Raw genomic sequence first — 57,671 nt, forward strand, 5'->3', positions numbered from 1 at the left:
GACCAAAAGCTGAGTTACGGTGTCTTGATGCACCAGAAAGTTGAACGGTCTGTCACGCCTAAATTCTTATTTCTTTATCTCTTAAATTTGAAAACAGGTGATGTAAACATACGAGAAAGTTGAGTATTTAATATTTAAAAAAAACAACGAGAACATAAGGATAGCTAAAAATGGCTCATGATCACCATCATCATTTGGAAGAAGCAACAGGTAAAGTCCTGCTTTGGAGCATGGCTATTAATTTGCTTATTCCTATTTTGCAGATCATTGGTGGAATGTTGGCCCAGAGTATGGCGGTTGTCTCTGATGCCATACACAACTTCAGCGACTGTACTGGTCTGCTAGTTGCCTATATTGCCTACCGGATTAGCCAAAAAAGACCTTCGCCAAAATTTTCCTTTGGATTTCGCCGCGCGGAAATCTTTGCTGCAGTGATTAATACCTCCCTTATCTTTGGCGCATGTTTATTCATCCTCTGGGAAGCCTTCAACCGCATCAAAAATCCTGAGCCAATATCGGGATTTTTAGTGGCTGCCATGGCCCTGGTAGGCGTTTTTGGCAATGGCTTTACGGTTTTGCTCCTGTCTAAAGGCGCCAAAGAAAATATCAATCTCCGCGGGGCCTTTCTACACATGCTCGGAGATATGCTCGTTTCCGTGGTCGTACTCATAAGCGGCGTGATCATCCTTTTTAAACCCTGGTATTGGCTGGATCCGCTTTTATCCATAGGCATTGTTCTGTTCATTCTTAAAAGTTCCTGCTCTCTCCTCAAGGAAGCTGTACATATTTTGATGGAAGGAGTCCCCCATCACCTTGAGCTTGAAGCAATTCAAGAGGCCCTGGAACAAGTCCCCGGGGTTCTCGGCGTGCACCATTTGCATGTGTGGACCGTGGGGCCGAAACTTTTGGCCTTTACCGGCCATGTTCAGGTACAGGACCAGGAATTATCTCGGCTAACTCCTTTAAAGGAAAAGATTAAGCACATCTTACACGAAAAATTTGGCATCGAGCATGCGGTCCTTGAATTTGAACACCAATCCTGCGACCCAAAAGCTCTACTCTGCCCCATACACAGGCCCAAAAGAGAAACACACGGTAAACATGATCATGTCTAAATTTTGAGGTGACAATGAATAAAAAAATAAAAATCCTTTTCTTATGCACCGGCAATTCCTGCCGCAGTCAAATGGCCGAAGGATGGGCGAAAAGGCTAAAGGCAGATGTGCTTGAGGCCTATTCTGCTGGAGTGGAAAAACACGGCCTGAATCCATTGGCTGTAAAGGTGATGTCTGAGGCTGGAGTGGATATAAGCGGGCATAAATCAAAACTGGTAGAGGAACTGGACTGCCAAGACTTCGATTATGTCATTACCTTGTGCTCACATGCCCATGAAACCTGTCCGGTTTTCCCCGGCCAGGCTAAAATGATCCACCGCGCATTTGACGACCCGCCAAGGCTGGCCAGGAATGCCTGTAATGAAGAAGATGCGCTAAAATATTATCGCAAGGTCAGAGATGAAATAAAGCAATTTATCCAGGAAATGCCCGAATCTCTTGAGCTTTAGTCTTCTGTTTCCTTCACCTTATTTTTATTTGACACTGAACCAGAACACTGCGAAGTTTTAAACAGGGCTATTTACTCAACTCACCCAACTTACTCAACGTACCCGACTTAAAACTCACAAAGGGAGTTACTCTGATGAAACCCAAACAAGCCTCTCATCTGCAAGACATCCTGGCCCGCATTGATGGTCGGGGATACAAGGCCTACAAGGATATTCAAGGCCATTATGACCTGAACAGATTTACTCTGCATATCGACCATGTCCAGAGTGATCCCTTTGCCCCTCCAAGCAGGATGCGCATAGAATTAAACCAACAAATCGCAGGTTTTCCGGAAAAATTCTTTAATACGAAGCCAAGGCGCATTGCCCTGGAGGACTTTCTAGCCCGCGCTTTTGCAATTGCAGCCCATAAACTTTCTCAAAGTTCAGGTACAGGGAAAAGTGGACTGATTCTCATTGATAGGCCCGGGCAGGAGATTTTAGAACGCACATCCATGCGAGTGGACAAAGATACAGTAGAGGCCAGGTTTACGGTCGGCCTGCCGGCCAGAGGCAGAAAAATTCTTGCCAGGCAGGCAGAAAAAATATTCTTTGCCCTTTTACCTAAAATCGTTGAAAACTCCCTCATCTACACAAATCTTAACGCCCAGAAACTTGCCCGGCATATTCAGATAGCAGAAGACCAGGAAGTTTTAAGGGCGGGCCTAAAAGAGAAAAACCTGGTCGCATTTATTGGCAACGGTTCTATCTTACCCCGCGAAAGCGGCATAAGTGATCGCCCGCTTCCCAGAGAAAAAGCCGTCCCCTTTATCTCTCCGAAGGAACTGGAAGTATGCTTTAATCTTCCCAATCAGGGCCAGGTAAAGGGTATGGGCATCCCCGCCGGGGTGACTTTAATCGTTGGCGGGGGATACCACGGCAAATCCACCTTGCTAAAGGCTATTGAAAGGGGTGTTTACAATCATATCCCGGACGATGGCCGGGAACTGGTCGTCACTGTGCCAGACGCCATGAAAATTCGGGCCGAAGACGGACGCAGCGTAATCAAGACAGACATAAGCCCTTTTATCTCCAACCTTCCGGGCGGCCAGAGCACTGAATCATTCTCTACTTCCAATGCCAGCGGAAGCACCTCCCAGGCGGCAAACATTGTCGAGGCCCTGGAAGCCGGAAGCAGCCTCCTGCTCTTGGATGAAGATACAAGCGCAACCAACTTCATGATCAGAGATGGGCGCATGCAAATGCTCGTGGCCAAAGAATTTGAGCCAATTACTCCCTTTGTTGACCGAGTACGTGAACTTTTGACCAGATTTTCCGTATCAACCATCCTGGTCCTGGGAGGCTCAGGAGACTATTTTGACGTGGCTGACCAAGTCATTATGATGCAAAACTATGAAGCCCTGGACGTGACGAAAAAAGCCAAAGAAATCGCTGACAGGTATAAAAATTTTCGCAGGCAGGAGCAAAAAAAGCCCTTAAAAGAGATTACGCAGCGAATTTTGTTAAAGGATTCCTTTAAACTTGGACCTAGAGATAAAATCAAAGCCAAAGGTTTAACCACCATCATTGTTGGCCGGCAAAGCATCAAACTAGATTTTATCGAACAGCTCATCCACCCCAGCCAGACCAATGCCATAGCTGAAATTATCCGCTACATGGACAGGCATTATATAGACGACAAGAAAACACTGAGTCAGGTCATTGATCAGGTCTTAAATGATATTTCCAGGCAGGGGCTGGATGTAATCTCTTCTTTTCACGGTCAGCATCCCGGCAACCTGGCTCTGCCCAGAAAACAAGAAATCCTGGCCGCCATAAACCGATATCGGAACCTGAAAGTAGAACAGACAAAGACCCCTTCATCTTCATAATCGAAGAGCTGGAAATGAAGATTTGCGAGCTTAGGAAGCTTAATTCTAGAAAAAATATCTGATGAATAACACTTCCATCAACTATCTCTATTGATATTTCTCTGCTTAAGAGACTGTTGATTAAATTTTGGATAGTATTCTTCGCAACTTATCATCTTATTTAATTCCTTGACTTCCTGTCTTCTTACCTTATTTAAAAAAATTTACTTTCAACCCAACAGGTAAGCGAAGGGGAGCAACCCTTTGTTCTATCAAAAATTTAAATTTTATAGATAAAGGCTCAATCTTGACTAAGTGAGTGCCAGCAAGTTACTAGCTGGCTATCAACGAACAAGGCTAACAAAATAGACAATAATCGTATAACTTCTTTATAACAACGGGGCAAAAAGGTGATTAAGAACCATTTTCAGTTCAAAGACAAAGGCGACTGGGCCAAAATCAAGGCATGGCTCCAAAAAAGAGCCAGGCCAGACTACTCAGTCGACCAGCAGGTACGCGAAATTCTGGATAAGGTTGAAGATAAAGGCGATGCAGCCCTTATTGAATATACCAGGAAGTTTGACTCCCCTGAGTTCGGTCCTGAAGATTTAAAGGTTGACGATAAAGAGATAGAAAATGCCGTGGCCGAAGTTCCGGAAAATGACCTGACCATCATCAGGGAAGCAGCTGACCGAATCAGGGCTTTTCACGAAAAACAAAAACAAAAATCATGGTATGATCTGGCAGAAGATGGCACAATACTGGGCCAGATTTACACCCCGGTTGAACGAGCCGGCCTGTATGTTCCTGGCGGAATGGGCGGAGAAACACCGCTTGTCTCATCTCTTTTAATGAATGCCATTCCAGCTCAAGTTGCAGGAGTAAAGGAGATTGTTCTTGTCTCCCCACCGAGAAAAGATGGCTCGTTAAATCCATACATTCTGGCCACTGCTCATATCTTGGGTCTGAATAAAATCTATAAAGCAGGGTCTGCCTGGGCCATTGCTGCTTTAGCCTTTGGCACCCAGTCTGTCCCTGCCGTGGATGTGATTGCCGGCCCTGGAAATATCTATGTTACCACAGCCAAACGGTTAGTCGCTGGCTTGGTGGGTATAGATATGATTGCCGGGCCTAGCGAAATCACCATCCTGGCAGATGATTCTGCCCGTCCGGATTTTCTGGCTGCTGACCTGTTATCCCAGGCTGAGCACGATCCTTTGGCGGCATGTATCCTGGTCACTCCCAGCCAGGAACTTATAGCCAAAGTTGCTTCAGCACTGGAAGAGCAGCTTCCGGCCCTGCCCCGCAACGAGATTGCCGGCACTTCCTTAAAGGACTGGGGCGCCTTTATCCTGGTCGACGATATTTCTAAAGGACTAGAAGTCGTCAATCTGATTGCGCCTGAACATTTTGAATTATGTATTGCTGAGCCCTGGTCTGTTTTGGGACAGGTGAAAAATGCCGGGGCCATCTTCATGGGCCACTTTTGTCCGGAGCCTGTGGGAGACTATTTTGCCGGCCCCAACCATGTACTTCCAACCATGTCCACCGCCAGATTCTCCTCTGCTCTGTCCGTGGACACCTTTTACAAAAAATCAAGTGTCATCTATACAAACCAGGATTATATTCAACAACACGGTTCGAAAATTGCCCGCCTGGCCAGGCTTGAAGGACTGGAAGCCCATGCCAGGAGTGTAGAAAAAAGGTTCAAGGGTTAGAAGATAAAATTTTAACCAGGTTTCAACTCAACAACAGAAACAGAAAAGGATAAAAAATAAAAATGAAAGTTGTCACCAAAACAAATATTCGAGAATTCCCTTTAGTTTCTCGAGGCAAAGTCCGTGATATTTATGAAGTAGACCAGAAAACCCTGCTCATTGTGACCACAGACCGCATGAGTGCCTTTGACGTGGTCTTGCCTGATCCCATACCATTTAAAGGAGTGGTTCTGAATCAAATCACCTTGTTTTGGATGGAGATGATGCAGGATATCGTCCCTAACCACCTTATTTCCGCCGAAGTGGGAGATTTCCCTGCGGCTTTGCAAAATTACAAAGATGAGTTAGAAGGCAGAACAGTCTTGGTCAAAAAGGCTAACCCCCTGCCCATCGAGTGCATTGTTCGCGGCTACATTACAGGTTCTGGCTGGCGGGACTATGAACAAACCGGCCAACTCTGCGGGTATAAACTCCCACCTGGCCTTTTAAAATCACAACAGCTTGAAAGGCCCCTGTTCACGCCATCCACCAAAGCAGATATTGGCGAACATGATGAAAATATTACCCTGGCACAGGCCAAGGCCAGGGTTGGCGAAGGCCTGGTTAAAAAAGTGGAGGAAATTTCACTCTCCATTTACGAACGGGCCAGAGATTATGCCCTGGAAAAGGGAATTATTATTGCCGATACCAAATTTGAGTTTGGCCTAAGTAGCAATAAACTCCTGCTCATTGATGAAGTTTTGACCCCTGACTCCTCTCGGTTCTGGCCAAAAGAAGAATATAAACCGGGCCGAGAGCAACCAAGTTTTGACAAACAATACCTGCGTGACTGGCTGAGCAACAGTGGATGGGATAAACAACCACCAGCACCCAGCCTGCCCCAGAAAATAATTGAGCAGACTCAGGCCAGGTATTTCCAAGCCTATAAATTACTAACCGGAAAAGAACTTTTTTAGGAGAAAAGCATGCTCTTAAAAGACAAAAAGGTACTTATCTTTGGTGTTGCCAATAATCGAAGTATTGCTTACGGCATTGCCAAAGTTTTTAAAGAAAATGGAGCCAGGTTGGCTTTCAACTACCTGGGCGAGGCCCTGAAAAAAAGAGTTGAGCCCATCAGTGAGGAACTTCAAAGCGAATTTATTTTCGACTGCGATGTAAGTAGAGATGACCAAATCCAGGCCGCAGCCGAACTGGTTCAAGAAAAGTGGGGAAAAGTTGACGTTCTGGTTCATTCTGTTGCCTACGCGCAACGCGAAGACCTCCAAGGACGCTTTATAGATACATCACGTAAGGGATTCCAGATTGCCATGGATATCTCTGCTTACTCTCTTGTCAGACTCTGCCAGGCCTTTGAGCCTATGTTCTCCGATGATGCTTCAGTGATGACCATAACCTATTATGGTTCCCAGAAGGTTATCAAGAACTACAATGTCATGGGCGTGGCCAAAGCCGCCTTGGAAGCTTCTGTACGCTATCTGGCTGTGGACCTCGGTCAAAAAGGCGTGCGCATCAATGCCATTAGTGCCGGCCCAATCAAAACCTTGGCCGCATCAGGCATTTCCGGCTTTAAAACCATCCTTAAAACCATTGAAGAAAAGGCACCATTGCACCGCAATGTTACTCAGGAAGATGTCGGCAAAACCGCCCTCTATCTTGCATCAAACCTCTCTACAGGGATGACAGGCGAGGTTCTTTACGTAGACTCAGGTTACAATATCTTGGGAATTTAAATGGAAGATTTATTAGTATTAGGACTTGTTTTTGTTGTCTGGATAATAGTAGTTAAATTTGTTTTCCCCAAACTTGGGATTCACGGCTGAGGCCCAAGTTCCAAGTCCTGCAGTTGGCAGGATAAAAAACGCGGTCATTAAAAAAACTAAATTCCAAATCCGGGGAACTCTACTTTTCTGCTGTTTACAGCAATAAATCTCTTGCCAGACAAGCTCTTTTTAGTTAAAAAACTCACCTTCTTGCGGAGAGGTGCCCGAGCTGGCCGAAGGGGCACGATTGGAAATCGTGTGTACCCTAACCCGGTACCGAGGGTTCGAATCCCTCCCTCTCCGCCATTAAAAATGAAGAAGAGAAGATAAGAAAATAAGAAGTTAGTAAAATACGCAGGTGGCATAAAAAAATAGCTGAAAAGGTGTAAATATTTACTATGAAATTACTATTTCACCTAACTTCTTATTTTCCAACAATTTCTTAACTTCATTCCTTAAAAAAACAGGGGAGCCAGGTGGCAAGGGCGCTGCTAACCCCGTCAGGCCCGAGAGGGAGCAGCGGTAACAGTTGCCCTTGGGTGCCTGGTTTCCCTAATAGGCACGACACATATGTCGTGCCTATTTTTTTGCCCCATTCAACCCTCTTCTTCGGGTAAAATATCCTCTAATTCCACTCCACACCACTCAGGCCATTTAGAGGCCTGGAAGCCAGGCATGCTGATTTTATAATGGTGCAAGTACATTCTGGCTTCGGAGTCGACCGCGTGTCCGTACAATGGGTCTCCAACAATGGGGTGGCCCAAGAAACTTAAGTGCGCCCGAATTTGATGCCTCTGACCTTTAAGTATCCTGACTCTAACCAAGGTCTGATTTTTTGTTGAAAAATAATTCAATGGATAAATCCAGGTAAATCGTAAAAAACTTTCTGACTCCCTGGCTAAAACCTTAACTTTTTTTCTTTTAGCCGCGTCAATAGCCTTTTTGACTACAACAGGCTCTACTAATTTCCCCCGGACCAGAGCCAGATAAAATTTATCCACTTTGCCCTCTTCCTGGGCCTGCTTATAGATATTACGGCCCTTTTCGGTTAAGGCGACCATCAAAATTCCACTGGTCAAATAATCCAGACGATTTAAGAGGCAGGCTTCACTTTGAGGAAAAATGGAAGGAAGCAAACCCCGGACACTAAACCTTTCCCTGCCTGTGTCCGAATGCATAAACGGGGGCTTGTTCAGGGCCGCCAGATGGGTAGCTGAGGATACAACTTCGATTTTTGTTTTATAATTAATTTTATCATCTTTAAGTGGCTTTTCCTTGATTATTATTTCCTGGCCCGGCAACAACTTATATCCTTTTGGTCTTTGTGAGCCATCAACAAGCACCCTGCCAACTTTAATAAGTTTCCTGGCCTGGCGCAGGCCTATATGCAAAAATTCTGCTATTAATGCATCAAGACGCTTACCAGAATTTTCAGGGAAAATTTTTATACGCATAAAAAATAAAGCCCCGCCAAGGCGGGGCAAAGCATCGGGCACGGATACTCCGTGCCTATATTATTTTAATTTGTTATAAACTTCTGCTGCACGTTGAACAACAGTCAAAAAACACAGGGCAATGAACAAAACCAAGCCAATCCAGAGTAAACCTTCTCTGGCGCCAGGCAGAATAAGTAATAAAAATGCCCAACCAAGCTGATACACTACTCTACTGGTCCTATCCATGATTCCGACATCACATTTTACCCCCAGGCATTCGGCTCTTGCCTTTATATAGCTTACTAAAACACAAAGAAGAATAGCAATAAACATGGCCATGCTTGCCTGGGCTAACCATTTTCCTTGTTGCCAGAAAAGGACCCAGAAGCCCATCAAATAAAAGACATCACTTACCCGATCAAAAGCAGAGTCCCACAACGCACCGATTTTGGTTTGGTTGCCATTTTCGCGGGCCAGAAAGCCATCCAGACTATCGGCCATGCCAGATAAAAGCAAAAGCAATAAGCCCCAAAAAGGATGGGCATAGAAACCAAGGGGAACAATAAGAGAAAAAATTAGTCCTGAGACTGTAACCCTATTTGGAGTAAAACCATTTTTTTCCAGCCAGGGAAGAACCAGACTATCCATCCACTCATAATAGGTTTTAGCTAATGAACAATTTTTCCAGTCCATTCCTTCCTCCTGTTAACATCGCAGTTCCTTTTCGTGAACAATAATTGGAATGAATACAATAAACAAACTACTATTATAACTCCTATCTGTACTGTTATGTACTTTTAGCTACATTACTTTAAAAGCAACGCTGCCAGTCCTAAAAAAGTAAAAAACCCAGCACTGTCAGTCAAGGTTGTTAGAAAGATACTAGAGGCCTGAGCCGGGTCACGACCAATTTCTTTAAGCAACAATGGTATCGAGGCTCCGGCTATTGCACCCAAAAACATATCCAGAAAAAGGGCCATGGCCATAACCATGGCTAAACTGACATTCTTAGTCAAAATTACAATAGCCAAAAATATAAGAAAAGCAATAACCGACCCATTGACCAGACCAATACGTGCTTCTCTCAAAACAGCCTTCCAAACTTTACGGCGTTCAAAAGGCTCCAGGGCAAGTTGCCTGATCATGACTGCAAGGGATTGCTGACCGGTATTTCCAGCCTGATTTGCCACTACGGGCATAAGCACAGCCAACATGGCCATCTGAGAAATAGTTCCTTCGAACAGGTGAACAACCCAGGCGGAGATTGCAGAGTTAAAGAGGTTTATTATCAACCAGGGGATTCTCTTTTTAACCGAGTATTGCCAGGGAGAATCAACAGTTTCATCCGAGCCGGCACCGACCATGGTTTGCATATCTTCACTGGCTTCTTCTTGAATGATATCAATAACATCATCGACAGTGACAATACCGAGTATGCGTTGATCATGGTCCACGACTGGAATAGCCAGCAAGTTATAGCGACTCAAGAGCCTGGCTACTTCTTCCTTATCTTCATTATAAGGAACATAAATAAGGTGTTGCTCATGTAACAGCTCTTTGAGTTTCTTTCCCGGAGGACTAAGCAGCAAGTCCCGCAAGGACAGAACTCCCTTTAAATGCCTGTATTCATCAACCACATAGGCATAATATGGGACTTCAATCTCTTCTACGCCCGAACGAATAAGTTTAATAGCCTGGTCAACAGTCAGATCTTGATCCAGAACAAGGATCTCGGTGTTCATTACACCGCCGGCCGTGTCCGGATCAAACTTTAAAAGATCATTAATCAGAGCCGCGTCTTCGCGGTTCATCCTTCTCAGAATGATCGACCGTACTTCATCTCCCAGTTCATCCAGGATATCGGCCGCGTCATCAGGAGACATCTCTTCCAGAATGTCAGCGGCAAGCTCAGGAGGCAACTTGCTCAAGAGCGGGGTGCGATCATGCTTTTCCATCTCCACGATAGACGCCGCCGCATCTTCAGGAGACTGCCCCTTGATCAACTCAAGCTGCTCCTCCAGAGAAAGATTCTCCAGACGGTCGGCTGCATCTGCCGGGTGGAGATTATCAAAGCTGGCCGATGGCCAATCTACCTTTTGATAATCAACGCCCTTAGCGCGTGGAGATAAGTCCTGGTCCTGCTTCTTCATAACTGAATTGAGTTATATCAAAAAAGCCTGACCGTCAAAGAAAATAAACCAATATCAACTGCTTAACTTGACGAAAACGCACCCCTCCCTTAACAAAAAAATTTAGGGAGAATATATTATGGAGATATTTAATTCTTTTTTTAAGGGAGAAGCCCTTAGTTTTTTAAGAAAAATCATTGCTCTAAGCCTGGAGGAAGATGGAGAAGATCTAACATCCAAAAATTTGTTCGGAGCGGATAACCATTTAACAGCCAAAATAGTGGCCAAACAGGATACTATAGTAGTTGGCCTACCCATTATACCTTTAATTCTTGACCATATTCCAGGCCCTGCAAAATATTCTTTCGTCGTCCGAGAAGGTCAATTTGTGCCAAAAGGGACAATTATTGCCACCATGCATGGTTTGGCATATAAACTGTTAAAAGGAGAAAGAGTAATTTTAAACTTTATCTGTCACCTATCAGGAATAGCCAATTTAACCCATAAGTTTTGTCAAAAAATTGCTGGTAGCGGAGTGACCTTGCTGGATACCCGCAAAACTTTGCCAGGCTTGCGCTATCCAGAAAAATACGCAGTCCTGAGAGGAGGAGGTCAGAACCACCGCCTCAACCTGTCTGAAATGCTCATGCTCAAGGACAATCACATTGACCAGGCCGGCAGTATCCTTCAAGCCGTACAAAAACTAAGACAAACCCTTACCCCCTGCCCCCCGATAGAAGTAGAATGCCGCACACTAGCCGAGGTCAAAGAGGCAGTTCAGGCCGAGGCCAACAGGATAATGCTCGATAATATGTCAGAAAAAGAAATGAAGGAAGCCTTAAAACTTATTCCTGAACATATTGAATCGGAAATAAGCGGTGGAGTTACTTTGGATAATATTTCCAGAATAGCAAGCTTAAAACCAACTTATATTTCTACGGGGGCCATTACCCTTTCCGCACCGGCTGCAGACTTCAGTATGCAAATTGAGTCTTGATCCATGATCTATAACTCAGGGCGAACCCATAGAACCACGCCAACTCATAAGGAGGAGCTACTACCTATGAACCAAATTGAACAAATTAAAAAAAATTTAGGACCGGACCTGGCCATATTAGGACATCACTACCAAAACGATAATATTATTGCGTACACTGACATTAAAGGAGATTCTCTGGAACTAGCCCGCAAGATTCCAGAACTTAAAGCAAAATATATTGTTTTCTGCGGTGTACATTTTATGGCAGAATCAGCAGCCATCCTGGCCCAAGAAAATCAAATGGTTTTCCTACCGGCTTTGGATGCCCGCTGTGTCATGGCTGATACTGCCCCCGCCAGCCTGGTAGAAAAAATCCTGATTAGCTTAAACCAGGAAGGGAAAAAAATAATACCTTTGGCCTATGTCAATTCTTCTGCCGAAGTGAAGGCGATTTGCGGAAAGTACGATGGCTCAGTATGCACCTCGGCCAATGCCCCAAAAATGCTCGCCTGGGCATTAAATCAAGGGGATGGGGTGCTTTTTTTGCCGGATAAAAACCTGGGCCAAAACATGGCCAAAATCCTGGGTCTTTCTCCCGGTGAAATTGTCACCGTGGATATCCGCAGCCAGGGTAAGCATATAAACTTTGGAAAGATTAAAGACAAAAAACTCTTTTTGTGGCCTGGTGTATGCGCCATACACTTTCGCTTTAAAGCTGAGCAGCTTAACCACATAAGGAAAACCGACCCCAAGGCCAAAATAATAGTCCACCCGGAATGCGATCCGGATGTTGTTGCCATTGCTGATGCCAGCGGCTCCACTTCATTCATTATCAAATACGTCCGGGAGGCAGAACCCGGGACACGAATCTATGTAGGCACTGAGGACAACCTGGTCCACAGACTGGCTAACGAATATCGGGGACAAAAAGAAGTTTTGCCAATTACTCCCAGTTTATGTAGCAACATGGCTAAAATTACCGAACAAAATCTCCTACATACCTTAAAGAACATGAAACCAGAAAATAAAATTACAGTTTCGGAAGATATAGCCGTTCTGGCTCGCAAAGCTTTAGAAAAAATGCTCGAGGTTTGTAGTTAATGTCCAGTAGATTAAAAACCCAAGTTCTCGTTATTGGCTCTGGCATTGCCGGATGTACTGCCGCCCTGACCCTAGCAGAATTCGGTGTGGAAGTACTGCTTGTTACTGCAGGCAAAAATCTTGACGATGGAAACACTGCCCTGGCCCAAGGTGGCATAGTTTACCGCTCAGAAAACGATAACCCTAAACTTCTGGAAAAGGATATCCTCACTGCCGGATGGAATCACAACTATCTGCGGGCGGTACGTTATCTCTGCCGTAAAGGCCCGGAAGTGGTTAAGGAACTTCTCATTGAAAAATTTAATGTCCCTTTTGAACTTAATGATCCCAGCCGACATTATCTAACCAAAGAAGGTGGCCACAGTCAGGCCAGAATCCTCTTTTGTGCTGATTATACCGGCCGAGCCATAATGGATGTTCTGGCCCAAAGAGTTGTGGCCAATCCCCAAATCAAGGTCCTGACCAACCGCACAGCCATAGATCTTCTGACCTCGCACCACCACAGTACCAGGCTGGAATTTAAATATCATCTGAAAAACCAGTGCGTTGGGGCCTATGTCCTAAATAACCAGACAAATACTGTTGAGACTATACTTGCTGACTTTACTGTCCTGGCCACCGGCGGCATTGGCCAGATTTATTTACATACGACCAATACGGCTTCATCCATTGGCTCATGCTTGGCAATGGCTCATAGGGCAGGAGCCAGGATAATGAATGTAGAATTTGTCCAATTCCATCCCACAGCCCTATTTCACCGCTCAGAAAGAAAATTTCTCATTTCCGAGGCAGTACGCGGCGAGGGCGCAAAGTTAATTAACAGCCAAGGCAAACCATTCATGTCCATCTATGACCCCAGAGGCGATCTGGCTCCGAGAGATATTGTTACCAGGGCTATAATTGAAGAAATGCTTAAACGAGGTGAGGATTGTGTATATCTGGATGCTGCTTCGCACATCAGTAAAGACTTAAAGGAACGCTTCCCCACTATTTATAAAAAATGTTTGGAAATAGGTATTGATATTACCAAGGAGCCAATACCGGTCGTCCCCGCTGCCCATTATTTTTGTGGCGGTATATTAGTAGATCTGCACGGCCGGACAACAATTGACCGCTTATATGCTGGTGGCGAGTGCTCTTGCACTGGAGTACATGGAGCCAATAGGCTCGCCAGCACCTCACTGTTAGAGGGCTTGTTATGGGGCTATAGTATTGGCCAAGATATTGGCCAAAGATACCGTCAGAGAACAAGGTTAAGTCAAAGAATTCAGGAATCTATACCTGATTGGCGTTTTTCAGGCAATGAGCAAAACGAAGACCCTGCTCTCATAGCCCAAGACTGGGCTACTATCAAACATACCATGTGGAACTATGTGGGCATAGTACGCACTTCATCCAGGCTAAAACGAGCTTTTGAAGACCTGCGTAACTTAAATAAACGGCTGCATGATTTTTACCGTGAAACCCCCATATCCAAACCTCTTGTTGATCTTTTCCACGGCTGTCAGGCAGCTTATATCATTACCACTGCAGCAATGCGGAATGAGCAAAGCACAGGTTGTCACTTCCGCCAAGACAGGCCTTATAAGAAAAAATAGTTCAAAATCATAATAACGGCACAAACCCTGAAAACCAGACCATGAAGCTTAAAAAGAAATGAAAAACATAACAGTTTATAACTACCTTAATCCATAGAAAATTTTTCAAACTCATACATCATGTATTAGTAATATGGTAGCAAATAAAATACCGGCCATTGTTTGTACTGCATCAGATCTAAACTTTGAAAATGATAAACATAATCTCGAATGTTTAGGCATTCGTATCACCAATAGATTTTCTTCGGGTATCGCAGTCATAGACTATGCTAAATTTAATAAACTTTGCCTGGTTATCGCTGATAATCAACTGAGTGACATGAGCGTCATTGACCTCGTACATAAATTACAAAATAAATTACAAAATAAATTTATTCCTATCGTTGTGATCTCTGATCGGTCAGAGCGTGATTTTGTCTTAGACATTATTGCAGCCGGCTGTACAGGTTTTGTCATTCGACCTTATCATTTAAAAACTTTACAAGAACATATAAAAAATTCACTAAGTTTGTTTTACTTTAATGAAATCGATGATGAGTTGCTAAAAAACGCAATGAACGACATCACTAAGGGTAATTATGACCATGCCATAGAAAGCTTAAATGAAATTATTGATGTTGAAAAAAAAGATGCTCAATATTATTTTGATCTTGGAAACTCATACTTGCTAGAAGAAAAATTTACAAAAGCAATAATCGCCTTTAATAAGGCCTTAAAAATAAACAATCTTTTCATAAAGGCATACAAAGGGCTTGCAGAAGCATATAAAGGCAAAAATAACATAAAAAAATACAAGTATTACTTAAGTAAATGCGCTGAAGAATATGCAAAAAGAGATAATTTTGAGGAAGTAAAAAAATTATTTATTGAAATTTTAAAAGTAGATCCATATTCTCCTAATCCTTATAATAATTTAGGGATAAATCTTAGAAAAAAAGGTCAATACAACTTGGCAATCGATGCATACCGCAAGGCTTTGGCTCTGGATCCAAAGGATGAGAACATCTATTTTAATATGGCAAAAGCTTATTTTTTTATGAAGCAGTATGCCGATGCAAAAAAATTCACTTTAAAAGCATTAAATTTAAACCCTAATTTCGCCGTTGCTGAAACTCTTTTAAAAAATCTTAACAAAAAATTGAAAAAATATGCTCAAAGTTAAAGACTGAAGTTTCAGAAAAGCTCTGCAAAATTCATCATTTTTTTAATAACACACTAAAATTACTTAATATTCAAAAAAAATCCACTCCACCCCGCCAAAGCGGATGTGTATGTGGCCATCTAGCCTGGCTACTCTGAACGAAGGTGATATTTTATGGCAACAAAATTTCGAGGATGTCCTATATGCGGTAAAATTGTGGACACAGAAAATGAACCACACACTTTATATGACTGCCGCAACTTCATCCTTAAAAGACTGTATAGCAAGGACTATCAATTTAAGCGGATAGAGCTCGAAAAATTGTTGGATAAGGTAAATAAAAAATTAAAAACAAGCAGCAGGAACCTTGTAGATACTTAAGTCGACCATAATATAGGCCTTCAGAAAAGACTTATTGCGGCAACAGACAAATTGCTAAAGTCTGCATTCGAAAGAAATTTGAGCGGTTTAATATATGCGTCTGCAAAAAGGGACTTTTTGCAGGCAATGTTGAATCTTGAATGATGAATGTTGAATTATTTGAATAGGTTACAAGATAAAGATGTTTGTCAAAACTGTAAAATTTAATTATTGCATCCAAAGACAAAATATAACGCCTTCAGGCAATATATAAATAACGACCACTTGATAAATCTAATACTAACTCAACTCAACCCAGATAAAACGCAGGTAGACTGTGCATAAAAAAAGCCCCGCTAAGCGGGGCTTTTTTTATGCCTCTTCTTCAACTTTGGGTTTAAATCCCAATAATATCGGGCTGGCCACATAAATAGATGAATATGTTCCGACCAACACTCCAACTAAAAGAGCGAAGGCAAAGTCATGTATCACTCCACCTCCAAATAAAAACAAGCAGACTACAACAATTAATGTTGTTCCGGAGGTAAGTATGGTTCTACTCAAGGTCTGATTAATGCTTACATTAATAGTTCTGGCCAGCGAAGGAGATATTTTTGCCCGCAAATTTTCCCGTATCCGGTCAAAAACAATAATTGTATCGTTTAAAGAATAACCGACGATTGTCAAAAGAGCAGCAACGATTGTTAAATCAAACTCTTTATCCAGTAAAGAAAATATGCCCACCGTAATAAAAACATCATGAATCAAGGCCAAAACCGCGCCAAGTGCATAATTTAACTTTAAGTACCAACACAGGCCCAAAGTTATAAGCATAGCAGCTACAATCAACACACTCATGGGCATGGTCAAAAGCTTTAACACATACACACCCAATGCTAATCCAGCAGCCATTACACCGGCAGTCATCCAGCGTTGCTCAAAACGCCCCGAAATATAAATAGCTATCAACAACACTGCATAAAATAATGCTTCCAAGGCTTTGGACCTGAGATCTGCCCCTACTTTGGGACCAACCATTTCAAGCCTTTGGATTTCAAATTTTTTGCCGGGTAAATTCTTTTTTAAATTTTCCTCTACCAAAGACCTGATTTTTTCTGGAGAAAATTTGTCGGCTGAGGTTCGCAAAAGATATTCATTGTCTTCTTTATCCCCGAAACGTTGGACCACCAAGCTCGGAAGGCTGGCCTCTTTTAATGCCTGTTTTAATTCTTTGACATCAACACTCTGATCAAACTTGACCTGAACTATTACCCCGCCGGCAAAATCTATCCCGTATTTGGGCCCGCCTTTAACGATCAAGGATAAGACCCCGACCAGGATAAGCAGTCCAGATAATAAAAAGGCCCATTTACGCAGGCCTATAAAATCGATATCTGTATCCGGTCTAATAATTTGTAAACCCATTATCCAGGCTCCTCCTTTTATAGCTCAAAGCTCGTAGTATAATTATAGCTGATAGCTGGAGTTAGAATGTCCAACTTCCTAGATACTTAATGCTGTCCCCGCCTTTCTTCTGGTCAACCATAAGTCAAAAATGACCCGGGAGACAAAAATTGCTGTAAACATTGAGGCCAAAATACCCAAGGTCAGGGTAACAGCAAAACCACGAATAGGGCCTGTCCCGAATTGATATAAAATAATAGCCGCAATTATGGTCGTCACATTGGCATCCAAAATGGTCAAAGTAGCCCGGCCAAAACCCTCGTCAATGGCTGCCCGCGGAGATAATCCCCGTCGCAATTCTTCTCTGATCCTCTCAAAAATAAGCACATTGGCATCTACAGCCATACCAATGGTCAAAATTATACCGGCAATACCAGGCAAGGTCAGAGTAGCCCCAAAACCGGCCAAACCAGCCATGATCAATAAAATATTAAAAAGAAGAGCAATGTCGGCAACAATACCGGCAAAGCCATAATAAACAACCATAAAAACCAAGACGACAGCCCCGCCTATGAGAGCTGAAAAAATACCCTTCTCAATAGATTCCTGACCTAATGATGGTCCCACGCTTCTTTCTTCCATAACATGAACTGGTGCGGGCAAAGAACCAGCTCTGAGAACAATGGCCAAATCATGGGCCTCTTCAGTGGTAAACCGCCCGGTAATACTGGCCCGACCACCACTAATCTTCTCCTGGATCACCGGCGCTGAATAAACCTTACCGTCTAAAACAATGGCCAATCTCTTCTTTACATTTTCCCCTGTGACCCGCTCAAAAATCCTGGAACCACGCTTATTGAAGCTTAAAGAGACATACGGTTGGCCATAGGAGTCAAAGGCAGTATTGGCATCAGTAATATATTCACCCGTGAGCACAGCTTCTTTTCTAAGCACGATAGGCTGTTTGGACGTACTTCCATCAGGCAATTTTTTATATATAAAGGCAAGCTCCCTTCCAGGCGGAAGGATCCCCTTCAATGCTTTCTTAATATCGGCTTCGTCATCCACAAGTTTAAATTCGAGATGCGCGGTTTTGCCAATCACCTTAATCGCCCGTTGGGGATCATCCAATCCTGGCAACTGCACCTGGATTCGATTGCCCTCTTGTTTTCGGATGTCTGGTTCGGCAACCCCAAATTGATCTATACGGTTTCGAATAGTTTTAATGGCCTGATCAATAGTTAATTTGGTCAAATGTTCCTTATATTTTGGAGTCATGCCCAGCACGTACCTAACCTTGCCCTGCTCCAGTGGCTCCCGAGACACAATTTTTAGTTGGCTGAACTTTTGCTCCAGCATGTCTTCCAAGGCTTCTTGCTGGTCGCTCTTAAGAAGCACAAACTCCAACTTCCCACCTTGAACAACCCTGGGCCTTAGCACAAGAATACTTTCTTCTCTGGCTTCAGAACGAATGTCCTGTCCCATCTGCGCCAATGAGTTCTCGATGGCTTTTTGTACATCCACTCCCAGAGTTAAGTGAATACCACCTTTAAGATCCAGGCCCAAATTTATTTCATTATCAGGCAGAATCTTGGTTAAAGCTGATTTTTTGATTCCGGGAACAGACGGCAAGGCGTATATCAGGCCCAAGCCTAAAACAAAAATGATAAGGATTATTCTCCAGCGCAAACTCCCCTGCATATGCTTTCCCTTTATTTATGTTTAGAATTAAATGTTTAATTTTGTGAACCAATACATGATTCTGCTATGCCAGAACCTACCCTTCACAAGAAAGCTGACGTTGCGGACTATTCAAAAGTTAACCCGTAAAATTATTTTAGTGTATAAAAACATTTAAATAAGTGGAATAAAAAGTTTAAACTTTGAAATAAAAAAGTTTTATTTTACATATTCCACGACTTGAACATTAATAAAATACAATCCAAAATAAAAAAGACCTGGAAACCAACTTGGCAACCAGGTCTTCAATATTAAAAAATTAGTCAATTGGCTACTTTTTTTCTTTGCTTTTTGGCTTATCTTTTTGACCTGAATCTGCAAGTCCGGCAACATAGCCACGGTTGACCTTAATCTGGACATTGTCTGCCAGTTCAATGGTCAACACTTCGCCATCAATGCCAACGATACGCCCGTAAATACCTCCATTGGTCAAAATATAATCGCCTTTTTTCAGGTTAGCCAAAAGTTTTTGATGTTCTTTGGCCTTTTTTTGCTGGGGTCTGATTAGCAAAAAATAAAAAATGGCGAACATCAACAGCAAAGGCACGAATGCTGTTAATGGGTTGCCTTCCCCTGCCTGAGCTCCTCCTGCCTGCCCCATGGCATAGGCCATCTGGGTAAAAAACATAAATCCTCCGTCTTTAATTTTTACAAGGTCAATATTTTTGACATGCCATAAATACGTAATATCATAGATAAAAGACCAGATTAAGTTTGTAAACAACAAACTCAATCACCCAATATATAACTTACCATAAGGTCTGTGCGATTTTGGCTTTATGCGCACAAAATCAGTACCAAGAATCTCATCTTCTTTCTCATCAAATTCCTGACAAAACGTGCGTACATACTTTTCAATTATCTTTCTATCTTCAGCATCCGCATCTTCTACAATCAGGTTATCAGCCAACTGATATTCTGGCACATGGCCACGCACGTAGATAACACCTCCATGCATACCAGTAGCCAGACTACGACCGGCTATAGGTGTATCTTTATGCTGACTAAAAAGGCCCAGGAGAATTATCACCCCCCCGGCCATGTATTCGCCAAGAAAATCACCGGCTTTGCCACCTATAACTATAATCGGCAGCTTATCCTTGTAGGCCTTCATATGAATGCCTACCCTGTAACCAACATCTCCATGAATATGGACCTGGCCACCACGCATGGCATAACCCAAAACATCTCCGGCCATGCCCGTACAGCTGACAAAGCCATCGTCCATGGTATTGGCAAGTCCGTCCTGGGCATTACCCTCAATGCGCATATACGGGCCACGCATAAACGCAGCCGTATCCTGGCCAGCTACTCCGTGAATCAGAAATTTAAGTTCGCCCTCCAGCGCTGTGCCAATATATCTTTGCCCACTTACATTTAAGAGTTCAAACTCCTTTACACCCTCTTTCACAGCCTGCCTGATGCGCTCATTCAGGTCTCTATAATATAGTCCTTTGGCATCAATGACTAGTTTTGACTTCATCTTTATTCCTCAACCTCCACGATAACAGGTTCTCCAGCTTTTGGGGCCCATAACTTATCTGGATCCGGACATACACTTCTTATGGAACAATCTTCACTGGCCATATAGACTAACTCATCTTTTTCAGCCACGATCAAAGGCCTGAGCTTTATTCGGTCATTTAAGCCGGTTAAACTTTTACCGTCAGAATATAGTATAGCAAAGGGGCCATTGAGCAGGGCTGAACCATAAACCATCCTTAGTGCAGTGTAAGCTGCTTTCTCTTCCTCATCCATACGTTCGATTTCGTCCCAGAACGGAGGCGCAAAGACTTTTGAGGCCATTTTTTTACTCAGGCCGTGTTTTCGGATAAGGAGGTCCAATAAATAAGCAACGACTTCCGTATCGGTCATCAGGGTACACTCGTAGTCGTGCTGGCATAAGTAGCGCTTATTTATACCGTAAGAAGAAATCTCACCATTATGCACTATGGACCAGTCCAGGAGAGTAAAAGGATGGGCTCCGCCCCACCATCCAGGGGTGTTGGTGGGAAAACGGTTGTGAGCAGTCCAGATATAACCTTTATATTCGTCCAGGCGGAAGAATTCACCAATATCTTCGGGAAATCCTACTCCTTTAAAAGCTCCCATATTTTTGCCACTGGAAAAGATATACGCTCCAGGGACCTTTTTATTCACCAACATTACTACTGAAACAACATAGTCATTTTCACTCAAATGTACCCAGGCTGGCCTGTCTATTCGCACCTGCACAAAAAAACGCCACAAGACAGGCGGATTAATTACACCCAAGGTCTTGCGTACTGGTATGGGTTCAGAAAGATGAATGACAAAATATTTTCTAATAATATCCTCGGCTCTCTCCAAAGCAGCCTGGTCATCACACATCAAATGCAATGCATATTTGTCAGCTAACTCCGGGTAAATACCATATGCGGCAAAACCGCCACCAAGACCATTACCACGGTCATGCTGTACAGCGATGGCATCAATAGCCACATTTCCTGGCAAGGTTTTTTTGTGCCTATGAATTACACCAAAGAGACCGCATCCTGAAATATCTTTTTCGCGTAAATATTCCTTCGTCGCAAAAATCTTTCTCTTATACTCTGTAATGGACAAACAGGGATTATTCATGAACTAAATCTCCTTTACTTAGCGTAGTCTGGCCTGCGGATTCCACTTTTGCTGGAAAATACCTTCTGGCCACTCAAGGGGCGTGGGTTCATTGTTCTGTAAATGAAACTTTATTTTTTGAGTCACAGGAATCTGAAGTCGTATGTATCCTGTATATCGCCCCGCTTTGTCCACATCACCAACTAAAACACATCCAACCAATTTATCGTCTTTAAACACCAACTTGCGGTAAACTTCCTTTTCTTCATCAACAAAGGTGAGCACTTCATAGCCCTGTTCCTCTGGAGGGTTGGCAATACCAACAGAGATGGTTGGTAACCCGTAAAAACCAATGGAATTCATGGCCAGACCACCTGCATATTCTCTATCTACTCCAGCCATATTCTGTCCGGCTATAAATCCTTGTGCATAAGCATTGGGCCAAATAGGAGTGACTCTGGGCTCTTTCCATAAAAAATCCAGGGCTTCCGCCACATCACCGGCAGCGTAAACATCCGGGGCACTGGTCATTAACTTCTCATCCACCACAATCCCACGGTTTACGTTTATTCCTGCTTCCTTGGCCAAGGATACATTGGGCACGACACCAATGGCGATAACCACGGCATCAGCTTCCAAAAACTCACCGTCCTGAAGAAGAACTCCCTTTACCCGACCATCTGTTTCTCGCTTGATCTCCTTGGCCGTAGTATTGCAAAAAATATTAAAACCTAACTTCTTTAGCCGGTTTGCTACGATATTTCCTGCCACATCATCAAAGGCCGCGCTTAAAATCCTGGGAGCCAGTTCAACAATGCTCACCTCAACTCCCCGGTCAAAGAGACTCTCAGCAGCTTTTAAACCAATCAGTCCACCGCCAATGACCACAACCCTTTTCAGTTTCTTACAAATCCCATCCAGAGTTTGGGCATGCTCGAGCGTAGTGAAAAAATAAATATCCTGACCATCAGCACCCGGAATAGGTGGACAAAAAGGCGCCCCCCCCGTAGCAAGGAGTAGTTTGTCAAAATCTATCTTCTCTTCATTTTCCAGGTAAATAGTTTTCTTCTCCGGATCAACGCGCGAAACTCTTTGGCCCAGCTTCAAATCTACTTTATTATCCTGGTAAAAAGAGTCGTCTCTTAAATTGACACGTTCACCAGTAACTTTACCGGCCAAAAAGTAAGAAATAAGAGGTCGTCCATATGTCTTAAATTCTTCTTCTGATATAACAGTGATTGGACCTTCAGGATCTACCCGGCGAATACCCTCAATGGCTCCAATTGAAGCCACACCATTGCCCACTATAACATATTTCATATTTAACACCCCGGATAAGTTCTATTTTTCTGCAAATTCCAGAGCCTCGTTTGGACAGGCCGCAACACAGGCTGGGACATCTCTGCCTGGACACAAATCGCATTTGACGATCTTTTCTTTGATGGGATGACGTTTAATAGCCCCAAAAGAACAGGCCATAAGACATGACCAGCATCCTACGCATTGCTCTTCATCATAGACTACCCGTCCACTTTCCTTATCTTTGGTCAGGGCTCCTGAAATACACGCCTGCACGCAAGCAGGCTCGTCACAATGCCGACAGCTCAAGGAGGCCGAGATCCAGCCTGCATGGTCAACTGTATTGCGCGGGATCAAACCCTGTGCCTGCTCGTCCCGGAAAGCAATAATCAAATCTTTACTTTGAGAATGCCCTGTCATACAGGCCAGCTCACAAATATGGCAGCCTATGCAAACTTCTGGATTTACGTATACGCGCTTCATTTACTACCTTCCTGCTGGTTTTACACCTAAGATATCCAGTTCAACCTGATTAAGGCCCACTGCCCTTAATTTTTCTCTGTTTCCACGCAGGCTTTCAATGGAATTTAAGCCCATACCACCTAACATTTCCTCAATCTCATGGCCCCATCCCCGGACCAGATTGATTAATTTCTTGGTCGCAATTTCAGGGTTCTGCCTTCTGGCTAATGCTGGAACGTTGGTTGCAATTCCCCACGGGCACTTTCCAGTATAACAACGCTGACACATGGTACAGCCTACGGCTATCAAGGCTGCCGAACCAATATAGACAGCGTCAGCCCCCAGTGCGATAGCCTTGACTACATCAGCACTGCATCTGATTCCGCCAGCAACCACCAAAGAAGCATGGTTGCGGATGCCTTCATCCCTGAGTCTTTGATCGACAGAAGCCAGGGCCATTTCAATTGGAATACCTACATTATCGCGAATCATTGTCGGTGCTGCCCCGGTTCCGCCTCTAAACCCGTCAATGGCCACAATATCCGCACCAGCCCGAACAATGCCCGAAGCAATAGCTGCGGAATTATGCACAGCAGCAATCTTAACCGAAACAGGAAGACGGTATTCTGTGGCCTCTTTCAATGCATAAATAAGCTGACGCAAATCCTCGATGGAATAAATATCATGATGCGGGGCCGGTGAAAGGGCGTCTGAACCCTCTGGAATCATCCTGGTCATGGATACTCCAGGGCCAATCTTTTCCCCTGGCAAATGGCCGCCAATACCAGGCTTTGCTCCCTGACCGATTTTAATTTCAATACCAGCACCGGCATTCAAGTAGTCCCTGTGGACCCCAAACCGGCCTGATGCCACCTGAACTATGGTGTTGGGCCCATACTGATATAAATCAGGGTGCAACCCACCCTCGCCAGTATTGTAAACAATGCCCAATTCTGTGGCCGCTCTGGCCATGGCTATATGCAGGTTAAAATTAATTGAGCCATAGGACATGGCCGAGAACATGATTGGGTAATTGAGCTTGATCTGCGGACTCAGCTTGGTTTTCAGACTAACTTTGCCCTCGCTGCTCTCTTCAAACTCGAGCTTATCCGGTTTGGAACCCAAGTAGGTCCTCAACTCCATGGGCTCACGCAAAGGGTCAATGGAAGGGTTGGTTACCTGGCTGGCATCCAGGAGAAGATGATCCCAAAAGATAGGATAAGGTGCAGGATTGCCCATGGCAGCCAGTAATACACCACCTGAGTCGGCCTGCTTGTAGATATTTTTTAAAAACCAGGGTTTCCAGAGAGAGTTTTCTCTGAATTCTGATCTGTTCCGCCTAATGGTCAGGGCCCCTGTAGGACAAAAGGCCTCACAGCGATGACACCCAACACACTTGGTATTGTCATGCATGACCTTCTGCCTGTTTTCATCCCAAAAATGAGCCAGATAAGAACATTGCCGTTCACACACCCGGCAGTTAATACAGAGTTCCTTATCGCGCTCAATTACAAAATCGTAGTAGTTCTGATTAATTGGCTTGTTAATCAAGGCACTTCTCCCCGAGATTATTTTCTTCGTAATTCCGTAATTCGCGGTTCCTTATTCAGCGACTCCCGCCAGTCACTTGGTCTTTGTCTTGCCATTTGCATTCTTTCTTGATTTGTAGCAGGCGATCCCTTTATAAAAAATTTTTCCAAAAAGCAAATCCCTGGGTAAAATTTATTTGATCTCACCTACAGGGAGACCTTATTTTTAGTTATGTATTCAAAATTTTTAAATTTTAGACAAGTTCAAGCATACTTGAAACAGCTTGGCCTATTTCGGATGGATCTGGGACTTGACCGGGTAGAAACCGGACTTCAGGCCTTGAACCTGACTCATCACCATCCACCCGTGGTGCACATAGTGGGCACCAATGGCAAGGGTTCCACCGCAATTTTTTTAGATTTCCTGGCACGAGAATACGGGTTAAAAACAGGACTTTTTACCTCCCCGCACATGTTGACTGTCAGAGAAAGGATAAAGATAAATAGCCGATTTCTATCAACTTCTGAGTGGGTGAATCTAGCCAACAAGGTTTTAACCAACTGCTCAAACATCGCCCTAACCTACTTTGAATTTTTAACCCTTGTGGCAAGTCTGGCCTTTACCCGGGAAAAAGTTGACCTGGCAATTTTCGAGGCTGGCCTGGGAGGAACTTATGATTCAACTAATATCTTTGAATCTATACTGACTGTTTTAACCTCCATCGACCAAGACCATATAGATGTCCTCGGCCAGAGCCTGGAGGAAATAGCCAAGGATAAAGCCGGGGCCATAAAAAGTGCAAGTGTTGTAAGCGCCCCCCAGAAACAAGAAGCCCTCAAGGCAATCAAACAAAGGGTAAAAGAAAAAGACGTCTCCTTCTTTTACGTCCCTTCCTTTTTTGACCACGATGAAAAAATCACCTTTAACAAGGCCCCCTATCTGGAATTCACTTCGGAGGATCTGGGATTAAAAGGAGAGTTTCAGACAATTAATGCCCAAACAGCTATTCTGGCCTGGTGGGTTTTGTGTCAAGAAAATAATTGGCCGTTTGATGATAAAAAAATAAAAAAAGCCTTAAAAAAAGCCTTCTTGTCCGGCCGGATGCAGCTCGTGAATAAAAAACCTCAAGTCATCCTGGATGCAGCCCACAATCCAGCGGGCCTTATCTCTTTAAAAAACTCCCTGACCAAAATAAACAAACTGCCGCGGACAATCATCTTCACCTGTCTTAAAGACAAACAAACAGATAAAATGTTTGACCTTATCAACTCTTTCAAGGCGCGGGTTATTGTACCGGAACTTCAAAATAACCCCCGGTCCTTATCTAAAAAAGAAATAAAAAAATATTTGAAACAGAATATGGACTTTAGCCCCAACGTAGGCCAGGCTCTTGACCTGGCACTGACCATGCCCGGACCAATACTTATTTGCGGTTCAATTTATCTTCTGGCAGAAGTGTTTACGATTAAACCTGATTGGTTTAATAAGTCGCTTTGGTAAAAATCAAGGCAAAGGGATAAAAACCAAATAAGCGAAACAAATTTTTTAGAACCTAACACATAAAACTTAACTAAACAAACCCAAAGAACAAAATGAACACAAAAAACCTATTCAAGCATCTTCCTTCTGTGGATGCAATTTTAAATGCCATAAGTAGCGAAAAGATAGTCGCCAATCTTCCCAGGCCACTTGTCCGGGATCTTGTCAATGATTTTTTGAATCTGTGCCGGGAAGAGATCCGCAGCCAGATCATTACCAATGGCGAGCAGTTGAAGCTAGAAAATTTGAAGCCAAAAATCATGGCCTATATCCGAGCCCACAGCCGCCCCCATTTTCGCCGGGTAATTAATGGCACCGGGGTGGTTATTCATACCAATCTGGGACGTTCCATCCTGGCCGAATCAGCCATTGAGGCAGTTGTCCATGCCTGCAGGCATTATTCCAATCTGGAATTTTCCTTAAAGACCGGTAAACGGGGCAGCCGTTACAGCCATGTAGAAGAGCTTTTGTGCCGCCTGACCGGGGCCGAAGCCGGTCTTGTAGTAAACAATAATGCCTCGGCTGTACTCATTATCCTGGACACCCTGGCCAAAGGCAAGGAGGTAATCGTTTCACGCGGGCAACTGGTGGAAATCGGAGGATCTTTTCGTATCCCAGAGGTCATGGCCAAAAGCGGAGCCATCTTGCGCGAAGTCGGGGCGACCAACAGAACCCACCTGCGCGACTATGAAAAGGCCATTGGCCCGGAAACGGCGGCCTTGCTTAAAGTGCATACATCCAACTACCGCATCATCGGCTTTCACAAGGAAGTGCAATTAAAAGAATTGGTTGCCTTAGGCCAAAAATACGGGTTACCTGTTCTGGAGGATATGGGCAGCGGTAACCTCTTTGATTTTTCTGCTTCTGGCTATTCCTTTATGCATGAGCCCACTGTTCAGCAGGTGATCAAGGCAGGTGTTTCGGTAGTCTCTTTTAGCGGAGACAAACTTCTGGGCGGGCCCCAGGCCGGAATTATCCTCGGTCAAAAAGAAGTCATTGATAAAATCAAGAAAAATCCCATGAACCGTGCCGTGCGCATAGATAAAATGACCCTAGCAGCTTTAGAAGCTACTTTGCGCCTGTATCTGGACATGGACCTGGCCCGGGAAAAGATACCCACAGTAAACATGATTACTTTATCTGAACAGGAACTTAAGCAAAAAGCCCGGAGACTAAAAAACAGGCTGGCCCGACGCCTAAAAGACCATCTGGAATTGAAACTTATTCCCAATCACTCCAGGGTCGGGGGCGGAGCTTTTCCAGAGCAGGACTTGCCTACGACTCTTGTGGCCATAAGGCCCAGACAAATGAGTATCGAAGACTTAAAAAACAGACTCCTGCACACAGAACCACCCTTGGTGGGCAGACTGGAGGATGATTATTTTTGCCTGGATCCGCGAACCATTGCCCTCTCAGAATATAACCTGGTCTGCGAGGCCATTGAACAGGCGGTCGTGGGTGGATGAGTAAATGGGTAAATGAGTAAATGGGTAAATGAGTAAATGGGGGATGGGTGGATGGGTAAATGGGGGATGGGAAACTAAATACAGACCGGTGTAGCTAATGCGAGACGAGTGAGGGTAAAAGCTAGACGGGATTAACTAAGAACCATATTTCAAGGAGCAAGCAATGCAAAAAGGCGAATTTAAGGGGCTGGTGCGAAAAAGGATATTAGTAACCGGAGGAGCAGGATTTATCGGCTCGCATTTATGTCAGAAACTTCTGGAACTTGGGGCCGAAGTTCTTTGTTGCGACAATTATTTTACCGGCCAAAAAGACCATATTCGCCAACTGCAGGATCATCCCAGGTTTGAACTCTTGCGTCACGACATTACCTTTCCACTATATGTAGAAGTGGATGAAATCTACAACCTGGCCTGCCCGGCATCGCCCATCCACTATCAATTCGACCCTGTACAGACCACAAAGACCTGTGTTCACGGAAGCATCAACATGCTGGGGCTGGCTAAAAGGGTTAAGGCAAAAATCTTTCAGGCCTCTACCAGCGAAGTCTATGGTGACCCGGAAGTACATCCGCAAACCGAGGACTACTGGGGACGGGTAAATCCCATTGGCCCCAGGTCATGCTATGACGAAGGCAAAAGATGTGCCGAGACCCTGTTTTTTGACTACCACCGCCAGCATGGGGTGGAGATCAAGGTAGCCAGGATTTTTAACACTTACGGCCCGAATATGCACCCCAATGACGGGCGGGTAGTAAGCAATTTTATTATCCAGGCCCTGCAAAATCTACCCATTACTGTCTACGGAAAAGGTGAACAGACCCGCTCTTTTTGCTATGTGGACGACCTTGTTGATGGTATCCTGAGGCTTATGCATACACCCAAGGACTTTACCGGCCCTGTCAATCTGGGTAACCCGGCAGAGATCACTATCATGGAACTGGCGGAAAAGATTATTCATCTTACAGGCTCCAAGTCGGAAATCATTTTTAAACCACTTCCTGTTAATGACCCGCAAAAAAGAAAACCGGACATTACTCTTGCCAAGAAAGCTCTTTCCTGGGAACCTAAAATCCCCCTGGAAGAGGGGCTGAAAAAAACCATTGCCTACTTTGAAAACCTTTTGAGGAGGAAAAATGGATCTTGAATTTGAACCTAAAAACTGCTGGCAGGTCTTTGACACCCCGGAACATTTAAGCCAGATGGAACAACTGGCCAAAGAGTATGTGCATTTTTTATCTGCCTGCAAAACAGAAAGAGAAACCATAGACTTTGTCCGCTCTGAAGGTTTAAAATATGGCTTTAAAGAAGACTTTGCACAGGACAAAGTCTTTAAGATCCATCGCGACAAAACTATCTTTTTAGCCCGCAAAGGAAAGCAACCCCTGGCCAATGGCGTCCGTCTTTTGGGCGCACACGCCGATTCCCCCAGATTGGATCTGAAACAGCGGCCATTATATGAAGAGTGCCAGGTAGCACTGGCCAAAACCCACTATTATGGCGGCATCCGCAAACATCAGTGGCTGGCCAGGCCTTTGGCACTGCACGGCGTGGTTATAAAAACCGACGGGACAAAAATAGATATTGTTCTGGGCGAAGACCCTGGTGACCCGGTTTTTACCATAGCGGATCTTTTACCCCATCTGGCCCATAAACAAGTAACGAAAAAAGTTACCGAAGCGTTTGAGGCTGAAAAACTGAATGTAATCTTGGGCCATAGCCCGGCACTGGAAGAAGAGAAGTTGGGAAGTGTGGAAGAAACTGAGGAAGCAGGACATAAAAGTAAAGGGAAAAATCTCGTCAAACAAAAAATCATCAAGCTGCTGCATCAAAAATTTGGACTGATAGAAGAAGACCTGTACTCGGCAGAACTCATGGCCGTACCTGCCGGTCCCGCCAGGTTTGTTGGCCTGGATGAGGCCTTAATCGGCGGTTACGGGCAGGATGACCGCGTCTGCGTATTTACAGGCTTAAAAGCCTTCCTGGCACAAGAAGAGCCGGAGTACACTCAGGTACTCATCTTCTGGGACAAAGAGGAAATAGGTTCAGATGGTTCCACAGGAGCCAAGTCTTTATTTTTAGAGTACTGCTTTGAAGACCTGATTGAGTCCTGGGAGCCGAAAACCAATTTACGGACACTGTTTCAAAACACCAAGGCCATTTCAGCTGATGTACATGCGGCCTTGGACCCGGATTATCAAGACGTGCATGAAAAGCTCAATGCATCTCTTCTGGGGCATGGACCGGTTTTTTGTAAATTTACCGGACACAGGGGTAAATACGGAGCCAACGATGCCCATGCCGAATATGTGGCCTGGCTGAGAAATATTCTCAATAAAGCAGGGATTCCCTGGCAAATGGCCGAACTGGGCAAAGTGGACATTGGCGGGGGAGGCACCGTGGCCAAATTTCTGGCCATCTATGGTCTGGATATCATTGACTTTGGTCCCGGAGTACTGGCCATGCACAGCCCGTTTGAGATTACCAGCAAAGCCGACATCTATGCCACCTATCTGGCTTATAAAGAATTCTTTCAGGCAAAATAATAAAACAAGGGCGCCAGGCGTTCAGAGCCGCCAGCGCCCTTACCAACTCAACATGAACTTCCATGACAAAAGATTTTGTCATCCGCGTGCATGAAAAATCCTAATATCGAAATTCGCATTCCGAGACAACTTCGAATGACCAAAATCCAGAACTTCTTCTTCCAGTTCGAGACACAACTCAAGTTAATATTTTTGTCATTTGGTAATTTGAAAATTTAAAGTTGTTTCGAATTTATAAATTTTCACGGTAATATGAACATCCAGGCCCTGTTCTTCATTTTCATCTCAGCCCTTTTTCACATGGGCTGGAACCTCTGCGTCAAAAACAGTCCTCAAAAACAAATATTCATCTGGTGGATGTTCGTCACCACTTTAATACTTTTTCTTCCCCTGGCCCTATGGCACTTGCCAATATGGAAAACCATGCCTCTTTCCTCTGTGTTTGCCTGTTTAGGAGCCAGCCTGATGTACTCTTTTTACCAGCTATGTACTGGCAAGGCATATCAAAAGGGAGAATTGTCCCTGGTCTATCCTTTAACCAATCTTACGCCCCTGTTTGTTCCCATCTGGGCAAGCTGGTTCCTGGGGGAATACTTAAGTCTTTCCGGAATAACAGGCATCTTTCTAACAACCTTTGGAGCTATCCTGCTCCAGTGGGAACGAAAGAGCACCTCTTCTTCAAAACAGGTAAAAAAAGACAAAAAACCTGTTTTCTGGGCCCTTGCAGCCAGTCTCTTTGCATCTATTGGGTCAGTATTTGATAAAGCAGGAGTAGATAGACTGTCCGCTCCTCTTGTCTATCCTTACATCACTTTAATGATCTTTTTTATGCTCTCTTTTTTAAGTATCGTCGTATGGAAAAAATCTTCTTCTACTGCAATGTTAGCCGAAATAAAAAAACTTCCCGGGCAGATATTTTTAGGAGGAGTATTCCTTGCAGGCTCAGTGCTATTTTTCCGTTACGGAATGAAAGTCTGTCCTATCAGCTATGCCGTTGCCCTGCGCAAAGCCGGTATTGTCTTGAGCGTCTGGCTGGGTGCAATAATCTACAGAGAATCCCAGATCGCACTGCGCACAGTGGCATCCGTAATTATTGTCGTGGGGATACTTTTGCTGAGGATGTAAGAGAGAAAAACGGCGAGTCGGAGACGGGGTGAAACGGAGAAAAATAATCACTCCCTCCCCGCTTCTCCCCTTGCCTTTCTCACCCTTTCATAAATTTACTCCCCTAAAACATACATAAAAATAAGTGGGGCCACGATAGAAGCATCAGAGTTGATCATAAACCGCGGGGTATCTGTATCCAGTTTATGCCAGGTAATTTTTTCATTGGGCACGGCCCCGGAGTACGAACCGTATGAGGTAGTACTGTCACCTATCTGGGCAAAGTAGGCCCAGTAGGGAGTATCCTTCTTCTTCACATCCTGAATGAGCATGGGTACCACGCATATGGCAAAATCGCCGGCAATACCTCCACCGATCTGGAAAAAGCCCACTGGAGCGCCATCCTCGACCTGCTTTTGATACCATTCGGCCAGGTGCTCCATTTGCTCGGTGCCGGTTCGCACGCCGTGGTGGCTGGGAATCTTGCCTCTCATCACATCAGCGCAATAGACATTGCCCAGAGTGGAGTCCTCAAAGCCAGGGGTATAGATCGGTATCCCCTTTTCCATGGCCGCATAGACCCAGGAGTGCTCAGGCGGAATCTGAAAATATCTTTCAATGCCTGGGGTTTTCAGCAATTCATACATAAACTCCCAGGGAAATTTCGGCTTGCCTTTAGCAGCGGCCTCACGCCAATTATCCAGTAAAATCTTTTCAATATGTATCATAACTGATTCCGGGATGCAGGTGTCAGTGACCCGGTTAAAGCCCTGGTCTCGAAGTTCTCGTTCCTGCTCAGGAGTCAAATCCCTGTAATGGGGCACCATTTTATACTCTTTATTACTGAAAAGATTAAAAATATCTTCTTCCAAGTTGGCCGCGGTAGCGGAAATAGCATGGACTTTGTCCTCCCGGATCATCCTGGCCAGAGAGATGCCAATCTCTGCTGTACTCATTGCTCCGGCCATAGCCAAAAGCATGCGCCCGCCCTTGTCCAGAAGCTCGCGCCAGGCCCTGGCCGCTTCCAGGGTTTCGCGGGCATTGAAGTGTTTGAAATTCTCTTCCATAAAAGCGCTTATAGTTGTCATATCTACTCCTTGTTATTTGATAGTAGTAGTTTGATAGGTTGTTGAGCATAAGTTTATAATTTAGTGATCCGTAGCCTTGTTTTCAGAGCAAAAATCACTTTCCGGCGATTAGCTGAGAGTATAACAGGAATCAAGTCTTGAATGGCTGTTTTTGAGTCTATGGCAAACCCCATTTTGACGGGTGCATCCGATGGCTGTACTTGGGTTGAGTAGGTGAGTATAGGATTTTCAAGAACCCTGCCGCCCATAAAATCCAGCAATGTACACTGGCCTGTTTATAAATCGCAGGGCTAAATGACTAAATTTACTGCTTCGCTAGTTTTTTTTATTTAACCGCAGACATACGCAAATTTTTGAGGGTATAAGCTTTAATGCTGTCTAACTTAGACTTTAAAAAGAATGTTAAATATACGAGGGATAAGGGTAAATTGTTTGATCTTCTCTTTTAGAGTTGACAACATCCTATTTAGTCGACCTTTAAAAAATATTTAAATGAAAAATAACGCAAGCCAGGTTGAGACATCTCTCTAATATTTTAATCAATATTAATTTAGATGCTACTAACCTGCATAAATATAGAAAAGCGCTTGACATCCATCTCCTAAGTTGTATGTTCAATTTTGTTGACAATTCTGGTGTTATTAAAAAGCGATAAATATCTATTCTATACTGCGAGTGCTCCGGGTTCATACGGTGGTCTCGAGTCTAAGGCTCTGGTCAAGACCCTCTATGACAAATAGATACCCCGCGCAGGCAAAAAGAGTCGAATCTCAAAGGGTCGGAAAATATCTCCGACTAGAGGACAAGGCGACAGGAGGCGCAAAAAATGAGTGGCCTAGACCCCAAAATATACGCTCTGCGGTATGCTGCCAAACATCTTCACTCGAAAAAGATCGTCGAGCACATACTGACCAATAATTTCTGGCAGACTAGCGGAAAAACTCCGGCTTACGCAGTCAGCTCCGGAGATGACGCGTCATGAGTGCCAGGAGCTTGAAACCCCACAAAATTGCCTTTATCTCCTCTTTTTTGCCGCGGCAATGCGGCATTGCCACATTCACATCGGATCTCATCGCGCATGCCTCCGGGGCGTCTGCAGGCAAGCTGGATGCGGAAATCATCGCCATGGAGGCGGCTGATCACTTCAGCTACGACGACAAGGTCAAGCTCACCATTCGCAGGGATCAGCAGAGAGACTACCTGACTGCTGCCGACTACATCAACTACAGCGGCGTCAACCTGGTAAGCCTGCAGCACGAATATGGCCTGTTCGGCGGCAAGGCGGGAAGCTACATCTGTGAACTCCTCGAGTGTCTTTCCATGCCGGTGGTTACAACCTTGCACACGGTATTGGAAAAGCCAGACCCTCAATATCGCGACGCCTTGGTCCGTATTGCAAGTGTCTCCAGCAAAATGGTGGTCATGAACCAACGCGGCATATCCATGCTGCGTGATAGCTACGGAGTGCCCGCGGACAAGATCGAGATGATCCCGCACGGCATCCCTGATCTGCCTTTTGAAGATTCCAGACCATATAAGCAGAGCCTAGGATTCAGGAACCGAAAGATCGCCCTGACCTTCGGCCTGCTAGGGCGCAACAAGGGTATCGAATGGACCATACGCGCACTTCCCGAGGTCGTTAAGCGAGATCCCTCCATCCTCTATCTTGTACTCGGGGCCACGCATCCGGAGGTAAAACGCAACGATGGCGAGGAATACCGCCTCTTTCTGCAACGGCTGGTGCATGATCTGGGCCTTGAACGCCACGTCGCATTCATTAATCGCTTCACCAACGATAATGAACTGCATCAGTTCCTGAATGCAGCCGACTATTATTTGACGCCATATTTGCACAAAGAACAGCTGACCAGCGGCACGCTGGCCTTCGCCGTCGGGATGGGCAAAGCAGTGATCTCCACCTCCTACTGGTATGCAGAGGAATTGCTGGACGACGGACGCGGCATACTGGTTCCATTCCGGGATTACGAGGCCATTGCCGCGGCCTTGATCAGCCTGATCGATAATCCGGCGGCATGTGATACTATGCGCAGGAGCGCCTTCGAGTATGGTCGTACCATGACCTGGACCAGGACCGGTACGACCTACTGGCGTTTGTTCCAGCACCTGACGGCGCCGGCGGCTCCGTCTGCAGCCCTGGATATGGAAGCCGCGCCCACGAAACGAGTGACTCTCAAGGAACTTCCCGAGCTTCGCTTGGACCACTTCCTTCGCATGTCTGACGACACCGGCATCTTCCAGCATGCCATGCACACCATCCCGGACCGTGTCCACGGCTACTGCACCGACGACAACGCCCGCGCTCTGGAGGTTATGGCCCGTTGTCATCACCAGTATCGGGATCAGGAGTCGCTCAGGCTGCTGGAAATCTATTTTGCTTTTCTCCTCCATGCCAGGAAACCAGACGGGGGTTTTCACAATTTCATGTCCTATGAGCGGGAGTTTCTCCCACCAGTCCGGTCCGAGGACGCCACTGCAAGGGCAGTCTGCGCCTTGGGAGCGCTCATCGCTCGTCCTCCAAGACCATCTCTGGCCGTCTTAGCTCAAGAGGCCTTCCTGGACGCCATGGCCATAACAGATGACTTCAGCCTACGCGGCCGGGCCTACGAGATTTCCGGTCTTGCCGATTATCTCACGGGATTTCCCGATGATGTGCGCATGCGCCGGGAAATGGGCAAGGCCGCGAACTGTCTCATGCGGGCGTACCGACAATGCGCTACCCCTGATTGGGCATGGTTTGAAGACCTGTTGACCTACGACAACGCCGCGCTGCCACATGCCCTGTTTGTTGCCTCTGAAACGCTGGGGAACAAGATTTATCGTGAAACGGCCCTCGAGTCCTGCCGCTTCCTCATCGGGGCGACCTTCACCGGCAATCACTTTTCTTTCGTAGGTTGCAATGGCTGGTATCCCAAAGGTGCGGAAAAGGCCCGCTTTGATCAGCAACCCATTGAAGCGACATCCACTGTGCGCATGTTGCGCGAGGCATTCGCGGCCACAGGGGACGTCTCCTTTATCAAGCTGATGCGCAAAGCGTTCAACTGGTTCTTTGGCCACAACGATGCGAGTGTCGCCCTGTTCGACTTCAGATCACGGGGTTGCTACGATGGCCTGACCCCGGACGGCGTCAACCTGAATCAGGGCGCGGAAAGCCTGATCAGCTACATGCTAGCGTACCTGAGCATAGAGGAAGAGCAGAACGCAGTCCCCGCCGTTAAGGCCGCAAATGTGTAACAGCGTCATCCATCAAGTCCTCCGAATTGCCCATTCTTGCAGCCGCATGACATCCTGGTGCCGGAGACGACGGCATTGCGAACATCCACTATTAAGCCCATGGACGGGCCTTTTGCGACTACATTATGAACAAATACGACAAGAGGACCACAACCAATGAAGCCAATCGTCATCATTTCCAGCTGGCCGCCGAGACTGTGCGGTATAGCCACCTTTGCCGAAGAGGCGCGTGAGTTCATCCAAAAACATAATCCTACCCGCAAAGTGCTTGTGATCTGCCATACTGACGGCTCTGGTGACGGCGTCTTTCCCCTGATTGACATGACGCGGCACGGCTGGTGGAAGCCAGTGGTGAAAAAGATCAAGGAACTTGACCCCTCTGTCGTTCACATCGAGCATGAATATGGCCTCTATGAATTTTACGACGAACACGGCGCAGGCGACACAAACGCCGGTTTTCTGGCCTTGCTTAAGGCCATCCAGGACTATCCCATCGTGGTAGAACCGCACACGGTGCATGGCCGTTTGCGCGACGCAGAGGCCAATTTCATCTTTCAGTTGTGCAAGCTCGCTGATGTGGTGATGTTCAAGTGCGCCTACCAGAAATGGCGGCTCCATTGGACCTTCGATAGCTTCGAATGGACGATGCCACGCAACATCATGATCGTGCCGCATGGCGCTCGACCCGATCGGCGCTGGCCGGTAGAAAAGGTACCTGAGCTGCGCGCCGAACTAGGGCTGGACCGAGCGTGCTGCCTCGGCCCCCACCTGGTTGGTCTGGTCGGGTGGATCCAAGCGAACAAGCGCTGGGACATCCTGATATCCATGTGGCGGGACATCGCCATTGAAATCAAGCGCTGCACCGGCGAGGAGTGGGATCTACTGGCGGCCGGCGCCATGCGCGATCCCCGTGACCTGTCGAACTACGAAAAATACAAGAGCGAGGTAGAACTGCTGGAACGCGAGGGACTGGCGCACTACTACGAGTTTGTTCCGCGCGGAGATATCTACTACAAGGTGATGGCGGTCTGCGACTTCATCGTACTGCCTTCCCAGGATGAAACACAATCCGGCACCCTGGCACGTATCATCGCCCTGAACAAGCCCTATATCACCACGGCACCGATGGAGGGGCTGACCTCACAGACACTGGAAAGTGAAGGCGGCCTCATGTTTACCACGAAGAAGATGCTGAAGGAGAAGGTCATCCGCCTGGCCTGCTCCGAGGAACTGCGCATGAAGCTTGGCAGTAACCTCCGGCGCTACCTGGATGAGGTGGTATCATGGGACGTGGTGGTCAAACAGTACAACAAGGCCTACCGCCTAGCCCGCAAGGCGAAGCGAACAGGGAAAACGCCGGAACTGCCCATGGAGTTCGAATGATGGCCGGCACGATGGCTCTCTTCCAGCGCCACCCGGATAATCCGCTCCTGACCGTGCAGGCACTGCCCTATGCGGCCAACGCCGTGTTCAATCCCGGCGTAGCCGAGGTCGACGGCGAAACCCTGCTGCTCATGCGGGTCGAAGCCCTTTGCGGCCGATCTCACCTGACCTGCGCCCGCAGCCGCGACGGTATAGGAGACTGGCGGGTGGACAGCGCCCCCGTCCTGGCCCCCGGCTCCAAGAAATATCCAGAAGAGGCCTGGGGCGTGGAGGATCCCCGCATTACATTTATCGAGGACCTGGCGGAGTGGGTAATCGCCTACACGGCCTATTCAGAATGCGGACCACTCGTGTCCCTGGCCACGACCCGGGACTTTCTTTCCTTCCGGAGGTTGGGGCCGGCACTGCCGCCGGAAAACAAAGACGCCGCGCTCTTTCCCCGACGCATTGGCGACCGCTATTGCATGCTGCATCGCCCCGCTCCAGCCATGCCTGGCGTCTCCGCACACATCTGGATTTCCTATTCTCCCGACCTGCGTTCATGGGGCGGCCACCGGCTGTTGCTGCCGGCCCGGGTTCCGGGTTTCTGGGACAGCGCCAAGATCGGCATTGCCACGCCGCCCCTGGCCACATCCGAAGGCTGGGTGATCCTCTACCACGGCGTGCGCCGCATGGGTGCGGCGTATATCTACCGTCTGGGGTTGGCGTTGCTCGATCTCGATGATCCGAGCCACGTGATCCGCCGTCTGGACAACTGGGTATTCGGCCCCGAGGCCCACTGTGAGCGGATAGGCGATACCCCCAACGTCGTCTTTCCCTGTGGATGGCTCCTCGACGGAGACGAAATCCGGCTGTACTACGGCGCCGCCGACACCTGCATAGCGCTCGCCACTGCCAGTCTTGATAAATTGCTCGCCTGCCTTCTGGACCATCCATGCAAAGGAGGCATCAGATGAGAATAGCACTGATCTCGCCCATTGCCTGGCGCACGCCGCCCAGGCATTACGGCCCATGGGAACAGGTGGTCGCCTTGCTGGCGGATGGTCTCGTGGCCAGGAGGCATGATGTCACCCTGTTCGCTACCGGTGATTCCTGCACCACCGCACGTCTGCGAACTATCTGCCCGCGTCCCTATGAGGAGGATAAATCGCTGGATCCCAAAGTGTGGGAATGCATGCATATCGCAGAAGTGTTTGAAGACGCGGATGATTTCGATATCATCCACAATCACTTTGATTTCCTGCCATTGAGCTATACTGGCTCGGTTTCCATTCCGATGGTGACAACGATTCACGGCTTTTCCTCCGAGGCCATCCTCCCGGCATACGAGCGATACAACGACAGAACAGCCTATGTATCCATCAGCAACGCAGACCGGAGCGATCGGCTCGATTATGCCGCTACCGTCTATCACGGCATTGACCTGGCGCAATTTACCTTTCAACCCGAGGCCGGAAGCTACCTGCTATTCTTCGGACGCATCCACCCGGACAAGGGCGCGGCCGAAGCGATCGCTATCGCCCGGGCGGCGGGTATGCTGCTGGTCATGGCTGGCCCTGTCCAGGATAAATCTTACTTCGCAAGCCAGATCAAACCGCATGTTGACGGCCAGACGGTCCGCTATCTGGGTGCGGTCGGTCCAGTGGAACGCAACCGGCTGCTTGGCGGCGCCTATGCCCTGTTGCACCCCATCGCCTTTGCCGAGCCATTCGGTCTCTCCGTTGTGGAGGCCATGGCCTGCGGCGCACCGGTAGTGGCCTTCGCCAAAGGTTCAATGCCGGAGTTGATCAGGGATGGAGAAACCGGATTTCTCGTCCACAGCGTAGAAGAGGCCGTGCATGCCCTCAGGCTGATTCCGGAGATTTCGCGAACAAGGTGCCGTCGGGAGGCGGAGACGCGGTTTTCCGCCGAACGCATGGTGAAGGATTATATCGCCGTCTACAAACATATAATAGCCGACCAGGAAAACATACGGCCATGGGGCTATTACGAAGTGCTCTCCGACAGGCCTGGGCACAAGGTCAAGCGCATTACCGTGTATGCTGGCAAGCGTCTGTCACTGCAACGGCACCGACGACGTTCCGAACACTGGCACATCGTGCGGGGCGCGGCCGTGGCGCAGGTGGGAGATAAGAAGCATCGCCTGGGCATGCGGGATTCCGTAGATATTCCGTGCGGCGCTGCCCATCGCATCGCCAACGTGGGCGAAGACGACATGGTATTTATCGAGGTGCAGCAAGGGGAGTATTTCGGCGAGGACGACATCGAGCGGTTAGAGGACGATTATGGCCGGACATAGACTCGTCCGCCGTCACGAGCAAAATCCAATCCTGACGCCGGATAACGTGCCTTACCCGGTGGCCACCGTGCACAACGCTGCCGTGATACGGCATAACGACCGCTACGTGATGCTGTTCCGTGCCCATTTGCGCAACGGCCATTCGGTCATTGGCATGGCAGAAAGCGGAGACGGATTCCGCTTCAAGGTCCGGCCCGAACCCTGGCTAACGCCCGCTGGTGACGGCGTATTCGGCGAATACGAGGCCTTCGGAGTGGAGGATCCTCGCATCTGTCGGATCGATGGTGCATATTACATCACCTACAGCGCCTATTCAGCGCACGGCGTGCGCATCGCACTCGCCAGAACAGAGGATTTCCAGCACGTCGAGCGCATCGCACTAATCACGCAAGCGGATTATCGCAACGTCGTCCTCTTTCCACAACGTTTTAACGGCCGCTACGCGCGTTTGGACCGGCCACACACCGACAGCACCCCCTGGTCTATCTGGATTTCCTACTCTTCCGACCTCATCCATTGGGGTGAATCACGACGGCTGATGGCGTCCTTGCCGTACCATTGGGATGAGCTAAAGATTGGGCCCGGCGCCACGCCGTTTGCCACGGACCGGGGCTGGCTGCACATCTTCCACGGTGTCTTCCAGACAATGAACGGAGCCGTCTATCGACTCGGCGCCGCCCTGCACGCCCTCCATGACCCGGCAAGGATCGTGGCGGTGACGGATGAGTGGATCCTCGAACCGGAAGAACCGTGGGAACGTTCAGGCTATGTGCCCAACGTGGTGTTCTGCTGCGGCGCAGTCCCCGAAGCAGACGGAACCGTGAAAATCTACTGGGGCGGAGCTGATACCGTAATGTGCGCCGGCAGTGCAGATATTGAGGAACTCGTGGATGCGTGTCTGCAGCGGCCACGGCCGGCACTGCCAGATAGTAATGGAAAATGACGGGAACAGGACTTTAAGAGTCTGTGGCCAAACCCCATTTTAACCGCTGATTGAAAATCTTGGTTTCTGAAATGCATTACAAATGGCTTGGGTAACCCAATCTTAGTGATGCTTGCGGAAAAACAGAGCATCGGGATGAATGGGCTAAACACTTTGCAATCTCCACCATAACTATCGATAATAAAAAGAATATTTGTTTACCCAAAGTATCCCATTATGCTCTGTCCGCAGGCAAGTTTTGAGAACAGGTCCAAGTCTTTGTACCAGCATGAAAGAAACCAAAACTGAAATAAAACTTGGAAATTAAGTTGATAAAAAGGTTCGGCCACAGGCTCTAAAAGGTTAAGTTGGCAATAAAAGCAGAAGGTCGGAGCCCAGCCATACAAATACACAGCTGGGTCAATAATATCATCTATAATCCTCTAACTTATCCCCTCAAACGACAACAGAATCCCAAAATATCATCAACATTTTAGGCATCTACAAACTAAGGTAATTTGTTGTAATAATTAACAGATTAGCTTTTTTTTGCAAAACCACTTGATTATCAACTCAAATAAAGACTAATATTTAAGTTAAGCTTTATAACGAACTTTTTATGATTTCCGCCCAGGTGAAACGAAAAAATTAAGGGTTGCATCAACCTGTAACCTTAGTTAATAATTTTGTTTTTGCTTAAAAATAAGCAATTCTTCGACTCAAAAAATAGCTTCGGCCTTCTCTGGTGAAAGGCCATGGATGGATACAAAAAATTTGCTCAAAAAAACGAAATAATAATTGTCCTGTAGCAAAGCTACCTTTGCTACAGGAATCTATTCAACATTAAACAAAATGACAATTCCTCCTGACTTTGATTTAAAAAACTATACATTTGAGCTTCCAGCAGACAAAATTGCCCAGGTACCGGCCCAAAGCAGAGAGGCCTCCAACCTGCTCATCTTAAACAGGCAAGAGAAAACTCTGCACAAAAGCGCCTTTTCCAGTATCCATAAATTTATTCCGCATGGTTCACTCCTGGTGGTGAACAATACCCAGGTTCTTCCTGCCAGACTTATTGGACGCAAAAAAACCGGGGGCAAGGTAGAATTTCTACTTTTAACTCCACTACCTTTGATAAAGGCCGAAAAAGAAGACAATGATTGGTTGAGCGCCTCAGCGGAAGGATTGCTAAAGGCATCTAAGGGCCCTCGCGTAGGTGAAGAGATCCATTTTCAAAAAGATTTAAAATTAACAGTGCTTGAACGAAAAGATTTTGGGAAATGTAGGGTAAAGCTTTTCTGGCAAGGAGACCTAGCCCAAAAATTCATTAGTTACGGCAAGATGCCGCTTCCACCTTATATCCGCCGAGATGTCAGCGAACTGGATCGATACAGGTATCAAACTATCTATAGCCGAAAGGAAAAATTAGGGTCAGTTGCAGCTCCTACAGCGGGATTACATTTTACAGAGGAAGTAAAAAATAAGCTAACAGCATGCGGAGTCCGCTGGGCTGAAATAACCTTATATGTGGGGTACGGCACATTTTCTCCAATCCGTTGTCAGGACATTCGTGAACATAAAATGCACGCAGAATACATTGAAATTCCTGAAGATACTGCCCAAAATATAGAGAGGGCCAAAAAAGAAAAAAGGCCCATAGTGGCTGTAGGCACAACCACAGTCAGGGCATTGGAGAGCATGGCCTGTCTCACGGGAGGCATCAACCCCTACCGGGGATGGACAGACCTGTTCATCAAGCCAGGCTTCAAGTTTCAGGTTATTGATCATTTAATCACCAACTTTCACCTGCCTGGCTCTTCACTTATTATTTTGGTTTCGGCCCTAGCTGGCAGAGAAAACATTTTAAGAGCCTATGAATTTGCAATAAAAAACGATTTCCGTTTTTTTTCTTACGGAGATGCAATGCTTATTCTCTAACCGTGTTCTGTTACGTCATTCTTGTGGTCCCGCCAAAGGCAGGTGAAAGAAAGCCGTCCGCTTCGCCTGAGGACCATAAAGAAGCTTGGCTCTGTTCAGAATGATGGAGAGAAAGCAGTGCAGCACCTAAGCAAAGGAGGATTTATGTCCAGAATTGAAGTACAGGATGAACGTTGCAAAGGCTGCCTCCTATGCACCTTGGTTTGCCCAAAAAAAATTATTGTCCAGTCAAGCCGTTTTAACAAACAGGGCTACAAGGTGGTCGAGGTACGTTCAGAGGATGTGACCAAATGTACTGGTTGTGGTTTTTGTGGACACATCTGTCCTGATTCGGCCATTTTAGTTTATAAACCGGCATAGAAAAGAAGTTGAGAAGCTGGGAGGTTAAAGAAGTTTGGGGAATAAGTTTGAAATCAGCGAAACGGACCCTCGTATCTTCTTAACTTCTCAACTTCCTTCCTTTAAAACACAAGGAGCCGCTTGATATGGAAAAGGAAAAAAAGATTTTTATCAAGGGGAACGAAGCCATATGCCATGGAGCTCTGGCTGCTGAATGTAGATGCTACTTTGGCTACCCCATTACACCTCAAAACGACATTCCTGAGTTTATGTCCAGAGCTTTGCCAGAGGCTGGAGGAGAATTTGTCCAGGCCGAAAGCGAAATAGCAGCGGCCAACATGCTTCTTGGTGCTGCTGCCTGCGGTGTGCGGGCCATGACCTCTTCATCCAGCCCAGGCATTTCATTGAAACAGGAAGCCATTTCTTACATGGCAGGCAGTGAGCTACCGGCAGTCATTGTCAATATGAACAGAGGCGGACCTGGTCTTGGCGATATTGGACCCTCACAGGGAGATTATTTCCAGGCTACAAAAGGAGGGGGACATGGTGATTACAGACTTTTAGTCCTTGCTCCAGGCACTGTGCAGGAAGCTTATGACCTGACTATCAAAGCCTTTGACCTGGCCTTTGCCTATCGCAATCCGGTCATGATTTTAGGAGATGCCATTCTAGGTCAAATGAAAGAGCCAATCACGCCTTGGAAACCAAGTCCTGTTGATCCCGGGGAAGGGCAAGAGTGGCGTTTGGAGGGAGCCAGGGGTAGAAAGCAGCGTATATTAAAGTCATTATATCTTGAGGACGGAGCTCTGGCCGGGCATAATCTAAACCTAAAAGAAAAATATGCCCGCATGGAAAAGGAGTGTGCCTGGGAAGAGTTTATGGCGGAAGATGCTGACTTAATTGTGGTTGCCTACGGGTCTATTGGCCGCATAGCCAAGTCCACTATTCGCAAGTTAAGGAAAGAAGGGCATAAGATTGGTCTAATCCGGCCCATCACATTGTTCCCTTTTCCCAAAAAACCTTTGCAGGAACTGGCCAGAGAAGGAAAAAGATTTTTGACAATTGAACACAATTTGGGCCAAATGGTGGAGGATGTGCGCTTAAGCATCTGCGGTCTTGCCAAGTCAGATTTTTATGGTCATCTGCCAGGCAACCTGCCCACGCCAAATGATTTCGAACAACCCATTTTACAGGCCCTGAAGAATGAAAGTTAGCAAGTTAGAACTTGGTTAAATGGCTGAATGATTAAATGGCAAACCAATAAACATTTAACCAAAAACGAGAGTGGACATTGCACGGAGAAATAATAATGGAAGAAAAACTTATCAATCCTCGTCCAACAGTATTGGCTGACCGTCCTACCCACTATTGCCCCGGGTGTCACCATGGCACAGCACACAAACTGGTGGCTCAATGTCTGGAAGAAATGAATCTTGTCCAAGATACCATATGTATCGGCTCTATTGGCTGCTCTGTATTTATTTACAATTATATTCTGGTGGACACAGTGGAAGCTCCACATGGCCGGGCCCCAGCCGTAGCTACCGGGGTAAAAAGGGCCAGACCGGACAAATTCGTCTTTACCTATCAGGGAGATGGAGATCTGGCCTCTATTGGCCTGGCAGAAATCATGCATTGTGCCAACAGGGGAGAGCGAGTCTCTGTGGTATTTGTGAACAATACAGTCTACGGCATGACTGGAGGTCAGATGGCCCCAACCACCATGGTAGGCCAGAAAACCACCACCTGCCCCAAGGGCCGGAGTGCTGAAAAGGAAGGCATGCCAATCAAAATGGCCGAAATTATAGCAGGACTGGGCGGAACTGCCTACTCTGCCCGGGTGGCTGTAAACAATATCAAAAACTTAACCAAGGCCAAAAAGGCCTTAAAAAAGGCCTTTACTGCCCAGATCCAAGGTGTTGGTTTTGGGTTTGTGGAAATTCTGGCAGCCTGTCCGACTAACTGGAAGATGTCCCCAATTCAAGCTAATGAACGGATAGAAAAGGAAATGATCCCTTACTTTCCCCTGGGAGAATTTAAAGATAGAGTTTCGGAGGCAAAATGAGTATCTATAAAGATGTGATCATAGCTGGTTTTGGTGGTCAAGGGGTGATGCTCATTGGCAATTTATTAGCCTATGCAGCCATGGAGCAAGGCCTCAACGTAACCTATATCCCGGTCTATGGGCCGGAAATGCGTGGCGGAACAGCTAATTGTACTGTTGTCATTTCTGATGAGGAAATCGGCTCACCCATAATTCACAACCCCATAAGCCTTATTGCCATGAACAGACCCTCTCTGGATAAATTCCAGCCGCGGGTTCAAGATAAAGGAATAGTGATTATCAACTCTTCTCTAGTGGATCAAAACCTGGCAGACAAACAAAGGATAACAGCCTACCCTGTGCCTGCCAATGAAATCGCTGATGGTATTGGTAACTCCCGTATGGCCAACATGGTTGCTTTAGGGGCTTATGTCCAGGTGACTGGCATTATTCCCTTAACCCAGGTACAGGAAAGCCTCAAAAGTGTAATCTCCAGCCATTACCAGCATCTGATCCCCAAAAATGAGGAAGCGTTGCGGGCCGGGGCAGACTATGTTCAAAAAAACGGACCACTAAGCTGAGCTCGTAGCTCGTAATCAACAATAATTGTTGGTAGATGCTAATTGACTTCAGTTTTCACCATGAGCTATAAACAACGAGCAAGGTATCAACATGTATCAAGCATATGGAGTTCTTGGCTACCCCATTAGCCACTCCTTAAGCCCTCCACTACACAACTGGGCATTTAAGCAAAAAGGGCTGCCTAAAACCTATTTCCGTTGGTCCATACCGACGGAAAAATTACCGGAATTCATGGTTGCCGTGCGCACTCTGCCCATTGCCGGGGTCAGTGTAACCATCCCACACAAACAAACCATCCTGCCCTATCTGGATATCTTGACTCCACGGGCGTTAAAAATTGGGGCGGTTAATACATTGTATTGGGAGGATGAAAAACTTGTCGGGGATAATACCGACATTATAGGTTTCACAACCCCTTTAACCCTCTCACAAGAAAAAATAAACTCCGCCCTTATCCTGGGTAGCGGCGGGGCAAGTAGAGCTGTAATCGTAGGGCTCAAAGACTTGTCTGTTTCTACAATTTACCTGACAAACAGGACGGAAGAAAAGGCAAGAACCCTTGCACGTGAATTTGACCTGAAAACAATTGCCTGGGAAGAGAGATATGAGGTAGAGGCAGACCTTCTGGTCAACACCACCCCTTTAGGTATGCACGGAAAATGGGAAAATCATTCGCCCTGGGACAAGAACTTAAGCCGGTTCAAAATTGTCTACGACCTGATTTATAACCCTTTGCAAACCAGGCTTCTTATTGATGCCCAAAAAGAAGGTTGCAAGACAATTTCTGGCCTGTCCATGTTTGTCTACCAGGCCCTGGAACAATTTCGCATATGGACAGAGCAAGAGTTTTGCCCATCTGAAGCTATGAATTTCTTAAGGCAGCTTATGGAACATAGATCTTAAGCTTGTCCCCGGGACGAATAATCCCTCTTTTAGACAAACCATTCCATTCTACAAGGTCAGAAGTTCTCACAGCAAACTTTCTGGCGATATCCCACAGGGTATCGCCTTTGCGCACACGATATTCGACCAACCGGGCATGAACACTCTCTGCCTGGCGCCGAGCCAACTGAGTTTGTTTATAACTTACATCAGGTATATATAGTTTCTGGCCAGGCCTGAGAGATTTGGCAGAGGTAATTCCATTGGCCCTGATAAGAGTTTTCAGACTAATACCAAAATGCCTGGAGATATCCCACAGGGTATCGCCCTTTTGTACTATATAATTGGCCCGCTTCTTTGCCAACGCCCTGATCCTGTCAGCATTATAAATAGCAATATCCGACCCTTTAGCCGGGACCATAATCCATGAGCCGGGCCTTAGCAGATTACTTCTTCTATTATTCACCTTTTTCAACACGGCAATAGGTACACCAAATCGCCTGGAAATGCGCCACCATGAATCTCCCCGACGAATCTTGTATCTCTTGTAGCCGGCATAAGGCCTGGACCGAGGATTATCCAGATAGGCCTTGGCCAACTGTAACTTTTCCTTGGGGATATAAACAAAACAATCCTTGTCCGGCGGGCTGACTTGACGACGAAAGGCCGGATTCAATTTCCTGAATTCCTTCCACTTTACACCAGCGGCACCAGCCAAAGCCAAAAGGTCTGTTCCGCCTTTTATCTTTAACTTCTCAACCTGCGTATCCCTATCCCAATCAATGGGTTCAAAGCCTAGTTCTTCCAGGTTCTGTACAATTTTTAAAATGGCTAGAAATTTGGGGACATAATACTTGGTTTCTTTCCTTAAGTAGCGTCGCTTTTTGGCCAAATCAAAAAAATTATCGCAACCGCTACGCCTAAGGGCCCAGGAAATTCTCCCTTCCCCCGCATTGTACGCAGCCAGGGCCAGGTACCAATCTCCAAAATCATTATATAATTTCTTTAAATAACTGGCTGCTGCATAGGTAGATAAATATGGATCCCGGCGCTCATCTATCCACCAATCCACCTTTAGACCATACTTTCGTCCTGTTGATGGCATAAACTGCCACATACCTGCAGCTCCAGCCCTGGAATAGGCCCAAGGGTTGAACCCACTTTCCGCAAAGGGCAGAAAAATCAAATCCTGGGGTAATCCCTGAGCTGTGAAGACTTCTTTAATAAAAGGTAAAAAGTCCTGCGCCCTTTTCAGCCATCTAGCAAAGGTCTTGCGGTACTTGTGGGTATAGAGTTTAAAATAGAGCTGCATCTCCTTGGTTTCATATACATCGAGATCAAATTGTATGGCTGTTTTTGTCTGTAGGACCTTTTCCTCTTCAGGAGTAAGCTGGACCTGCTCTTGAACAAGTTCTTGCTCAATTTCCGGAGCAAGCTCCTGCTCAATTTCCGGTTCTAAATCTTTCTCCTCCAAAACATCGCTACTAAAATCTTCACTTGTAACAAGAGGCTCCTCATTGGATGGGCTTTCCAGGGTTGATGATTCCTCTTTAACATCATTGGTCATTGCTACAGGTTGTTCCACAACCTGCTCCCTTTGAGTAGTCGTCTTAAGTGGTGCACAGGCGAATAAAAAAATGGTTATTAACAATGCCCAAAAGCGCATAGAGTCTCTCCTCATTGATGCAGATTAGTTAAACTTCGGAGCTACCTGAAACTTATCTACTTGGCAATAACAAATCTGCCTGTTATCAGGGTAAAATCATACTTTCGGATATCAAGCCAGATTAAATCAATTCAATTTTAACCTGAATTTATGAGTAAAATGATTAATTACATCCCCGGGCGCAAACCGGTAATAGAACTTATCCAAAACGAACCGGAAAAAATTGACCTTGTATACTTCCAACACCATAAGGGTGGAGCATTGGCCAAAATAGTCAACCAGTGCAGACATAACCGTATCCGTTATAAATTTCTAAACAGAGCTGACCTTGACCGCATTTATAGCGGCAACCATCAAGGTGTGATAGCCCGTACTAGCGCCCAAAAAACTATCCCCCTGGGCGAAATTCTGGCAAAGGCCCAAAAAGCTTATCTTCCCGTTCTGTTAGCCTTAGATCAAATTCAAGACCCCGGCAACGTTGGTACTCTGGCCAGGACCGCGCTTGCCCTGGGTACAGGCGGCTTTATCGTGCCTAAAGACCGTAGTGCTTATTTAGGCGCAGGTGCATACAAAGCCTCTGCCGGGGCCATCCAGCAAATAAATATTTCCCGTGTAACCAACCTTGCCCGGGCTCTGGATGAAGCTAGGGATAGTGGTTTCTGGATCTATGCAGCCAGATATGATTTAGAAGCAGAAAATATTTTTGATTTCAGGATCAAATTTCCAGCAATTCTAGTACTGGGAAATGAAGAGAAGGGGATAAGACCCAATGTGCTCAAACGCTGTCACCACAGCCTTTATATCCCTATGCCCGGAGGATTTGATTCATTGAACGTAGCACAGGCCGGTGCGATCATGCTCGGCCAATTTCTGGGTAAAAAGGAAAGGAAAAGTGACTGAATAGCTCAGCGAATATAATTGGGTAAATTAAGCAAGAGTTCCCGAGTATAGGTGATCATCTTGTCCATGATCCATGGAAATGCAATTAAGAGGACGATAAAGATGGAAATAATCTTGGGGACCAGAGTCAGTGTCATCTCCTGAAGCTGGGTTGCAGCCTGAATAATGCTGACCAGCACCCCAACTACCAGCCCAACACCCAGCATGGGCAAGGATATCATCAAAGTCAATTCAATGGCCTCCCTGGCAAAACCAACCACAAATTCTGGAGTCATTAATCTCCCCCCCTACTAAACTTTAGCCACTAAAGAAGTCATCTTGGGCCTTGTAACTATAATGAAAAAAATGACCTATTAAGCAAAACTATTTACCAAAGAACCAACAAGTAAATTCCAGCCATCTACCATAACAAAAAGTAAAATCTTAAACGGCATCGAGATCATTATTGGTGGGAGCATCATCATACCCATAGACAAAAGGATGCTGGCCACGACCATGTCCAGAATCAAAAAAGGAATGTAAATTAAAAAGCCTATCTGAAAGCCGGTTTTCAGTTCACTGATCATATAGGCAGGCACCAGAATCATGGTCGGCACATCTTCCTTGCTCTTGGGCCGCTCCATTTTCGTAATGGAAAAAAAGATTGAAAGATCCTTTTCCCGAGTATGTTTGAATAAAAATTGTCGCACTGGCTGTTCAGCTAATTTCAGAGCCTCTTTATAACCGATTTCTTCATTAAGATAAGGCTGTAGAGCTTGATCATTGATTTGTTTGCCAACGGGAGCCATGATTGCCACCGTCATAAAAATGGCCAAACCCGCCAAAACCTGGTTGGGAGGCATCTGCTGCGTTCCCATGGCATGACGCAAAAAAGAAAAAACAATAATAATTCTCGTAAAGGAAGTTATAGTGAGCACAATGGCCGGAGCCACCGAAAGAACAGTGAGTAAAAAAAGGATCTCTAAAAGCACAGAGACCTTTTCCGGCTCTGTCTGGCCTGCAGCTAGCTGGAGAGAAATGGAAGGTAAAACGGGCTCATCAACCCCAAAAACCAGGGAAGGTAGGAAAACAAGCAGGCTAAGGTTTACGAGAATGAGAATTCTTTTCCTGGGCCAAAATACTGGAAAAGTCCTGTTCGGTTTCATGGTCCGCATCCATCTCCATTAACTTGTTGATTTGGGTTTCAGTAACCCCAAGTACAAGATATTTATTCAAAAAGCGGACCACAACCACGTTCTTCTTCGGGCCTAGCCCCAGGCTGGCCACCATATTTAGTTTCCCTCTGCCAAAAGGCAGACCTGCCTTGGACCCAAAACGGCGCAATAGATAAAAACCAATGAAAATAAGGGCTAGAATTATAAACAGGGCCGCGGCCATCTTAATACCGGCCAGCCCCACATCCAGATTGGGTGCAGCAATATTGGTTGCGTTAGCCAAGTTGCTTGATCCTCTCGATAGGGCTTATAATATCTGTAAGCCTAACGCCAAATTTTTCATTAATGACCACTGCTTCACCTCTGGCTACCAATTTCCCATTAACCAAAACTTCCAAAGGTTCTCCGGCCAATTTATTCAATTCTATGACTGAACCCTGACCTAGTTGCAGTAGTTCGTTTATTAAAAGCTGCGTACTGCCAAGTTGTGCCGTTACTGTCAAAGGAATGTCCAGAATAAATTCCAAATCCCTTTTTGGTCTCTCTTTTTTGGCTCTGGCTTCAGCTGTCAAATCTTTGAACTGGGCCTCTTTTGACTGAGCAGCCAGAGATTTACGCTTTTCTTCATCTTTAATCTTTTCCTCTTCTTCGGAAGCCAAGGCCTTGGCCCACTCTTCTGCCAAATCCTCTTGCTCAGAAGAACTTGTTTCTTCCCCTGCTTCCTGGTCTTCACCAGCAAGATCAATGTTTTCTTCACCCAAAGCAGCAGCCCACTCTTCAGCTAGTTTCTCCTGATCGGTCATTTCTTTTTTTTCTTCGTCTGCCATTTTTTCACCTTTTAAAAATATAATGTTTAATTATACTTTACCCAAATTAAAAATGAGTTTCTTCTTCTTTTATTACTTGAAAGGCCTTATTGCCTTTTACAAAACCTGGTAGTCCGTAAAATTTCGTAACGCCCTCCACTTCAGCCCTTAACAAATCATCCTCATCTGTGTCTAAAAGGAGAATATCCCCCACATCCAGGTTCAAAAGCTGCCGACCGGTAATCTGAGTCTGCCCTAAAATAACCTCCACCTTCACCGGCACCTCCATAAGACGCTCTTTAAATCTTGATATCCACGCATGGTCCACCTCAAGACGCTCTGATTGAAAGGCAGCATAAAGCTTAGAGCGTATAGGCTCAATAGTAGCATAAGGCAGACTGATCACTAAAGAACCAATGGCATTCTCTAACTCCACCTCAAAAGATACAACAACAACCACGTCACTGGGCGGAACAATGGCCGCAAATTGAGGGTTAATTTCCGAACGAACCAGTTCTATTTTTACTTCGTGCACTGGATTCCAAGCACTTTCTAAATTGGATAGTAATATTTTCACAACTCGGGTAATAATTGTCTGTTCAATGGGCGTAAAATCACGCCCCTCCACTTTGGGCACGGAACCTGACCCCCCAAAAAAATTTTCCACCAAGGCAAACACCAGCCTGGTATCCACAACCATCAAAGCATTTCCTCGCAATGGGTCCATTTTAAAGATATTTATACTGGTGGGCACAGGTAAAGAGCGCATAAAATCACCGAACTTGCTCATGTCAATGGACACGGGATTGACATCTACCCTTTTGCGCATAGCATTGGCCATGGCATTGCTGGCAAGGCGGGCAAAACGATCATTGATAATCTCTAAAACAGGCATCCGTCCCCGAATGATCCGATCCTGATTGGAAAGATCAAAAGGAACTATCCCGGAGTCATCTTCAGGGATATCAGTTTCTGCCTCTATTTCACCTCCGGTTAGACCCCGAAGTAACGCATCAACTTCGTCCTGATTTAAAATTTTGTTCATCTCTAATCCTTATTGTACAACAAATTCAGTAAAATATACTCTTACTACCTTAGCCTTGCCCAAAATTTGATTTAACCGCTCCACAATCTCATTTTTGAGCTGAATCTTCTCTTCCATAGAATCAATATCTGCAAAACTCTTACTGGACAGTAAAAGCAAAATGGTATCTTTTACTTTGGGCAACTTTTTTTCCAAGACCTCGACTGTTTTTTTATCTATCAGTTCCACATCCAGAGAAAGCTTCAAATATCTACGCCCTAAAGGATCGGCCAGGTTAACCACAAAGGGGGGCAAAGAATACATTTCTGTCGGCCCCTGCTCTGCGGGCTGTTTCTCTTGTTGGGCCTGCTGTTCGCCCTGGGGTTGGGCTCCGCCTTCTGCCTCAACCTTGTCTTTAGGGCCGGCAAAAAAGTACTTATAGCCAAAGAATCCACCCACTCCTAGGATTATCAAAAGTACCAGTAAAATTATCCACTTTAAAATGCCACCCTTTTTCTTTTCCTCTGTTTGCTCCTGGTCCTTTTTTTTCTTGGCCATGTTTGCTCCCTTTGAAAAATTTATGTTGGATACTGATTTTTCTCCGTATAGCGCAAATCAATCGAGTTCAAGTCGACACTCTAAACTTTACAAATAGCTATAATTATATGTTTTAAATAAAATCTCCACTCTTCTATTTTGCGCCCGACCCAACTCTGTATTGTTATCAGCCACAGGGAAATTCGGACCATAGGCAGAAATGGAGAGCCTTGAACTTTCAAGACCTTGTTTTAAAAAAAAAGTTAACACAGCCAAAGCCCTTTCCCCGGAAATATCATAATTATCTCTAATTCTGGCCGGGATATTATCTGTGTAGCCAGCAATATTGACAGGAGCTGGCCAGATGGAAACCAATGTGGCAACTTCCTTCAATATTTTCCTGGCAGCAGGAGTCAATTTAGTCCCTCCTAATGGGAACAACAACTTATCAGTCAGGACAAGAGCCACTCCTTCTGGCCTGACTAATAGACGCAAATTTTTCTCCAGAGTACTCCTCGAAATCTCTTTGGGCAAAACCTCATCAGGGAAAAGCAAGTCCTTGATTCTTTGCTCATTTTCCAAAATTTCCCATTTCTTTGCCACCAACTTCTGCAAGACTTTAAAGCGATGGGCAACCTTACCCGCTGATTTTTCAGACAAAAAAGCTGTTCTTTCTGTAAAAATAGAAACAACTTCCTGGACCACACTTTTATCAAGACTAGACATGCTCAAAAGGAGAACAAAAAAGGTCAACAAAAGAGTGACCAAATCTGAAAATGTCACCAGCCAACCATCACTGGCTGCGCCGCCTCCCCCCTTTTTCTTCTTTCTAGCCACGGTTTAATTCTCATCTTGTGGAGTTTAATTCAAAAATAAAATCCTTATATATATACCTGTTTCGATCAATTTTTTGGCGCACCTTAACTTTACTTAAAGCAGTATGTGCCCAAGACTGATTACGCTTGTCCAAAACAATTTCCACTCGTCGATTCTTTTTTCGACCTGATGCCCTTTGATTACTGTAGCGTGGTCGATATTTGCCAAAAGCCTCAACACGCACCTTTTCCGGTTCAATCCCCTGACTCAAAAAATAACGGTATACATTTAAAACTCTTAGTAATGATAACTTCCAGGAAGGATCAATCTCCCCCGTTTTCATTACCTTCAAATAGTCCGGACCGATTTCATCTCTTAAAGTAGAAGTATGTCCTGTCAAAAGAAGTGGATATTGTATTTTTTTGAGCACAGGTATCATCTTGTCTAAAAGCCTTTTTCCCTGGGCTGTTAATTGAACCTGCCCAGGCTCAAAGAGCATATCTGTATTAATAGTCAAAACCTGAATAAACCTGTTGGCTATAAAGTTTAAATCCTCGTTTTTGTCATCCCAGAGTAAAGGCTTTAGCGCCTCCAGGTCGTCATAATCCTCCATCGCGCCTGGCTCAACCATTTTAGGACCTTGCTTTGTGCCCAGTACATCCAAAGCTCTCTTTCCCAACCCAAAAGAACCGACCAGTGAGCCCAAGGCTACTTTTTTTTTCCGTTCATCAGTAAGTGAGGCCATGCTCAAAAGCAAAACAAAAAAAGTCAAAAGCAAAGTCATCATATCAGAGAAGGTGACCAACCAGGCAGGCATACCTTCGCCATCTTTTTGTTTTTCTTTTTTTTTTGCCATAAACTTATTCAGAACTCTTGCGCAACTTGGGAGGCAGATAACTATTTAACTTTTCTTCAACAATCCTGGGATTTTCCCCTTTTGAAATAGACAGGATACCCTCTAACATCATCTCTTTGATCAACACCTCCTCTTTACTTCTGGTTTTAAGCTTACCAGCCATTGGGTTAAATACCAGGTTGGACAAAATAGCTCCGTAAAATGTGGTAATAAGGGCTACAGCCATAGAAGGCCCAATTGTACTGGGATCATTCATGGTCTGAAGCATCTGAACCAACCCGATAACCGTTCCAATCATTCCCATGGCCGGGGCAAATCCTCCCATAATGGCCAAAATCTCTGCACCTGTCTCGTGTCTCTCCTCCAGATAAGAAATCTCTGTCTCCATTATTTCTTGAATGGTCTGCGGCTCTAAACCATCAACCGTCAACTGCAGGCCTTTACGTAAATATCCATCTTTAATATCTTTTATAAGCGGTTCCAAAGACAAAATGCCTTCCCGCCGGGCCTTATTGGCATAGTCAATAAATTGTTCAATAACCTTGGTTGGGCTATCCAGTTTATTAAAAAAAGTGTTTTTTATTACCCCAACAACCCCTAGAACATGACCCAAAGGATAATTGACCAATGTCGCCCCGATGGTTCCGCCAACAACTATAAGCATAGAAGGCACGTTGACAAAAATCATGGGGCTGCCCCCGACCACAATAGCAGCAACAACTAAGCCAAAAGAAAGAACAATACCAATTATGGTGGCCAGATCCATAGTCTACCCTTTCTTCGAGTTTATTGAGTTCTATGCCTGTAAGTACCGAGTGTAAAATGAACCTGCAAAGAATAAATTTATTTCCTGCCTCTCGTCCGCCAAAATCTGTATTACAGTATGTATTCAGAACACGAGGTACAATACACCATTTAAACCGAAGCGAAGCTACGTCAGTTCGCGACCGTTCTACTATGATTCTATGCTTTTAATTTTTTCCGTTTTTTCATTAAAAGATGCAACTGCAATAATTAAAATTTTACAGTTCTGACAAACATCTTTGTCTTGTAACCTATTCAAATAATTCAACATTTATCATTCAAAATTCAACATTGCCTGCAAAAAGGGACTTTTTGCAGGCGCATCTTAAAAATCAGTCCGCCTAGCGCGGCCCAAAAATTCTGGTACCTATTCTGACAAGGGTTGCTCCTTCCGCTATAGCCTGAACAAAATCATTAGTCATACCCATAGATAAATGTGGGAGTCTAAGCTCAAATCTTCGTTCCACTTCTTCTTTCAATTTCCTTAAACGCACAAAATAAGGTCTGACCCTCTCTGCTTGTTCAAAAAAAGGAGGTAAAGCCATTAACCCCTGTAGTTTAAGGTTATCTAAAGCCAACACCCGTTCCACTAAAGGAAAAAGATTGTCTTCACTAACACCGGATTTTTGCGCTTCCTGACCAATATTTACTTGAATAAGAACCGGCTGCATTACACCGAGGGACTCAGCTTTTCTATGCAACACTTGCGCCAACTTTTCCGAATCCAAAGTATGAATGAGTACGAATTTGCCCAAAACATACTTAACCTTGTTAGTCTGTAAACGACCAATAAAATGCCACCTTAATTGTAAAGGACTTAACTCCTCTATTTTGGCCAGGGCCTCCTGGACATAATTTTCCCCGAAATCTACCTGTCCCTCCCTCGCCAAAGTAGATATAGCTTGCGCAGTGTGTTTCTTAGAAACCGCGATCAATGTCACTTCTTCTGGCCTGCGGCCACTTTTTACACACGCCTCACTAACTTCCTGGACAACCTTCTTCCATCTGCTAATCAATTCCGTGTTTGTAGAGTTCATTGCATTATAGATTTTGTTTTAAATGTTGTGTGTTATGGTTTGGATAAACTTCTTGGGCTTACCCCAGTCCCAATGAAAACAAAAAAGATGTATTCTCGGTCCACTTAGGTTTAATCTTCACCCACAATTCTAAGTAAACTTTTTTACCGACTATTTCTTCAATTTCCACCCGGGCCTCCTGCCCTACTTTTTTCAATAATTGCCCCCTATGGCCAATGACTATGGGTTTGTGTGAAGAACGGGAAACATAGATAGTAGCCATGATTTTGACCAAAGTTTCTGTTTCCTCCCAATGCTCTACCTGTACAGCTAAATTGTAAGGTAACTCTTTATGCAAAGACAAGAATAATTTTTCTCTGATTATCTCCGCAGCCATAAACCTTAAAGGAAGTGTCGATATCTGGTCCTCTGGATAAAGGGGCGGTCCATAAGGCAAAACAGGAATAATCTTGGCAAGCAGTTCCTGAACCCCATCTCCATTCCGAGCAGAAATAAAGAAAATTTCAACATCTGGCATAAGTTCATTTAAACGTGCGGATAAAGGCAAAAGAAGCTTTTTATCTTTTACCCGGTCAACTTTATTTACCGCTATAAACAAGGGATTCCTGACTTTTTTTAACCTCTCCGCCAGAGGTACAAGTTCGCGCTCCATAAGTTGTGGTTTTTGCAAATAAAGATGGCCATCTAGCAAAAACACAATCACGTCAGCAGAAGCCAGGCCATCCCAGGCTGATTTTAGCAAAAACGAGTTCAACTTGCCTTTGCGCTGATGTATTCCGGGTGTGTCCAGAAAAACTATCTGCACATCTTCCCGTGTCAATATTCCGGTTATCTGGTTTCTGGTGGTCTGCGGTTTTGGACTGACAATAGCGACTTTCTCGCCAATAATCTGATTTAACAGTGTTGACTTGCCAGCATTTGGCGGTCCAATCAAAGCAACGATGCCAGAACGAAAATCGGATGTTATCTCTGTCATTTTTTTCACCACGACTTATGCTGTTGCGCCTGCAAGTACTAGCGCTTACGCTGTTTTTGCAGGCAGTGTTGGATTTGGAATTATTTAAAGTTGTAGCTGCTCCAACTCTTTGTTAAGATTGAAGAAAACGAACCCGTAAAGAAACCCGAAAGTCGAGTTAACTAAATAATTGCCTTGTCTTGACCATTTGAAATTGGTTCGGTTCAAGTTCCGGAAAAATGCAGTCTACAATAAACAAAGGGTTCAAGTATATTTCCTGCCATGAAAACCTCACTTTAAGCACATCCTGCTCAAAGCTACCTGACTCCACCAAAGCTCGAAGATCAATCTTTTTGCTCTTCTTTTTTCCCTTTTTCTCCCGAATAAATTCTTTTGAGCTTACAAACTCATTCCATTTCTCTTGTAAGCTCTTTATCCAATCTGCAGGCCCCAAGAAAGTAATCTCGAAATCTTCCCACAAGGCTTGAGCCTGTTTTTTAGCCAAAGACAAGTCCTCGATGTAAAGCGCCTTCATTCCTTCAGGCAACTCAGCATTCAAACTTTGAAGCAATCTATCCTTGTCTATTAGCTGGCGCAGATAAACATTGACCCATTCGGCTTTGCTGCCAATACCAACGGGCAAAGCCCTGCCAAAAGAAAGCAACGGTAAAGGGTGAAATCCTGAAGAAAAGCTAAGTGGCCATTTTGCCCGGCGCATAGCCCGCTCCAGGACTTTTTGTACTTCCAGTTGACTCAAGTATACACTTAGTCCCAACTTCTCATACCAAAGTCTTATATGGGCTTTCTTCAACCCCAAGTCTTCTTTATCGCCCGGACTAAAATCCCTTTTCTGGTCCTGATCCGGCTTGCACAAATTCAAAATAGGCTTAATTTCTTTTTTTGCAGCCTGCACGCTCAAGCTGCTTTTGTGCGCATCAAAATTGCACACACCACAACACCGGCATGGATGGTAACGGCAGTCCTTGGTAATTTTCCCCTGCTTGGCCCTATTTAGTTCCTTGAGTAAAAACCTCTTATCCACCCCACTTAAAATATGGTCCCAGGG

General features: G+C 45.6%; 54 protein-coding genes, 1 tRNA gene and 1 other RNA gene (1 of these 56 running past the window's edge). 31 read left to right on the forward strand and 25 right to left on the reverse strand.

The window, feature by feature from the left end; all coding sequences use genetic code 11:
- The first annotated feature begins 170 nt into the window (after positions 1 to 170).
- The 8 genes from KFV02_RS06535 (at position 171) to ffs (ending at position 7,451) form a co-directional block, all read left to right on the forward strand.
- On the forward strand, positions 171 to 1,115 hold the full coding sequence (locus KFV02_RS06535) for a cation diffusion facilitator family transporter (RefSeq protein WP_252380740.1): 945 nt from the start codon (positions 171 to 173) through the stop codon (positions 1,113 to 1,115).
- 14 nt (positions 1,116 to 1,129) lie between these two features.
- A complete protein-coding gene (locus tag KFV02_RS06540) occupies positions 1,130 to 1,564 on the forward strand; it encodes an arsenate reductase ArsC (RefSeq protein ID WP_252380741.1) in 435 nt (144 codons plus the stop codon).
- A 134-nt stretch (positions 1,565 to 1,698) separates the two neighbouring features.
- On the forward strand, positions 1,699 to 3,435 hold the full coding sequence (locus KFV02_RS06545; RefSeq protein WP_252380742.1) for an ABC-ATPase domain-containing protein: 1,737 nt from the start codon (positions 1,699 to 1,701) through the stop codon (positions 3,433 to 3,435).
- A 389-nt stretch (positions 3,436 to 3,824) separates the two neighbouring features.
- Complete coding sequence (gene hisD / locus KFV02_RS06550; RefSeq protein WP_252380743.1) at positions 3,825 to 5,132, forward strand: histidinol dehydrogenase; 1,308 nt, start codon at positions 3,825 to 3,827, stop codon at positions 5,130 to 5,132.
- Positions 5,133 to 5,194: 62 nt separating this feature from the next.
- Positions 5,195 to 6,088: a phosphoribosylaminoimidazolesuccinocarboxamide synthase gene (locus KFV02_RS06555; RefSeq protein ID WP_252380744.1), complete on the forward strand. Its 894-nt coding sequence runs from the start codon at positions 5,195 to 5,197 to the stop codon at positions 6,086 to 6,088.
- A 9-nt stretch (positions 6,089 to 6,097) separates the two neighbouring features.
- Positions 6,098 to 6,862 carry an enoyl-ACP reductase FabI gene (locus KFV02_RS06560; protein WP_252380745.1) on the forward strand — a complete coding sequence of 255 codons (765 nt, stop codon included), beginning with the start codon at positions 6,098 to 6,100 and terminating at the stop codon, positions 6,860 to 6,862.
- A 244-nt stretch (positions 6,863 to 7,106) separates the two neighbouring features.
- Positions 7,107 to 7,198: transfer RNA gene (locus KFV02_RS06565), tRNA-Ser, on the forward strand.
- A gap of 157 nt (positions 7,199 to 7,355) precedes the next feature.
- Positions 7,356 to 7,451: signal recognition particle sRNA small type (gene ffs, locus KFV02_RS06570), an RNA gene on the forward strand.
- Between the two features lie 37 nt (positions 7,452 to 7,488).
- On the opposite strand, the gene KFV02_RS06575 is transcribed toward ffs, so the two are convergent.
- The 3 genes from KFV02_RS06575 to mgtE all read right to left on the reverse strand — a co-directional run bounded on the left by KFV02_RS06575 (position 7,489) and on the right by mgtE (position 10,478).
- Positions 7,489 to 8,388: a pseudouridine synthase gene (locus KFV02_RS06575; protein ID WP_252380746.1), complete on the reverse strand. Its 900-nt coding sequence runs from the start codon at positions 8,386 to 8,388 to the stop codon at positions 7,489 to 7,491.
- Positions 8,389 to 8,406: 18 nt separating this feature from the next.
- On the reverse strand, positions 8,407 to 9,021 hold the full coding sequence (locus tag KFV02_RS06580; RefSeq protein ID WP_252380747.1) for a CDP-alcohol phosphatidyltransferase family protein: 615 nt from the start codon (positions 9,019 to 9,021) through the stop codon (positions 8,407 to 8,409).
- Positions 9,022 to 9,134: 113 nt separating this feature from the next.
- Positions 9,135 to 10,478: a magnesium transporter gene (gene mgtE / locus KFV02_RS06585; RefSeq protein WP_252380748.1), complete on the reverse strand. Its 1,344-nt coding sequence runs from the start codon at positions 10,476 to 10,478 to the stop codon at positions 9,135 to 9,137.
- Between the two features lie 118 nt (positions 10,479 to 10,596).
- On the opposite strand from mgtE, the gene nadC reads away from it, so the two are divergent.
- From nadC to KFV02_RS06610, 5 genes are all read left to right on the forward strand, one after another.
- Entirely contained in the window at positions 10,597 to 11,454 is an 858-nt protein-coding gene (gene nadC / locus KFV02_RS06590) for a carboxylating nicotinate-nucleotide diphosphorylase (RefSeq protein WP_252380749.1), read from the forward strand.
- Positions 11,455 to 11,520: 66 nt separating this feature from the next.
- Positions 11,521 to 12,537, forward strand: a complete 1,017-nt coding sequence (gene nadA, locus KFV02_RS06595; RefSeq protein ID WP_252380750.1) for a quinolinate synthase NadA — start codon at positions 11,521 to 11,523, stop codon at positions 12,535 to 12,537.
- A complete protein-coding gene (nadB, locus tag KFV02_RS06600; RefSeq protein WP_252380751.1) occupies positions 12,537 to 14,135 on the forward strand; it encodes an L-aspartate oxidase in 1,599 nt (532 codons plus the stop codon). The genes nadA and nadB overlap by 1 nt, the downstream gene beginning before the upstream one ends.
- A gap of 133 nt (positions 14,136 to 14,268) precedes the next feature.
- Positions 14,269 to 15,297 (forward strand): tetratricopeptide repeat protein, encoded by a 1,029-nt coding sequence (locus KFV02_RS06605; RefSeq protein WP_252380752.1) that lies wholly within the window; start codon positions 14,269 to 14,271, stop codon positions 15,295 to 15,297.
- Between the two features lie 153 nt (positions 15,298 to 15,450).
- A complete protein-coding gene (locus KFV02_RS06610; protein WP_252380753.1) occupies positions 15,451 to 15,657 on the forward strand; it encodes a hypothetical protein in 207 nt (68 codons plus the stop codon).
- Positions 15,658 to 16,008: 351 nt separating this feature from the next.
- Here KFV02_RS06610 and secF read toward each other — a convergent pair whose 3' ends face one another.
- From secF to KFV02_RS06650, 8 genes are all read right to left on the reverse strand, one after another.
- A complete protein-coding gene (secF, locus tag KFV02_RS06615) occupies positions 16,009 to 17,061 on the reverse strand; it encodes a protein translocase subunit SecF (protein ID WP_252380754.1) in 1,053 nt (350 codons plus the stop codon).
- A gap of 78 nt (positions 17,062 to 17,139) precedes the next feature.
- A complete protein-coding gene (secD, locus tag KFV02_RS06620) occupies positions 17,140 to 18,741 on the reverse strand; it encodes a protein translocase subunit SecD (RefSeq protein WP_252380755.1) in 1,602 nt (533 codons plus the stop codon).
- A 310-nt stretch (positions 18,742 to 19,051) separates the two neighbouring features.
- Complete coding sequence (yajC, locus tag KFV02_RS06625; protein ID WP_252380756.1) at positions 19,052 to 19,408, reverse strand: preprotein translocase subunit YajC; 357 nt, start codon at positions 19,406 to 19,408, stop codon at positions 19,052 to 19,054.
- A 105-nt stretch (positions 19,409 to 19,513) separates the two neighbouring features.
- Complete coding sequence (locus KFV02_RS06630; RefSeq protein ID WP_252380757.1) at positions 19,514 to 20,263, reverse strand: GltB/FmdC/FwdC-like GXGXG domain-containing protein; 750 nt, start codon at positions 20,261 to 20,263, stop codon at positions 19,514 to 19,516.
- A gap of 2 nt (positions 20,264 to 20,265) precedes the next feature.
- On the reverse strand, positions 20,266 to 21,399 hold the full coding sequence (locus tag KFV02_RS06635) for a class II glutamine amidotransferase (protein ID WP_289510104.1): 1,134 nt from the start codon (positions 21,397 to 21,399) through the stop codon (positions 20,266 to 20,268).
- Between the two features lie 18 nt (positions 21,400 to 21,417).
- Positions 21,418 to 22,698 (reverse strand): NAD(P)/FAD-dependent oxidoreductase, encoded by a 1,281-nt coding sequence (locus KFV02_RS06640; RefSeq protein ID WP_252380758.1) that lies wholly within the window; start codon positions 22,696 to 22,698, stop codon positions 21,418 to 21,420.
- Between the two features lie 21 nt (positions 22,699 to 22,719).
- Positions 22,720 to 23,160, reverse strand: coding sequence for a 4Fe-4S dicluster domain-containing protein (locus tag KFV02_RS06645; RefSeq protein ID WP_252380759.1), 441 nt, complete (start codon positions 23,158 to 23,160; stop codon positions 22,720 to 22,722).
- A gap of 3 nt (positions 23,161 to 23,163) precedes the next feature.
- On the reverse strand, positions 23,164 to 24,690 hold the full coding sequence (locus KFV02_RS06650; protein ID WP_252380760.1) for a glutamate synthase-related protein: 1,527 nt from the start codon (positions 24,688 to 24,690) through the stop codon (positions 23,164 to 23,166).
- Positions 24,691 to 24,900: 210 nt separating this feature from the next.
- Between KFV02_RS06650 and KFV02_RS06655 the strand changes: the two genes are divergently transcribed.
- From KFV02_RS06655 to KFV02_RS06675, 5 genes are all read left to right on the forward strand, one after another.
- Positions 24,901 to 26,169, forward strand: coding sequence for a bifunctional folylpolyglutamate synthase/dihydrofolate synthase (locus KFV02_RS06655; RefSeq protein ID WP_252380761.1), 1,269 nt, complete (start codon positions 24,901 to 24,903; stop codon positions 26,167 to 26,169).
- Between the two features lie 92 nt (positions 26,170 to 26,261).
- Positions 26,262 to 27,674, forward strand: coding sequence for an L-seryl-tRNA(Sec) selenium transferase (selA, locus tag KFV02_RS06660; RefSeq protein ID WP_252380762.1), 1,413 nt, complete (start codon positions 26,262 to 26,264; stop codon positions 27,672 to 27,674).
- A 163-nt stretch (positions 27,675 to 27,837) separates the two neighbouring features.
- Positions 27,838 to 28,818, forward strand: coding sequence for a UDP-glucuronic acid decarboxylase family protein (locus KFV02_RS06665; RefSeq protein WP_252380763.1), 981 nt, complete (start codon positions 27,838 to 27,840; stop codon positions 28,816 to 28,818).
- On the forward strand, positions 28,808 to 30,217 hold the full coding sequence (locus tag KFV02_RS06670) for an aminopeptidase (protein ID WP_252380764.1): 1,410 nt from the start codon (positions 28,808 to 28,810) through the stop codon (positions 30,215 to 30,217). Before KFV02_RS06665 ends, KFV02_RS06670 begins: the two co-directional genes overlap by 11 nt.
- A 252-nt stretch (positions 30,218 to 30,469) precedes the next feature.
- Positions 30,470 to 31,342 (forward strand): EamA family transporter, encoded by an 873-nt coding sequence (locus KFV02_RS06675; protein ID WP_252380765.1) that lies wholly within the window; start codon positions 30,470 to 30,472, stop codon positions 31,340 to 31,342.
- Positions 31,343 to 31,437: 95 nt separating this feature from the next.
- On the opposite strand, the gene KFV02_RS06680 is transcribed toward KFV02_RS06675, so the two are convergent.
- Positions 31,438 to 32,409, reverse strand: coding sequence for a deoxyhypusine synthase family protein (locus KFV02_RS06680; RefSeq protein WP_252380766.1), 972 nt, complete (start codon positions 32,407 to 32,409; stop codon positions 31,438 to 31,440).
- A gap of 826 nt (positions 32,410 to 33,235) precedes the next feature.
- Here KFV02_RS06680 and KFV02_RS06685 point away from each other — a divergent pair.
- The 12 genes from KFV02_RS06685 to aroE all read left to right on the forward strand — a co-directional run bounded on the left by KFV02_RS06685 (position 33,236) and on the right by aroE (position 46,071).
- The gene (locus KFV02_RS06685; RefSeq protein ID WP_252380767.1) at positions 33,236 to 33,391 is read left to right on the forward strand and encodes a hypothetical protein; all 156 of its coding nucleotides are present in this window, start codon (positions 33,236 to 33,238) and stop codon (positions 33,389 to 33,391) included.
- Positions 33,388 to 35,661, forward strand: coding sequence for a glycosyltransferase family 4 protein (locus KFV02_RS06690; protein ID WP_252380768.1), 2,274 nt, complete (start codon positions 33,388 to 33,390; stop codon positions 35,659 to 35,661). The genes KFV02_RS06685 and KFV02_RS06690 overlap by 4 nt, the downstream gene beginning before the upstream one ends.
- Positions 35,662 to 35,817: 156 nt before the next feature.
- The gene (locus KFV02_RS06695) at positions 35,818 to 37,044 is read left to right on the forward strand and encodes a glycosyltransferase (protein WP_252380769.1); all 1,227 of its coding nucleotides are present in this window, start codon (positions 35,818 to 35,820) and stop codon (positions 37,042 to 37,044) included.
- Positions 37,041 to 38,000 carry a glycoside hydrolase family 130 protein gene (locus KFV02_RS06700; protein WP_252380770.1) on the forward strand — a complete coding sequence of 320 codons (960 nt, stop codon included), beginning with the start codon at positions 37,041 to 37,043 and terminating at the stop codon, positions 37,998 to 38,000. The genes KFV02_RS06695 and KFV02_RS06700 overlap by 4 nt, the downstream gene beginning before the upstream one ends.
- Positions 37,997 to 39,343, forward strand: a complete 1,347-nt coding sequence (locus KFV02_RS06705) for a glycosyltransferase (protein ID WP_252380771.1) — start codon at positions 37,997 to 37,999, stop codon at positions 39,341 to 39,343. The genes KFV02_RS06700 and KFV02_RS06705 overlap by 4 nt, the downstream gene beginning before the upstream one ends.
- On the forward strand, positions 39,330 to 40,286 hold the full coding sequence (locus tag KFV02_RS06710) for a glycoside hydrolase family 130 protein (RefSeq protein WP_252380772.1): 957 nt from the start codon (positions 39,330 to 39,332) through the stop codon (positions 40,284 to 40,286). Before KFV02_RS06705 ends, KFV02_RS06710 begins: the two co-directional genes overlap by 14 nt.
- A gap of 777 nt (positions 40,287 to 41,063) precedes the next feature.
- The gene (gene queA / locus KFV02_RS06715) at positions 41,064 to 42,203 is read left to right on the forward strand and encodes a tRNA preQ1(34) S-adenosylmethionine ribosyltransferase-isomerase QueA (RefSeq protein WP_353617312.1); all 1,140 of its coding nucleotides are present in this window, start codon (positions 41,064 to 41,066) and stop codon (positions 42,201 to 42,203) included.
- 144 nt (positions 42,204 to 42,347) lie between these two features.
- A complete protein-coding gene (locus KFV02_RS06720; protein ID WP_252380773.1) occupies positions 42,348 to 42,563 on the forward strand; it encodes a 4Fe-4S dicluster domain-containing protein in 216 nt (71 codons plus the stop codon).
- Between the two features lie 125 nt (positions 42,564 to 42,688).
- Positions 42,689 to 43,756, forward strand: coding sequence for a 3-methyl-2-oxobutanoate dehydrogenase subunit VorB (locus KFV02_RS06725; protein ID WP_252380774.1), 1,068 nt, complete (start codon positions 42,689 to 42,691; stop codon positions 43,754 to 43,756).
- A gap of 95 nt (positions 43,757 to 43,851) precedes the next feature.
- The gene (locus KFV02_RS06730) at positions 43,852 to 44,607 is read left to right on the forward strand and encodes a thiamine pyrophosphate-dependent enzyme (protein ID WP_252380775.1); all 756 of its coding nucleotides are present in this window, start codon (positions 43,852 to 43,854) and stop codon (positions 44,605 to 44,607) included.
- Positions 44,604 to 45,167 (forward strand): 2-oxoacid:ferredoxin oxidoreductase subunit gamma family protein, encoded by a 564-nt coding sequence (locus KFV02_RS06735; RefSeq protein ID WP_252380776.1) that lies wholly within the window; start codon positions 44,604 to 44,606, stop codon positions 45,165 to 45,167. The genes KFV02_RS06730 and KFV02_RS06735 overlap by 4 nt, the downstream gene beginning before the upstream one ends.
- A gap of 91 nt (positions 45,168 to 45,258) precedes the next feature.
- Positions 45,259 to 46,071, forward strand: coding sequence for a shikimate dehydrogenase (gene aroE / locus KFV02_RS06740; RefSeq protein WP_252380777.1), 813 nt, complete (start codon positions 45,259 to 45,261; stop codon positions 46,069 to 46,071).
- Here the strand turns inward: aroE and KFV02_RS06745 are convergent.
- Positions 46,052 to 47,716, reverse strand: a complete 1,665-nt coding sequence (locus KFV02_RS06745) for a LysM peptidoglycan-binding domain-containing protein (protein ID WP_252380778.1) — start codon at positions 47,714 to 47,716, stop codon at positions 46,052 to 46,054. The two genes, aroE and KFV02_RS06745, sit on opposite strands and share 20 nt — an antisense overlap.
- Before the next feature lie 150 nt (positions 47,717 to 47,866).
- Between KFV02_RS06745 and rlmB the strand changes: the two genes are divergently transcribed.
- Positions 47,867 to 48,616 carry a 23S rRNA (guanosine(2251)-2'-O)-methyltransferase RlmB gene (gene rlmB, locus KFV02_RS06750; RefSeq protein WP_252380779.1) on the forward strand — a complete coding sequence of 250 codons (750 nt, stop codon included), beginning with the start codon at positions 47,867 to 47,869 and terminating at the stop codon, positions 48,614 to 48,616.
- A gap of 5 nt (positions 48,617 to 48,621) precedes the next feature.
- Here rlmB and fliQ read toward each other — a convergent pair whose 3' ends face one another.
- From fliQ to KFV02_RS06810, 12 genes are all read right to left on the reverse strand, one after another.
- Complete coding sequence (gene fliQ / locus KFV02_RS06755) at positions 48,622 to 48,891, reverse strand: flagellar biosynthesis protein FliQ (protein WP_252380780.1); 270 nt, start codon at positions 48,889 to 48,891, stop codon at positions 48,622 to 48,624.
- 78 nt (positions 48,892 to 48,969) lie between these two features.
- Positions 48,970 to 49,761 carry a flagellar type III secretion system pore protein FliP gene (gene fliP / locus KFV02_RS06760; RefSeq protein ID WP_252380781.1) on the reverse strand — a complete coding sequence of 264 codons (792 nt, stop codon included), beginning with the start codon at positions 49,759 to 49,761 and terminating at the stop codon, positions 48,970 to 48,972.
- Positions 49,694 to 50,053, reverse strand: a complete 360-nt coding sequence (gene fliO, locus KFV02_RS06765; protein ID WP_252380782.1) for a flagellar biosynthetic protein FliO — start codon at positions 50,051 to 50,053, stop codon at positions 49,694 to 49,696. Before fliO ends, fliP begins: the two co-directional genes overlap by 68 nt.
- Positions 50,046 to 50,597: a flagellar motor switch protein FliN gene (gene fliN / locus KFV02_RS06770; protein ID WP_252380783.1), complete on the reverse strand. Its 552-nt coding sequence runs from the start codon at positions 50,595 to 50,597 to the stop codon at positions 50,046 to 50,048. The genes fliO and fliN overlap by 8 nt, the downstream gene beginning before the upstream one ends.
- A gap of 46 nt (positions 50,598 to 50,643) precedes the next feature.
- Positions 50,644 to 51,621: a flagellar motor switch protein FliM gene (gene fliM / locus KFV02_RS06775; RefSeq protein WP_252380784.1), complete on the reverse strand. Its 978-nt coding sequence runs from the start codon at positions 51,619 to 51,621 to the stop codon at positions 50,644 to 50,646.
- A 9-nt stretch (positions 51,622 to 51,630) separates the two neighbouring features.
- Complete coding sequence (locus KFV02_RS06780) at positions 51,631 to 52,158, reverse strand: flagellar basal body-associated FliL family protein (protein WP_252380785.1); 528 nt, start codon at positions 52,156 to 52,158, stop codon at positions 51,631 to 51,633.
- A gap of 87 nt (positions 52,159 to 52,245) precedes the next feature.
- Positions 52,246 to 52,974: an OmpA/MotB family protein gene (locus tag KFV02_RS06785; RefSeq protein WP_252380786.1), complete on the reverse strand. Its 729-nt coding sequence runs from the start codon at positions 52,972 to 52,974 to the stop codon at positions 52,246 to 52,248.
- Positions 52,975 to 52,984: 10 nt separating this feature from the next.
- Entirely contained in the window at positions 52,985 to 53,809 is an 825-nt protein-coding gene (locus KFV02_RS06790) for a flagellar motor protein MotB (protein ID WP_252380787.1), read from the reverse strand.
- A gap of 4 nt (positions 53,810 to 53,813) precedes the next feature.
- A complete protein-coding gene (locus KFV02_RS06795; protein WP_252380788.1) occupies positions 53,814 to 54,575 on the reverse strand; it encodes a motility protein A in 762 nt (253 codons plus the stop codon).
- Positions 54,576 to 54,954: 379 nt separating this feature from the next.
- Complete coding sequence (locus KFV02_RS06800; RefSeq protein WP_252380789.1) at positions 54,955 to 55,650, reverse strand: YggS family pyridoxal phosphate-dependent enzyme; 696 nt, start codon at positions 55,648 to 55,650, stop codon at positions 54,955 to 54,957.
- 58 nt (positions 55,651 to 55,708) lie between these two features.
- Entirely contained in the window at positions 55,709 to 56,626 is a 918-nt protein-coding gene (gene era / locus KFV02_RS06805) for a GTPase Era (RefSeq protein WP_252380790.1), read from the reverse strand.
- A gap of 157 nt (positions 56,627 to 56,783) precedes the next feature.
- Positions 56,784 to 57,671, reverse strand: the end of a protein-coding gene (locus tag KFV02_RS06810; RefSeq protein ID WP_252380791.1) for a TIGR03960 family B12-binding radical SAM protein. It continues 1,647 nt past the right edge of the window; 888 of the gene's 2,535 nt are visible here — the last part of the coding sequence; the start codon falls outside the window, past its right edge — the gene reads right to left on this strand; the stop codon is at positions 56,784 to 56,786.

Source organism: Desulfovulcanus ferrireducens, from assembly GCF_018704065.1.
GTDB lineage: Bacteria > Desulfobacterota > Desulfovibrionia > Desulfovibrionales > Desulfonatronovibrionaceae > Desulfovulcanus > Desulfovulcanus ferrireducens.

Bases quoted from the DNA above. Each gene is read 5' to 3' on its own strand.
- KFV02_RS06535 (WP_252380740.1), top strand. From the start codon at position 171: ATGGCTCATGATCACCATCATCATTTGGAAGAAGCAACAGGTAAAGTC.
- KFV02_RS06540 (WP_252380741.1), top strand. From the start codon at position 1,130: ATGAATAAAAAAATAAAAATCCTTTTCTTATGCACCGGCAATTCCTGC.
- KFV02_RS06545 (WP_252380742.1), top strand. From the start codon at position 1,699: ATGAAACCCAAACAAGCCTCTCATCTGCAAGACATCCTGGCCCGCATT.
- KFV02_RS06555 (WP_252380744.1), top strand. From the start codon at position 5,195: ATGAAAGTTGTCACCAAAACAAATATTCGAGAATTCCCTTTAGTTTCT.
- KFV02_RS06560 (WP_252380745.1), top strand. From the start codon at position 6,098: ATGCTCTTAAAAGACAAAAAGGTACTTATCTTTGGTGTTGCCAATAAT.
- KFV02_RS06580 (WP_252380747.1), bottom strand. From the start codon at position 9,021: ATGGACTGGAAAAATTGTTCATTAGCTAAAACCTATTATGAGTGGATG.
- mgtE (WP_252380748.1), bottom strand. From the start codon at position 10,478: ATGAAGAAGCAGGACCAGGACTTATCTCCACGCGCTAAGGGCGTTGAT.
- nadC (WP_252380749.1), top strand. From the start codon at position 10,597: ATGGAGATATTTAATTCTTTTTTTAAGGGAGAAGCCCTTAGTTTTTTA.
- nadA (WP_252380750.1), top strand. From the start codon at position 11,521: ATGAACCAAATTGAACAAATTAAAAAAAATTTAGGACCGGACCTGGCC.
- nadB (WP_252380751.1), top strand. From the start codon at position 12,537: ATGTCCAGTAGATTAAAAACCCAAGTTCTCGTTATTGGCTCTGGCATT.
- KFV02_RS06605 (WP_252380752.1), top strand. From the start codon at position 14,269: ATGGTAGCAAATAAAATACCGGCCATTGTTTGTACTGCATCAGATCTA.
- KFV02_RS06610 (WP_252380753.1), top strand. From the start codon at position 15,451: ATGGCAACAAAATTTCGAGGATGTCCTATATGCGGTAAAATTGTGGAC.
- secF (WP_252380754.1), bottom strand. From the start codon at position 17,061: ATGGGTTTACAAATTATTAGACCGGATACAGATATCGATTTTATAGGC.
- secD (WP_252380755.1), bottom strand. From the start codon at position 18,741: ATGCAGGGGAGTTTGCGCTGGAGAATAATCCTTATCATTTTTGTTTTA.
- yajC (WP_252380756.1), bottom strand. From the start codon at position 19,408: ATGTTTTTTACCCAGATGGCCTATGCCATGGGGCAGGCAGGAGGAGCT.
- KFV02_RS06630 (WP_252380757.1), bottom strand. From the start codon at position 20,263: ATGAAGTCAAAACTAGTCATTGATGCCAAAGGACTATATTATAGAGAC.
- KFV02_RS06635 (WP_289510104.1), bottom strand. From the start codon at position 21,399: ATGAATAATCCCTGTTTGTCCATTACAGAGTATAAGAGAAAGATTTTT.
- KFV02_RS06640 (WP_252380758.1), bottom strand. From the start codon at position 22,698: ATGAAATATGTTATAGTGGGCAATGGTGTGGCTTCAATTGGAGCCATT.
- KFV02_RS06645 (WP_252380759.1), bottom strand. From the start codon at position 23,160: ATGAAGCGCGTATACGTAAATCCAGAAGTTTGCATAGGCTGCCATATT.
- KFV02_RS06655 (WP_252380761.1), top strand. From the start codon at position 24,901: ATGTATTCAAAATTTTTAAATTTTAGACAAGTTCAAGCATACTTGAAA.
- selA (WP_252380762.1), top strand. From the start codon at position 26,262: ATGAACACAAAAAACCTATTCAAGCATCTTCCTTCTGTGGATGCAATT.
- KFV02_RS06665 (WP_252380763.1), top strand. From the start codon at position 27,838: ATGCAAAAAGGCGAATTTAAGGGGCTGGTGCGAAAAAGGATATTAGTA.
- KFV02_RS06670 (WP_252380764.1), top strand. From the start codon at position 28,808: ATGGATCTTGAATTTGAACCTAAAAACTGCTGGCAGGTCTTTGACACC.
- KFV02_RS06675 (WP_252380765.1), top strand. From the start codon at position 30,470: ATGAACATCCAGGCCCTGTTCTTCATTTTCATCTCAGCCCTTTTTCAC.
- KFV02_RS06680 (WP_252380766.1), bottom strand. From the start codon at position 32,409: ATGACAACTATAAGCGCTTTTATGGAAGAGAATTTCAAACACTTCAAT.
- KFV02_RS06685 (WP_252380767.1), top strand. From the start codon at position 33,236: ATGAGTGGCCTAGACCCCAAAATATACGCTCTGCGGTATGCTGCCAAA.
- KFV02_RS06690 (WP_252380768.1), top strand. From the start codon at position 33,388: ATGAGTGCCAGGAGCTTGAAACCCCACAAAATTGCCTTTATCTCCTCT.
- KFV02_RS06695 (WP_252380769.1), top strand. From the start codon at position 35,818: ATGAAGCCAATCGTCATCATTTCCAGCTGGCCGCCGAGACTGTGCGGT.
- KFV02_RS06700 (WP_252380770.1), top strand. From the start codon at position 37,041: ATGATGGCCGGCACGATGGCTCTCTTCCAGCGCCACCCGGATAATCCG.
- KFV02_RS06705 (WP_252380771.1), top strand. From the start codon at position 37,997: ATGAGAATAGCACTGATCTCGCCCATTGCCTGGCGCACGCCGCCCAGG.
- KFV02_RS06710 (WP_252380772.1), top strand. From the start codon at position 39,330: ATGGCCGGACATAGACTCGTCCGCCGTCACGAGCAAAATCCAATCCTG.
- KFV02_RS06720 (WP_252380773.1), top strand. From the start codon at position 42,348: ATGTCCAGAATTGAAGTACAGGATGAACGTTGCAAAGGCTGCCTCCTA.
- KFV02_RS06725 (WP_252380774.1), top strand. From the start codon at position 42,689: ATGGAAAAGGAAAAAAAGATTTTTATCAAGGGGAACGAAGCCATATGC.
- KFV02_RS06730 (WP_252380775.1), top strand. From the start codon at position 43,852: ATGGAAGAAAAACTTATCAATCCTCGTCCAACAGTATTGGCTGACCGT.
- KFV02_RS06735 (WP_252380776.1), top strand. From the start codon at position 44,604: ATGAGTATCTATAAAGATGTGATCATAGCTGGTTTTGGTGGTCAAGGG.
- aroE (WP_252380777.1), top strand. From the start codon at position 45,259: ATGTATCAAGCATATGGAGTTCTTGGCTACCCCATTAGCCACTCCTTA.
- KFV02_RS06745 (WP_252380778.1), bottom strand. From the start codon at position 47,716: ATGCGCTTTTGGGCATTGTTAATAACCATTTTTTTATTCGCCTGTGCA.
- rlmB (WP_252380779.1), top strand. From the start codon at position 47,867: ATGAGTAAAATGATTAATTACATCCCCGGGCGCAAACCGGTAATAGAA.
- fliQ (WP_252380780.1), bottom strand. From the start codon at position 48,891: ATGACTCCAGAATTTGTGGTTGGTTTTGCCAGGGAGGCCATTGAATTG.
- fliP (WP_252380781.1), bottom strand. From the start codon at position 49,761: ATGAAACCGAACAGGACTTTTCCAGTATTTTGGCCCAGGAAAAGAATT.
- fliN (WP_252380783.1), bottom strand. From the start codon at position 50,597: ATGGCAGACGAAGAAAAAAAAGAAATGACCGATCAGGAGAAACTAGCT.
- fliM (WP_252380784.1), bottom strand. From the start codon at position 51,621: ATGAACAAAATTTTAAATCAGGACGAAGTTGATGCGTTACTTCGGGGT.
- KFV02_RS06780 (WP_252380785.1), bottom strand. From the start codon at position 52,158: ATGGCCAAGAAAAAAAAGGACCAGGAGCAAACAGAGGAAAAGAAAAAG.
- KFV02_RS06790 (WP_252380787.1), bottom strand. From the start codon at position 53,809: ATGGCAAAAAAAAAAGAAAAACAAAAAGATGGCGAAGGTATGCCTGCC.
- KFV02_RS06795 (WP_252380788.1), bottom strand. From the start codon at position 54,575: ATGGATCTGGCCACCATAATTGGTATTGTTCTTTCTTTTGGCTTAGTT.
- KFV02_RS06800 (WP_252380789.1), bottom strand. From the start codon at position 55,650: ATGAACTCTACAAACACGGAATTGATTAGCAGATGGAAGAAGGTTGTC.
- era (WP_252380790.1), bottom strand. From the start codon at position 56,626: ATGACAGAGATAACATCCGATTTTCGTTCTGGCATCGTTGCTTTGATT.